General features: G+C 72.8%; 53 protein-coding genes and 1 tRNA gene (1 of these 54 only partly in view). 33 read left to right on the top strand and 21 right to left on the bottom strand.

What is annotated here, in order from left to right:
• Positions 1-200: 200 nt before the first annotated feature.
• Positions 201-1,556 carry a 30S ribosomal protein S12 methylthiotransferase RimO gene (rimO, locus tag KB893_RS16500; protein ID WP_211927520.1) on the bottom strand — a complete coding sequence of 452 codons (1,356 nt, stop codon included), beginning with the start codon at positions 1,554-1,556 and terminating at the stop codon, positions 201-203.
• Positions 1,557-1,959: 403 nt separating this feature from the next.
• Here rimO and KB893_RS16495 point away from each other — a divergent pair, with 403 nt between their 5' ends.
• From KB893_RS16495 to KB893_RS16445, 11 genes are read left to right on the top strand one after another with little or no spacing between them, the layout of a single operon-like run.
• Positions 1,960-2,625 carry a dienelactone hydrolase family protein gene (locus KB893_RS16495; RefSeq protein WP_211927521.1) on the top strand — a complete coding sequence of 222 codons (666 nt, stop codon included), beginning with the start codon at positions 1,960-1,962 and terminating at the stop codon, positions 2,623-2,625.
• Entirely contained in the window at positions 2,622-3,053 is a 432-nt protein-coding gene (locus tag KB893_RS16490) for an HIT family protein (RefSeq protein ID WP_211927522.1), read from the top strand. The genes KB893_RS16495 and KB893_RS16490 overlap by 4 nt, the downstream gene beginning before the upstream one ends.
• A complete protein-coding gene (pxpB, locus tag KB893_RS16485; protein WP_211927523.1) occupies positions 3,050-3,715 on the top strand; it encodes a 5-oxoprolinase subunit PxpB in 666 nt (221 codons plus the stop codon). Before KB893_RS16490 ends, pxpB begins: the two co-directional genes overlap by 4 nt.
• Positions 3,712-4,710 carry a 5-oxoprolinase subunit C family protein gene (locus KB893_RS16480; protein ID WP_211927524.1) on the top strand — a complete coding sequence of 333 codons (999 nt, stop codon included), beginning with the start codon at positions 3,712-3,714 and terminating at the stop codon, positions 4,708-4,710. The genes pxpB and KB893_RS16480 overlap by 4 nt, the downstream gene beginning before the upstream one ends.
• Entirely contained in the window at positions 4,707-4,877 is a 171-nt protein-coding gene (locus tag KB893_RS16475) for a LiaI-LiaF-like domain-containing protein (RefSeq protein WP_211927525.1), read from the top strand. The genes KB893_RS16480 and KB893_RS16475 overlap by 4 nt, the downstream gene beginning before the upstream one ends.
• Positions 4,878-4,891: 14 nt before the next feature.
• On the top strand, positions 4,892-5,641 hold the full coding sequence (locus tag KB893_RS16470) for a LamB/YcsF family protein (RefSeq protein ID WP_211927526.1): 750 nt from the start codon (positions 4,892-4,894) through the stop codon (positions 5,639-5,641).
• The gene (locus KB893_RS16465; RefSeq protein WP_211927527.1) at positions 5,638-6,342 is read left to right on the top strand and encodes a DUF969 domain-containing protein; all 705 of its coding nucleotides are present in this window, start codon (positions 5,638-5,640) and stop codon (positions 6,340-6,342) included. Before KB893_RS16470 ends, KB893_RS16465 begins: the two co-directional genes overlap by 4 nt.
• Positions 6,339-7,295: a 5-oxoproline transporter, DUF979 family subunit gene (locus KB893_RS16460; RefSeq protein ID WP_211927528.1), complete on the top strand. Its 957-nt coding sequence runs from the start codon at positions 6,339-6,341 to the stop codon at positions 7,293-7,295. The genes KB893_RS16465 and KB893_RS16460 overlap by 4 nt, the downstream gene beginning before the upstream one ends.
• Positions 7,292-7,948 (top strand): pyroglutamyl-peptidase I, encoded by a 657-nt coding sequence (gene pcp / locus KB893_RS16455; RefSeq protein ID WP_211927529.1) that lies wholly within the window; start codon positions 7,292-7,294, stop codon positions 7,946-7,948. The genes KB893_RS16460 and pcp overlap by 4 nt, the downstream gene beginning before the upstream one ends.
• Before the next feature lie 18 nt (positions 7,949-7,966).
• Positions 7,967-8,275 (top strand): hypothetical protein, encoded by a 309-nt coding sequence (locus KB893_RS16450; RefSeq protein WP_211927530.1) that lies wholly within the window; start codon positions 7,967-7,969, stop codon positions 8,273-8,275.
• Positions 8,272-8,439: a hypothetical protein gene (locus KB893_RS16445; RefSeq protein ID WP_213173901.1), complete on the top strand. Its 168-nt coding sequence runs from the start codon at positions 8,272-8,274 to the stop codon at positions 8,437-8,439. Before KB893_RS16450 ends, KB893_RS16445 begins: the two co-directional genes overlap by 4 nt.
• 225 nt (positions 8,440-8,664) lie before the next feature.
• Here the strand turns inward: KB893_RS16445 and dcd are convergent, their stop codons facing one another.
• Complete coding sequence (gene dcd, locus KB893_RS16440) at positions 8,665-9,234, bottom strand: dCTP deaminase (protein ID WP_211927379.1); 570 nt, start codon at positions 9,232-9,234, stop codon at positions 8,665-8,667.
• 270 nt (positions 9,235-9,504) lie between these two features.
• Positions 9,505-10,584: an iron-sulfur cluster carrier protein ApbC gene (gene apbC, locus KB893_RS16435; RefSeq protein WP_246505741.1), complete on the bottom strand. Its 1,080-nt coding sequence runs from the start codon at positions 10,582-10,584 to the stop codon at positions 9,505-9,507.
• A 111-nt stretch (positions 10,585-10,695) separates the two neighbouring features.
• On the opposite strand from apbC, the gene KB893_RS16430 reads away from it, so the two are divergent.
• The 7 genes from KB893_RS16430 (at position 10,696) to KB893_RS16400 (ending at position 18,605) form a co-directional block, all read left to right on the top strand.
• On the top strand, positions 10,696-11,091 hold the full coding sequence (locus KB893_RS16430; RefSeq protein WP_211927381.1) for a hypothetical protein: 396 nt from the start codon (positions 10,696-10,698) through the stop codon (positions 11,089-11,091).
• 89 nt (positions 11,092-11,180) lie between these two features.
• Positions 11,181-13,265 carry a methionine--tRNA ligase gene (gene metG, locus KB893_RS16425; RefSeq protein WP_211927382.1) on the top strand — a complete coding sequence of 695 codons (2,085 nt, stop codon included), beginning with the start codon at positions 11,181-11,183 and terminating at the stop codon, positions 13,263-13,265.
• A gap of 170 nt (positions 13,266-13,435) precedes the next feature.
• Positions 13,436-14,773, top strand: coding sequence for an amino acid permease (locus tag KB893_RS16420; protein ID WP_211927383.1), 1,338 nt, complete (start codon positions 13,436-13,438; stop codon positions 14,771-14,773).
• 29 nt (positions 14,774-14,802) lie between these two features.
• A complete protein-coding gene (locus KB893_RS16415; RefSeq protein WP_211927384.1) occupies positions 14,803-15,243 on the top strand; it encodes an RnfABCDGE type electron transport complex subunit B in 441 nt (146 codons plus the stop codon).
• Between the two features lie 81 nt (positions 15,244-15,324).
• Positions 15,325-16,236 carry an aldo/keto reductase gene (locus tag KB893_RS16410; protein WP_211927385.1) on the top strand — a complete coding sequence of 304 codons (912 nt, stop codon included), beginning with the start codon at positions 15,325-15,327 and terminating at the stop codon, positions 16,234-16,236.
• Positions 16,237-16,267: 31 nt separating this feature from the next.
• Positions 16,268-17,563, top strand: coding sequence for an NTP/NDP exchange transporter (locus tag KB893_RS16405; protein ID WP_211927386.1), 1,296 nt, complete (start codon positions 16,268-16,270; stop codon positions 17,561-17,563).
• A 97-nt stretch (positions 17,564-17,660) separates the two neighbouring features.
• Positions 17,661-18,605, top strand: a complete 945-nt coding sequence (locus KB893_RS16400; RefSeq protein WP_213173900.1) for a DegV family protein — start codon at positions 17,661-17,663, stop codon at positions 18,603-18,605.
• A 2-nt stretch (positions 18,606-18,607) separates the two neighbouring features.
• Here KB893_RS16400 and KB893_RS16395 read toward each other — a convergent pair whose 3' ends face one another.
• The 6 genes from KB893_RS16395 to KB893_RS16370 form a co-directional block, all read right to left on the bottom strand.
• Positions 18,608-19,528 carry a TraB/GumN family protein gene (locus KB893_RS16395; protein ID WP_211926822.1) on the bottom strand — a complete coding sequence of 307 codons (921 nt, stop codon included), beginning with the start codon at positions 19,526-19,528 and terminating at the stop codon, positions 18,608-18,610.
• 2 nt (positions 19,529-19,530) lie between these two features.
• Complete coding sequence (locus KB893_RS16390) at positions 19,531-20,487, bottom strand: DUF1684 domain-containing protein (RefSeq protein ID WP_246505732.1); 957 nt, start codon at positions 20,485-20,487, stop codon at positions 19,531-19,533.
• A 61-nt stretch (positions 20,488-20,548) separates the two neighbouring features.
• Positions 20,549-22,381: a DNA mismatch repair endonuclease MutL gene (mutL, locus tag KB893_RS16385; RefSeq protein ID WP_211926823.1), complete on the bottom strand. Its 1,833-nt coding sequence runs from the start codon at positions 22,379-22,381 to the stop codon at positions 20,549-20,551.
• Positions 22,382-22,436: 55 nt separating this feature from the next.
• The gene (locus tag KB893_RS16380) at positions 22,437-23,912 is read right to left on the bottom strand and encodes an N-acetylmuramoyl-L-alanine amidase (RefSeq protein WP_211926824.1); all 1,476 of its coding nucleotides are present in this window, start codon (positions 23,910-23,912) and stop codon (positions 22,437-22,439) included.
• A 107-nt stretch (positions 23,913-24,019) separates the two neighbouring features.
• On the bottom strand, positions 24,020-24,487 hold the full coding sequence (gene tsaE, locus KB893_RS16375) for a tRNA (adenosine(37)-N6)-threonylcarbamoyltransferase complex ATPase subunit type 1 TsaE (protein WP_211926825.1): 468 nt from the start codon (positions 24,485-24,487) through the stop codon (positions 24,020-24,022).
• Complete coding sequence (locus tag KB893_RS16370) at positions 24,484-25,950, bottom strand: NAD(P)H-hydrate dehydratase (RefSeq protein ID WP_211926826.1); 1,467 nt, start codon at positions 25,948-25,950, stop codon at positions 24,484-24,486. The genes tsaE and KB893_RS16370 overlap by 4 nt, the downstream gene beginning before the upstream one ends.
• Before the next feature lie 137 nt (positions 25,951-26,087).
• Here KB893_RS16370 and ligB point away from each other — a divergent pair, with 137 nt between their 5' ends.
• On the top strand, positions 26,088-27,761 hold the full coding sequence (gene ligB, locus KB893_RS16365; RefSeq protein ID WP_246505731.1) for an NAD-dependent DNA ligase LigB: 1,674 nt from the start codon (positions 26,088-26,090) through the stop codon (positions 27,759-27,761).
• Between the two features lie 10 nt (positions 27,762-27,771).
• Here ligB and pgi read toward each other — a convergent pair whose 3' ends face one another.
• From pgi to pcnB, 6 genes are all read right to left on the bottom strand, one after another.
• A complete protein-coding gene (gene pgi / locus KB893_RS16360; protein WP_213173899.1) occupies positions 27,772-29,280 on the bottom strand; it encodes a glucose-6-phosphate isomerase in 1,509 nt (502 codons plus the stop codon).
• Entirely contained in the window at positions 29,280-29,660 is a 381-nt protein-coding gene (gene panD, locus KB893_RS16355; protein WP_211926828.1) for an aspartate 1-decarboxylase, read from the bottom strand. The genes pgi and panD overlap by 1 nt, the downstream gene beginning before the upstream one ends.
• Before the next feature lie 126 nt (positions 29,661-29,786).
• Positions 29,787-30,626, bottom strand: a complete 840-nt coding sequence (gene panC, locus KB893_RS16350) for a pantoate--beta-alanine ligase (protein ID WP_211926829.1) — start codon at positions 30,624-30,626, stop codon at positions 29,787-29,789.
• Positions 30,627-30,722: 96 nt separating this feature from the next.
• Positions 30,723-31,541 (bottom strand): 3-methyl-2-oxobutanoate hydroxymethyltransferase, encoded by an 819-nt coding sequence (gene panB, locus KB893_RS16345; protein WP_211926830.1) that lies wholly within the window; start codon positions 31,539-31,541, stop codon positions 30,723-30,725.
• Between the two features lie 85 nt (positions 31,542-31,626).
• A complete protein-coding gene (gene folK / locus KB893_RS16340) occupies positions 31,627-32,124 on the bottom strand; it encodes a 2-amino-4-hydroxy-6-hydroxymethyldihydropteridine diphosphokinase (protein WP_213173898.1) in 498 nt (165 codons plus the stop codon).
• The gene (pcnB, locus tag KB893_RS16335; protein WP_213173897.1) at positions 32,121-33,488 is read right to left on the bottom strand and encodes a polynucleotide adenylyltransferase PcnB; all 1,368 of its coding nucleotides are present in this window, start codon (positions 33,486-33,488) and stop codon (positions 32,121-32,123) included. The genes folK and pcnB overlap by 4 nt, the downstream gene beginning before the upstream one ends.
• A 136-nt stretch (positions 33,489-33,624) precedes the next feature.
• Here pcnB and KB893_RS16330 point away from each other — a divergent pair.
• Positions 33,625-33,700: transfer RNA gene (locus tag KB893_RS16330), tRNA-Glu, on the top strand.
• A gap of 145 nt (positions 33,701-33,845) precedes the next feature.
• Complete coding sequence (gene fdxA / locus KB893_RS16325; protein WP_211928176.1) at positions 33,846-34,169, top strand: ferredoxin FdxA; 324 nt, start codon at positions 33,846-33,848, stop codon at positions 34,167-34,169.
• Positions 34,170-34,247: 78 nt separating this feature from the next.
• Here fdxA and KB893_RS16320 read toward each other — a convergent pair whose 3' ends face one another.
• Both KB893_RS16320 and dapA read right to left on the bottom strand, forming a co-directional pair.
• Entirely contained in the window at positions 34,248-34,748 is a 501-nt protein-coding gene (locus KB893_RS16320; protein ID WP_211928177.1) for a hypothetical protein, read from the bottom strand.
• Positions 34,749-34,789: 41 nt separating this feature from the next.
• Complete coding sequence (gene dapA, locus KB893_RS16315; RefSeq protein ID WP_211928178.1) at positions 34,790-35,674, bottom strand: 4-hydroxy-tetrahydrodipicolinate synthase; 885 nt, start codon at positions 35,672-35,674, stop codon at positions 34,790-34,792.
• Positions 35,675-35,871: 197 nt separating this feature from the next.
• Between dapA and KB893_RS16310 the strand changes: the two genes are divergently transcribed.
• The 6 genes from KB893_RS16310 (at position 35,872) to KB893_RS16285 (ending at position 40,830) form a co-directional block, all read left to right on the top strand.
• Positions 35,872-36,453, top strand: a complete 582-nt coding sequence (locus KB893_RS16310) for a glycine cleavage system transcriptional repressor (protein WP_246505730.1) — start codon at positions 35,872-35,874, stop codon at positions 36,451-36,453.
• A gap of 3 nt (positions 36,454-36,456) precedes the next feature.
• Positions 36,457-36,921 carry a peroxiredoxin gene (locus KB893_RS16305; protein WP_211927854.1) on the top strand — a complete coding sequence of 155 codons (465 nt, stop codon included), beginning with the start codon at positions 36,457-36,459 and terminating at the stop codon, positions 36,919-36,921.
• A 127-nt stretch (positions 36,922-37,048) separates the two neighbouring features.
• Positions 37,049-38,458: a PhoH family protein gene (locus KB893_RS16300; RefSeq protein ID WP_213173896.1), complete on the top strand. Its 1,410-nt coding sequence runs from the start codon at positions 37,049-37,051 to the stop codon at positions 38,456-38,458.
• A gap of 34 nt (positions 38,459-38,492) precedes the next feature.
• Positions 38,493-39,173, top strand: coding sequence for a YoaK family protein (locus KB893_RS16295; protein ID WP_211927852.1), 681 nt, complete (start codon positions 38,493-38,495; stop codon positions 39,171-39,173).
• Positions 39,170-39,976 carry a bifunctional hydroxymethylpyrimidine kinase/phosphomethylpyrimidine kinase gene (gene thiD, locus KB893_RS16290; RefSeq protein WP_213173895.1) on the top strand — a complete coding sequence of 269 codons (807 nt, stop codon included), beginning with the start codon at positions 39,170-39,172 and terminating at the stop codon, positions 39,974-39,976. Before KB893_RS16295 ends, thiD begins: the two co-directional genes overlap by 4 nt.
• A gap of 104 nt (positions 39,977-40,080) precedes the next feature.
• Positions 40,081-40,830, top strand: a complete 750-nt coding sequence (locus tag KB893_RS16285; RefSeq protein WP_211927850.1) for a Bax inhibitor-1/YccA family protein — start codon at positions 40,081-40,083, stop codon at positions 40,828-40,830.
• A gap of 81 nt (positions 40,831-40,911) precedes the next feature.
• Here the strand turns inward: KB893_RS16285 and KB893_RS16280 are convergent, their stop codons facing one another.
• The 4 genes from KB893_RS16280 to grxC form a co-directional block, all read right to left on the bottom strand.
• On the bottom strand, positions 40,912-41,961 hold the full coding sequence (locus tag KB893_RS16280; RefSeq protein WP_213173894.1) for an SDR family oxidoreductase: 1,050 nt from the start codon (positions 41,959-41,961) through the stop codon (positions 40,912-40,914).
• Positions 41,962-42,028: 67 nt separating this feature from the next.
• A complete protein-coding gene (locus KB893_RS16275; RefSeq protein ID WP_213173893.1) occupies positions 42,029-43,045 on the bottom strand; it encodes an isocitrate dehydrogenase in 1,017 nt (338 codons plus the stop codon).
• Between the two features lie 102 nt (positions 43,046-43,147).
• Positions 43,148-43,549 carry a carboxymuconolactone decarboxylase family protein gene (locus tag KB893_RS16270; protein WP_211927570.1) on the bottom strand — a complete coding sequence of 134 codons (402 nt, stop codon included), beginning with the start codon at positions 43,547-43,549 and terminating at the stop codon, positions 43,148-43,150.
• Entirely contained in the window at positions 43,546-43,842 is a 297-nt protein-coding gene (gene grxC / locus KB893_RS16265; protein WP_211927573.1) for a glutaredoxin 3, read from the bottom strand. The genes KB893_RS16270 and grxC overlap by 4 nt, the downstream gene beginning before the upstream one ends.
• Positions 43,843-43,944: 102 nt before the next feature.
• On the opposite strand from grxC, the gene KB893_RS16260 reads away from it, so the two are divergent.
• The 6 genes from KB893_RS16260 to KB893_RS16235 all read left to right on the top strand — a co-directional run.
• Positions 43,945-45,630, top strand: coding sequence for a M48 family metalloprotease (locus KB893_RS16260; protein ID WP_211927569.1), 1,686 nt, complete (start codon positions 43,945-43,947; stop codon positions 45,628-45,630).
• Between the two features lie 117 nt (positions 45,631-45,747).
• Positions 45,748-46,437 (top strand): phosphate regulon transcriptional regulator PhoB, encoded by a 690-nt coding sequence (gene phoB / locus KB893_RS16255; RefSeq protein WP_211927568.1) that lies wholly within the window; start codon positions 45,748-45,750, stop codon positions 46,435-46,437.
• Positions 46,434-47,750, top strand: a complete 1,317-nt coding sequence (phoR, locus tag KB893_RS16250; protein ID WP_211927567.1) for a phosphate regulon sensor histidine kinase PhoR — start codon at positions 46,434-46,436, stop codon at positions 47,748-47,750. Before phoB ends, phoR begins: the two co-directional genes overlap by 4 nt.
• Positions 47,751-47,814: 64 nt before the next feature.
• Positions 47,815-49,893 carry a polyphosphate kinase 1 gene (gene ppk1, locus KB893_RS16245; RefSeq protein ID WP_211927572.1) on the top strand — a complete coding sequence of 693 codons (2,079 nt, stop codon included), beginning with the start codon at positions 47,815-47,817 and terminating at the stop codon, positions 49,891-49,893.
• The gene (locus KB893_RS16240) at positions 49,890-51,422 is read left to right on the top strand and encodes a Ppx/GppA phosphatase family protein (protein ID WP_213173892.1); all 1,533 of its coding nucleotides are present in this window, start codon (positions 49,890-49,892) and stop codon (positions 51,420-51,422) included. Before ppk1 ends, KB893_RS16240 begins: the two co-directional genes overlap by 4 nt.
• 55 nt (positions 51,423-51,477) lie before the next feature.
• Positions 51,478-52,792, top strand: the 5' portion of a protein-coding gene (locus KB893_RS16235; protein ID WP_211926189.1) for a DEAD/DEAH box helicase. The gene runs 2,951 nt beyond the window's last position; the window shows 1,315 of its 4,266 coding nt (coding positions 1-1,315); the start codon lies at positions 51,478-51,480; its stop codon lies beyond the right edge, outside the window.

Here is a 52,792-nt window from a genome sequence, read left to right as displayed (position 1 = left end):
GCCAAGCAGATCATCTGCGCCGCCATGCGCAGGCTGCTGCGCATCGTCTACGGCGTGCTCAAGTCAGGTCAGCCATTCGATCCTGCAAGAGCCGTTGCCAGGTAGGAGGCAAGACGGTATCTACAGGGCGGTCGGGCATCGCATCATGCGGCCTGCCTGTCCCGATTCCCGACTCCCCATTCCCGCTCCACCACCCCCGCTCAATCCGGGTCGTACTCCGGATCGACCACCGCGAACAGGTCGTGCTCGTCGGCGCCCATCATCGTGACCTCGGCGAACTGCCCGGGCACGAGGCCGGCCTCGTAGCCGTCCTGGATCTGCACGATGCCGTCGATCTCGGGCGCGTCCGCGTAGCTGCGGGCGTAGGCGAGGTCGCCGTCGATGGCGTCGACCAGCACGCGCTCGCGGCGGCCGATGCGCCGCTGCAGGCGCTCGGCGCTGATCTCGGCCTGCAGCGCCATGAAGCGTTCCAGGCGTTCCTGCTTGACCTCCTCCGGCACCGGGTCGGGCAGCGCGTTGGCCGCCGCGCCCTCGACCGGCGAATAGGCGAAGGCGCCGACGCGGTCGAGCCGGGCGTCCTCGAGGAAGTCCAGCAGCGCCTCGAACTCGGCCTCGGTCTCGCCGGGGAAGCCGACGATGAAGGTGCTGCGGATCGCCAGGTCCGGGCACTCGCGGCGCCAGGACTGGATCCGCTCCAGCGTCTTCTCGACCGCGCCGGGGCGCTTCATCAGCTTGAGGATGCGCGGGCTGGCGTGCTGGAACGGGATGTCGAGATACGGCAGCAGGCCCGGGCCGCCGTTCGCGTTCCTCGCCATCAGCGGGATGATCTCGTCGACGTGCGGGTACGGGTAGACGTAGTGCAGGCGCGACCAGATGCCGAGTTCGGTGAGGCCCTCGCACAGCGACTTCATCCGCGTCTGCCACTGCCGGCCCTGCCAGGTGCCCTCGCGGTAGCGCAGATCCACGCCGTAGGCGCTGGTGTCCTGCGACACGACCAGGAGTTCCCTGACGCCGCCGCGCGCGAGCTTCTCGGCCTCGCGCAGCACCTCGTCGACGGGTCGCGAGACGAGGTCGCCGCGCATCGAGGGGATGATGCAGAAGGTGCAGCGGTGGTTGCAGCCTTCGGAAATCTTCAGGTACGCGAAGTGCTTCGGCGTGAGCTTGACGCCGAAATCCGGCACCAGGTCGACAAAGGGGTCGTGCCTCGGCGGCAGCGCCGCGTGCACCGCGCCCATCACGCTGGCGTAGTCCTGCGGGCCGCTGATCGAGAGCACGCCAGGGTGCGCCTCGCGGATCTGCTCCGGGCGCTTGCCGAGGCAGCCGGTGACGATGACCTTGCCGTTCTCGGCGATGGCCTCGCCGATCGCGTCCAGCGACTCGGTCACCGCCGAGTCGATGAAGCCGCAGGTGTTGACGACCACCACGTCGGCGTCGTCGTAGCTCGGCACGATGTCGTAGCCCTCGACCCGGAGCTGGGTGAGGATGCGTTCGGAATCGACCAGGGCCTTCGGGCAGCCGAGGCTGACGAAGCCGACTTTGGGTTGGGCGGCGGGCATGGATGCTGGCGGGGCGTCGCGGGAGAACCGCGCAGTATAGCGGGCGCGCGGTCGGCGCCGGGCCGTCGGCGCGGCCCGGTTCAGGCGGCGGCGAGGGCCTGCAGGAGCGGCTTCAGCCGTGACGGGGGTTGGGGTAGAAGCGGTGGTGGTGAAGCGGGAATGGGAATCGGGACCCGGAGCCGGTCTCGGCACCCGCGCGACCGCTTTTCCGGAACGCACCACGTCAGGGCTGAAGCCCCTCCCACGGCAGCCGTTCGCAGGTCATGCAGGAAGGAGGCGCTGGCGGGCGGCATCCCAGGTTCCGACTCCCCATTCCCGCTCCACCACCATCGCTTCATCAATGCCGCTCCACCACCGCCATGCCCTAGCATGGTCGCCCCCCCGCACGACCCGGAATCCCGCCATGGGCGACACGCTCAGCCTCGACACCCGCCCCGGCCGCATCGGCGGCTACCTCGCACGCCCGTCGGGCACGCCGCGCGGTGGCCTGGTGGTGGTGCAGGAGATCTTCGGCGTCAATGCGCACATCCGCAGCGTCGCCGATCGCTTCGCCGAGGCCGGCTACACCGCGCTGGCGCCGGCGATCTTCGACTACGTCGAGCGCGACGTGGAACTCGCCTACGACGAGCAGGGTGTCGAGCGCGGCCGCGATCTGGCGCGTGAGGTCGGCATGGACCGCGCGGTGGCCGCGGTGGCCGCGGCGGCCCAGCACCTGCACGCCGGCGGCGCGGCCAAGGTCGCCGTGGTCGGCTACTGCTGGGGCGGCAGCGTCGCCTTCCTGTGCAACACGCGCCTGGGCCTGCCCAACATCAGCTACTACGGCGCACGCACCGTGCCCTACCTGCACGAGCGCCCGCGCGCGGCGATGCTGTTCCACTTCGGCGAGCGCGACCGCACCATCCCGGCCGCGGACGTGCAGGCCCATCGCGAGGCGCTGCCGCAGGCGGAGGTCCACGTCTATCCGGCCGACCACGGCTTCAACTGCGACGTCCGCGCGAGCTACGACGCCGACAGCGCGGCACGCGCCTACGAGCGCACCCTCGCCTTCCTGCGGGCCGACATCGGATGAGCGACGGCTTCGCCCTGCATCCGCGGCTCGCCGCCGACACCCATCACGTCGCCGCGCTGCCGCTGTGCGACCTGCTGCTGATGGACGACGCCCGCTACGCGTGGCTGATCCTGGTGCCGCGCGTGCCCGGCGCCGGCGGCATCGACGAACTCGGCTTCGCCGACCGCCACGCGCTCATCGACGAGGTCGACCTGGTCAGTCGCCTGCTGCGCGCCGAAACCCGGCCGGAGCGGATCAACGTCGGCGCGCTCGGCAACCTGGTGCCGCAGCTGCACGTGCACGTGGTCGCGCGGCGCCGCGACGATCCGGCCTGGCCGGGACCGGTGTGGGGGCATTCGTCCGCGCAGCCCTACGCGGACGCCCCGCGCGAGGCACGGCTGGCTTCGCTGCGCGCCGCGCTCGGTCCGCGCACGCGCGCCACGGAATGACACCGCGGATCGAGACGCTCGGCGAGGACGCGCTGCTGGTCCATCTCGGCACCGGCATCGATGCCGACATCAATCGCCGGGTGCATGCGCTGCGCGCGCGCCTCGACGCCGGTCGCCCGCCATGGGTGCTGGAGCTGGTGCCCGCCTTCGCCTCGCTGGCGGTGGTCGTCGACCGCGGCCCGCACGGCGGCCCGGCGCTGGATGCAGCGCGCGAGTGGCTGCTGCCCCATGTCGCCGCGCTCGATGTCGGCGCCGGCGAAGACGCATCGCCAGCGGTCGACATCCCGGTCCGCTATGGCGGCGCCGGCGGTCCCGACCTGGAGCCGCTCGCGGGGGAACTCGGGATGACGCCGGCGGACCTGGTCGCGCGCCACGCCGCCGGCGACTACCGCGTCGGCATGCTCGGTTTCGCGCCCGGCTTTCCCTACCTGCTCGGCCTCGATCCGGCGCTGGCGGCGCCGCGCCTGGCGACGCCGCGCGCGCGAGTGGCGGCGGGCAGCGTCGGCATCGGTGGCGCGCAGTCCGGCATCTACCCACGCGAGGGCCCGGGCGGCTGGCGGATCATCGGCCGCACCGCCACCGTGCTGTTCGACCCGCAGCGCACGCCGGCGACCCTGCTGCGTCCCGGCGACCGCGTGCGCTTCGTGCCGGTGCCGGGATGAGCGTCGAGGTACTCGCCGCCGGCCCGCTGACCACGGTGCAGGATGCCGGCCGCCGCGGCCTGCGCCACCTCGGCATCGGCCGCAGCGGCGCGCTCGACCACTGGGCGCTGCGCGTGGGCAACCTGCTGGTCGGCAACCGCGAGGATGCGCCCGCGCTGGAGATCACCCTGCACGGCCCGACGCTGCGCTTCCACGCGCCGGCGCGCATCGCCCTGTGCGGCGCCGACACCGGTGCACGCCTCGACGGAGCGCGCGTGCCCGGCTGGCGCCCCTGCGACGTTCCCGCCGGTTCGACGCTGCGCATCGGCGCCTGCCGCGACGGCGCGCGCGCGCTGCTTGCGCTCGCCGGCGGCATCGACGTGCCGGCGGCGCTCGGCAGCGCCTCGACCGACCTGCGCGGCGGTTTCGGCGGCCTCGACGGGCGTGCGCTGCGGCGCGGAGACCGCCTCGCCGTCGGCCGCTGCGATGCAGTCGCGAACGGGAGCGCCGCGGTCGCGCCGTGGTGGATCGACCCGCAGGCCGATGCCGACCCGCGCGCCGCGATCCGCCTGCTGCCGGGTGCGGACGCCGCCGATGGCCTCTGCGCGGCGCGCTGGCGGGTCGCCGCGGCCAGCAACCGCCAGGGCCTGCGCCTGGAAGGCGCGGCGTTGGCGCCGGACGCGCAGCACGCGAGGATCTCGCAGCCGGTGCTGCCGGGCACCGTGCAGCTGCCGCCGGATGGGCGCCCGATCGTGCTGCTGGCCGATGCGCAGACCCACGGCGGCTATCCGGTCGTCGGCCATGTGGCCACCGCGGAGCTGTCGCGCCTGGCGCGGCTGCGCCCGGGCGACGCGCTGCGCTTCGCGTGGTGCTCGGTGGACGAGGCCCGCGCGCTGGCTTGCGTGCAGCGGCAGCGGCTGGCGAGAATCGCGATGGCCATCGAGGCGCGCCTGCGCGCCGATCGCGCATCGCGGCGCGTCCAGGCCGCTCCTTCCGTCTCCCGGGATCGCCCATGAAGTTCAGCGCCACCGCCGTCGTCCTCATCGTCCTTGGCGTGGTGCTGCTGATGAACAACCTGGGCCTGGCCGACTTCGACCTCGGCCGCCTCATCGTGCGCTGGTGGCCGGCGATCCTGATCGTGCTCGGCATCAGCATGCTGTTCCGGCGCGGCGGCCCGCGCTGAAGCCGGTTCCCGGCATGCGCATCGACTTCAACTGCGACCTCGGCGAGGGCTGCGGCGACGACGCCGCGATCCTGCCCTGGATCACCTCGGCCAACGTCGCCTGCGGCGGCCATGCCGGCGACGACGACAGCATGCGTGCGACCGTGGCCGCCTGCCTCGAGCACGGCGTGGCGGTCGGCGCGCATCCCTCCTTCCCCGACCGCGCGGGCTTCGGCCGCCGCGCGCTGGTGATGACGCCGGCGGCGATCGCGGACTTCGTCGCCGGCCAGATCGAGGCACTGGCGGCGGTGTGCCGACGTGAGGGGGCGCGGCTGGTGCACGTCAAGCCGCACGGGGCCCTGTACAACCTCGCCGCGCAGGACCGGGCGGTGGCCGATTCGATCGCGCGTGCGGTCGCGGCGCACGATGCCGGCCTGCGCCTGGTCGGCCTCGCCGGCTCGCGGCTGCTGGCGGCCGGGCGCGCCGCAGGGCTCGCGGTCGCGGGCGAGGCCTTCGCCGAACGCCGCTACGAGGCCGGCGGCAGCCTGACTCCGCGCGCGCTGCCGGGCGCGAGCATCGAGGTCCTGGAGGACGCGATCGAGCAGGTGCGCATGCTGGTGCGCGAGGGCGCGGTGGTCGCCCGCACCGGCGAACGCGTGGCGGTGCGCGCCGACACGCTGTGCCTGCACGGCGACCGTCCCGACGCGGCGGCGTTCGCGCGCACGCTCCGGCGCGCGCTGGACGGCTGCGGCGTGCGCGTCGCGGCGCCGGGCGCCGAGGCATGAACTACTGGCCGCTGGTCGGCATCGCCTGGGTCGTGGGCGGTTTCGCGCTGCGCATGAACCCGGCGCTGGTGGTGGTGAGCGCGGGCGTGGTCACCGGGCTGGTCGCCGGCGAGAGCCTGGTCGGCGTGCTGGCGGTGATCGGCGGCGCCTTCGTCAAGCTGCGCTACCTCGCCCTGTTCCTGCTCACCCTGCCGGTGATCGGCCTGCTCGAACGCCACGGCCTGCGCGAGCGCGCCCAGGCGTGGATCGCGCGCCTGCGCGGGGCGACCGCCTCGCGCCTGCTGATCGTCTACCTGCTCGCGCGGCAGCTGATCTCGGCGCTCGGCCTGCACAGCCTCGGCGGCCACCCGCAGACCGTGCGCCCGCTGATCGCGCCGATGGCCGAGGGCGCCGCGGCGGGCCGCCACGGAGCCTTGCCGGAGCCCGAACTCCAGCGCCTGCGGGCGATGGCCGCGGCCACCGACAACGTTGGCCTGTTCTTCGGCGAGGACATCTTCATCGCCTTCTCCGGCGTGCTGCTGATGCACGGCTTCCTGTCGGAGCAGGGCGTCGAGCTCGAGCCGCTGCACATCGCGCTGTGGGCGCTGCCCTCGGCGGTGTGCGCCTTCGGCATCCACGCCGCACGGCTGATGCGCATGGAGCGCAGGCTCGCGCGCGAGGCCGCGGCGCTGGCCGCACGCGCGCCGGAGCGCCCGCGATGATCTCGCTGCAGCTGGTGTACTGGGCGACGGGCCTGTACCTGCTGGTGGTGGCGGTGCTCGGCGCGCGCGACCGCGGCAATCCGCGGCGCTGGACCACCGCCGCGTTCTGGGCGCTGCTGGCGCTGGCGCTGCTGGTCGGCGAGCGCCTGCCGCCGGCGGTGATGGGCGGCGTGGTCGTGCTGCTGGCCCTGATCGCCGGCGGCGGCGGACTGGCGCGCGGCCGCTACCCCGAGCGCAGCGCCGAGGCGCGCGCCGCGGATGCCGGGCGCCTCGGCAACCGCCTGTTCTGGCCGGCGCTGGCGATCCCGCTGCTGACCCTGCTGTTCGGCGTGCTGCTGGCCGACGCCACGATCGCCGGCGTGCGCGTGTTCGGCGCGGAGCAGACCACCCTGGTCGGGCTGGCGCTGGCCTGCGGCGTCGCCACGCTCGGCGCCTGCCTGCTCACCCGGCAGACGCCGCTGGTGGCGGTGGCCGAATCGCGCCGCCTGCTCGATGCGATCGGCTGGGCCGCCCTGCTGCCGCTGCTGCTGGCGACGCTCGGCGGCGTGTTCGAGACCGCGGGCGTGGGCGATGCGATCGCCAGCCTCGCGGCGGCCGCGGTGCCCGGCGACTCGCGCCTGGCGGCGATGCTGGTCTACGCCCTGGGCATGACCCTGCTGACCATCGTGATGGGCAACGCCTTCGCCGCCTTCCCGGTGATGATGGGCGGCATCGGCCTGCCGCTGGTCGCCGGCGTGCACGGCGCCGACATCGCGCCGCTCGCCGCCATCGGCATGCTCTGCGGCTACTGCGGCACCCTGCTCACGCCGATGGCCGCCAACTTCAACCTCGTTCCCGCCGCGCTGCTCGAACTGCCGCCCTACGCGGTGATCCGCCGCCAGGTGGCGACCGCGCTGCCGCTGCTGGCCTGCAACCTGGTGCTGATGTACTTCATCGTGTTCCGCAGCGCATGACCGACACCCTGCCCCTCATCCTGCTCGCGGGTTTCGCGCCCTTCGGCGGCGAGTCCAGCAACCCGTCGGCCGAGGCGGTGCACGCGCTCGACGGCGAGACCGTCGCCGGCCACCGCATCGTCGCGCTGGAGCTGCCGGTGGTGTTCGGCGAGTCGCTGCGCGCGCTGGAGGCGGCGATCGGGCGGCATGCGCCCGCCCTGGTGCTGGCGGTCGGCCAGGCCGGCGGCCGCACGCATGTCTCGCTCGAACGCATCGCCATCAACGTCGACGACGCACGCATCGCCGACAACGCCGGGGCGCAGCCGGTGGACGTGCCGGTGGTCGCGGACGGCCCGGCGGCCTACTTCTCCACCCTGCCGATCAAGGCCATGCTGCTGGCCCTGCGCGAGGCCGGACTGCCCTGCGAGATCTCGCAGACGGCCGGCACCTTCGTGTGCAACCACGTCTTCTACGGCCTGATGCACGCGCTGCGGGCGCGGCCGGGGACGCGCGGCGGCTTCGTGCACATCCCGTGGTCGCCGGCGCAGGCGGCGGCGCGCCCCGGCGCGCCGAGCATGCCCGTCGCGACCGTGGTCGAGGCCCTGCGGATCGCGCTCGGCGTCGCCCTCACCACCCGCACCGACGTCGCCGTGGGCGGCGGCGCCGAACACTGAACCGCGAAGGATCCTCCGATGCATGCACGCCTCGCTCTGCCGGGCCTGTGCCTGGCCCTGGCCACCGCACTCGCCGCTCCCGCCGCGCACGCCGGCCTGTTCGACAAGAAGCCGGAGACCTCCGCCGAGGAGGCGGCGCGCGACGGCCTGCCCGCGGTGACGGTCTGGGTCGATGCGACCTGGGGCTTCCGCAACCAGGGCTCGGCCAACGCACTCAGCCGCGCGCACAAGGCCTTCGCCGACCACGGCTACCGCGTCGAGAGCGTCGAGCCCTACATCGAGAACGGCGACCTGCAGGGCTTCTTCGTCACCTACCAGCGCCCGTGAGCGCGGCGGCGGACGCGCGCGACCTCGCGCTCTTCGACTTCGACGGCACCCTGACCACCTGCGACACCCCCTCGCGCTTCGTGCGGGAGAACGTGTCGCCGTCCATCCGGAGATTCGTGGAGGAGCGATTGGCCGCAAGCAACCTCCTGTGGGAGGGGCTTTAGCCCCGACTGCTCTGGGCGGTCGCAGCGGTCGGGGCTGAAGCCCCTCCCACAGGTAACGGGGCGGACCCACGAACGCGCTCCGGCGGGCGTCGGAGCGCCGCTTCCGCGGGTCCGGTCGGTCGCGGCTGAAGCCGCTCCTACGAGGTCGGGTTGCTCGCCGCTGGTGCGGCTTCAGCCGCGAATCGGGGGCGGCGGCGTCGACGCGGCGGCCGGGAACGGCGCCGGTCAGGTGCGCGGCAGGGTGACGCCGCGCTGGCCCTGGTACTTGCCGCCGCGGTCGGCGTAGCTGACGTCGCAGATCTCGTCGGACTCGAAGAACAGCATCTGCGCCACGCCCTCGTTGGCGTAGATCTTGGCCGGCAACGGCGTGGTGTTGGAGAACTCGAGGGTGACGTGGCCCTCCCACTCCGGCTCGAGCGGGGTGACGTTGACGATGATCCCGCAGCGCGCGTAGGTGCTCTTGCCCAGGCAGACCACCAGGGTCGAGCGCGGGATGCGGAAGTACTCCACGGTGCGCGCCAGCGCGAAGGAGTTGGGCGGGATGATGCAGACATCGCCCTTGACGTCGACGAAGCCCTTCGGGTCGAAGGCCTTGGGGTCGACGATGGTCGAGTTGATGTTGGTGAAGACCTTGAACTCGTCCGAGCAGCGCACGTCGTAGCCATAGCTCGAGGTGCCGTAGCTGACGATCCGCTGCCCGTCCGCACCGTGCTTCACCTGCCCCGGCTCGAACGGCTCGATCATGCCGTGCTGCTCCGACATGCGGCGGATCCAGTGATCGGACTTGATGCTCACGGGCGGCTCGGGAGGGGAAGGGAAACGGGCGGCGAGTCTAGCGGGATGGCGGGGGAGCGGGGAATGGGGAATGGGGAACGGGGAACGGGAATGCTCGCTACTCCGGAACGCTGGATCCGCATCCTTGCCCCAGCGCGCGCCCCACGACTCCGCGACACCCACCCGTTCCCGGTTCCCGCTTCACCACTCCCTGTTCCCGCTTCACCAATCCCGTTCCCGCTTCACCAATCCCGTTCCCGCTTCACCACTCCCCGTTCCCGCTTCAACCCCTCACGTATCCTGCACCACGATGTTCGGGAACCCGATCCGCTTGTTCTTCGCCTGCAGCGACAGCCGGGCGGCGGTGCGGCGGGCGATGGCGCGGTAGGCCTGGGCCAGGTCGGAGCCGGCGTCGGCCGCCACGCTGGGCGCGCCGCTGTCGGCCTGCTCGCGGATGCGGATGTCGAGCGGCAGCGAGCCCAGCAGCGGCACGCCGTATTCCTGCGCCATCCAGGCCCCGCCGCCCTCGCCGAAGACGTGCTCGGCGTGGCCGCAGTTCGAGCACACGTGCACGGCCATGTTCTCGACGATGCCCAGCACCGGAACCTCGACCTTCTCGAACATCTTCAGCGCCTTGCGCGCGTCGAGGGTGGCGATCTCCTGCGGCGTGGTCACGATCACCGCGCCGGAGACCGGCACCTTCTGCGCCAGGCTGAGGTGGATGTCGCCGGTGCCCGGCGGCAGGTCGATGACGAGATAGTCCAGCCCGTCCCAGCGGGTGGCGTTGAGGAGCTGGTCGAGCGCCTGGGTCACCATCGGGCCGCGCCAGATCATCGGCGTCTCCTCGCCGACCAGCATGCCGATCGACATGCCCTGCAGGCCGTGCGCGCGCGCCGGCACGATGGTCTTGCCGTCGGGGCTGTCGGGGCGCCCGGAGAAGCCGAGCATCTTCGGGATGCTCGGGCCGTAGATGTCGGCGTCGAGCACGCCCACGCTGGCGCCTTCGGCGGCCAGCGCCAGGGCGAGGTTCACCGCCGTCGTCGACTTGCCCACGCCGCCCTTGCCGGAGGCGACCGCGACGATGTTCTTGACCTCGGGCAGCGGCGTAAGGCCGCTGCGGACCTGGTGCGCGTGCACGCGCGAGGTCACCTCGACCGTCGCCGCGGCGACGCCCTCGACCTCGCGCGCCGCGGCCTCGACCTCGCGCGCCAGCGCCTGGTGCCAGCCGGCGGCGGGATAGCCGAGCGCGACGGCCACGGCGACCCGGTCGCCGTCGACGCCGACGCCGCGCACGGCGCCGGCGGCGTCGAGGTCCTGGCCGGTGTGCGGATCGGCGACGCGGCCGACGCGGGCGCGGACGAGGTCGGACAGCGATGCGTTCACGTTTGATGCCTTGCAGACAACGGGCGCCCATTCTAGGACGTGAGCCCGTGGCGAAGCCGTGGCAGTCTCCTGCGTCGCCATCCGTCCCGAGGGATCTTCATGCAGCCATCCGCCCGTGTCCGCGCCACCGTCCTCGCCGCCCTGGCGCTCGTATCCCTCGCCGGCTGCGCCGGCACGGCCCGCGAACGGGCATCCGCGCCCGCCGGCGGCGGCGACGCACGCTCCGCGCAGGGCGTGGACACCGGCGCGGACAGCGCCACCGGCATCGGCGTCTGCGACGCCTATCTCGAGCGCTACCGCCGCTGTCATGCGGTGATCGGCGCCTACCGCGCCGACCAGATCGAGGGCCGCTACCAGGCGCTGCGCGACAAGCTGCTGGAGCGCGTGGCCACGCCCGAGGGCGCGGACCGCGCCGCGGCCGAATGCCGGATGCTGGCCGACGCCATGGACGCGGCGCTCGAGGGACGCGCCTGTCCGGCGAACGCGGACGACTGAGCCCACCGCACCGCCGCAGCCGCGCGCGGCGGGAGAGCGGATGCTGCAGCGTGCCATAATCGCGCGCTCTCCCGATCCGCCGTGCCCGCATGTCACGCACCGCCCTCGTCACCGCCGCCCTGCCCTACGCCAACGGTCCGCTGCACCTGGGCCACCTGGTGGGCTACATCCAGGCCGACATCTGGGTGCGCGCGCGACGCATGGAGGGCGCGACCACGCACTTCGTGTGCGCCGACGACGCCCATGGCACGCCGATCATGCTCGCCGCGGAGAAGGCCGGCGTGGCGCCGGAGGCCTTCATCGCCGGCATCCAGGCCGGGCACGAGCGCGACTTCGCCGACTTCGGCGTCGCCTTCGACCACTACCACTCGACCCATTCGGTCGAGAACCGCGAACTCGCGGAGACGGTCTACCGGCGCCTGCGCGAGGCCGGCAGCATCGCGCGGCGTTCGATCCAGCAGCTCTACGACCCGGTCAAGGGCATGTTCCTGCCCGACCGCTACATCAAGGGCACCTGCCCGCGCTGCGGCACGCCCGACCAGTACGGCGACAACTGCGAGCACTGCGGGGCGACCTACGCGCCGACCGACCTGATCAACCCGCGCTCGGTGGTCTCCGGAGCCACCCCGGAGCTGCGCGAATCCGAGCACTACTTCTTCGAGCTCGGCAGGTACGAAACCGTGCTGCGCGCCTGGCTCGACGGCGCCGGCAGCCGCGGCAAGCCGGTCGCGCATCCGGGCGTGATCGCCAAGCTGCGCGAGTGGCTGGACGCCGAGGGCGGCCTGCGCGACTGGGACATCTCCCGCGACGCGCCCTACTTCGGCTTCCCCATTCCCGACGCGCCGGGCAAGTTCTTCTACGTCTGGCTGGATGCGCCGATCGGCTACCTGGCCAGCTTCAAGGCCTGGTGCGACATCCACGGCGTCGACTTCGACGCCATCGTCGGCGCCGGTGCCGACACCGAGATGCACCACTTCATCGGCAAGGACATCGTCAACTTCCACGGCCTGTTCTGGCCGGCGATGCTGCACGGCGCGGAGCTGCGCGTGCCGACGGCACTGCACGTCAACGGCTACCTGACGGTGAACGGCGCCAAGATGTCGAAGTCGCGCGGCACCTTCGTGCAGGCGCGCACCTACCTCGACGCCGGGCTCGATCCCGAGGCGCTGCGCTACTACTTCGCCGCCAAGTCCTCGGGCGGCGTCGACGACCTCGACCTCAACCTCGACGACTTCCAGCAGCGCGTCAACGCCGACCTGGTCGGCAAGTTCGTCAACATCGCCAGCCGCTGCGCGGGCTTCATCGGCAAGCGCTTCGAGGGCCGTCTCGCGGCGACGCTGCCGGACGCGGCGATGTACCGGCGCTTCGTCGCCGCCCTGCCCGAGATCCGCGAGGCCTACGCGCAGGACCGCTTCGGCCACGCGCTGCGCCTGACCATGGCGCTGGCCGACGAGGCCAACCGCTACATCGACGAGACCAAGCCCTGGGTGGTCGCCAAGCGCGACGGCGCCGACGCCGAACTGCAGGCGGTGTGCAGCCAGGGCCTGAACCTGTTCCGCGTGCTCGCCCTCGCCCTGCGCCCGGTGCTGCCGGCCACAGTGGCGCGCGCCGAGCGCTTCCTCGACGCCGGCCTCGCCCGCTGGGACGCGGCCGACGCGCCGCTCCTGGATCACGTCATCGCGCCGTTCGAGCCGCTGATGACCCGCATCGACCCCACGAAGATCACGCAGATGACCGACGCCAGCACCGAATCCATGCCCGCCGCCGAGACCGCCGCGCAGCCGCCCGCGAAGCCGGCCAAGGCCGCCGCCGCCCCGGCCGCGACGCCCGGGCCCGCCCCGGCCACCATCGGCATCGACGACTTCGCCAGGCTCGACCTGCGCGTGGGCATCGTGCGTGCCTGCGAGCACGTCGAGGGCTCGGACAAGCTGCTGCGCTTCGAGCTCGACGCCGGCCCGCTCGGCACCCGCCAGATCTTCTCCGGCATCAAGGCCGCCTACCCGGAGCCGGAGAAGCTGGTCGGCCGGCGCGTGGTGTTCGTCGCCAACCTGGCGCCGCGCAAGATGCGCTTCGGGGTGAGCGAGGGAATGATCCTGTCGGCCGGCGAAGGCGGTGCCGACCTGTTCCTGCTGGACGCCGACGCCGGCGCCGCGGCCGGCGCCACGGTGCGCTGACGCCGCCCGTTCCGCCGCCCGCAGTCGCGGCCGGCAGCGCCGCAGGGATCCCGCGCCCGCGTCGTCCACGGGCCGCGCACAAGCCGCGCGGCCTCGGGTAGGCTTGGGCGCTTCGCGGCGGGGACGGCCGCACCGGCGCCGCGGCGCCCGTTCGCATCCACGGGGACTCCATGACCGAACCGACCCGCCGCATCGGGCCACTGCTCGCGACCTTCATGGTCGCCAACAACATGATCGGCTCCGGCTTCTTCCTGCTGCCGGCGAGCCTGGCCGGGATCGGCAGCATCTCGGCGCTGTCGTGGATCCTGGCGACCCTGCTGGCGAGCGTGCTCGGGATGACCTTCGCGCGACTGGCGCGCACCTTCCCGGACCTGGAAAGCCCCGCCGACTACGTCACCCCGTCGCTCGGCCGCGATGCCGGCTTCCTCGCCGCCACGCTCTACTGGCTGTCCTCGTGGATCGGCAACAACGCCATCGCCGTGGCGGCGATCGGCTACCTGGTGGTCCTGCTGCCGGCCTCGCTGCAGGGCGCGGACACCCAGATCTACGGCCAGATCGGCCTGCTGTGGCTGGTGTTCGCGCTGAACCTGTGCGGGCCCAAGCCGATCGCCCGGTTCCAGTCGGCCTGCCTGGTGCTGGGCCTGCTGCCGGTGCTGATGGTGCTGGGCGGCGGCTGGCTGGAGTTCGACGGCGACACCTTCCGCGCCGCCTGGAACACCACCGGCGAGGCCTGGAACACCGAGAATGCCGAGCCGCAGTCGGGACTGTCGCTGACCTTCGGCGCCCTGGCGCCGATCTTCTGGGCCTTCATCGGCCTGGAGACCAGCGCGATGGTCGCCGGCGTGGTCCGCAACCCGTCGCGCAACGTGCCGCTGGCGACGCTCGGCGGCATCCTGATCGCCGGCGTGGTCTACGTGGTCAGCTCGGTGCTGGTGATGGGCATCGTCCCGGCCGACGTGCTGTTCGCCTCGAGCGCGCCGTTCGCCGAGGTCGCCGCGCGCGTGTTCGGGCCATGGGCGGCGGTGCTGATCGCCGGCGCGGCCGCGCTCAAGGCCACCGGCACCCTCGGCGGCTGGATGCTGGTGACCGGCGAGTCCGGCGCGCGCGCCGCGCAGCGCGGCCTGCTGCCCGGCTTCTTCGGCCGCTACAACCGCAACGGGGCGGCGCACGCCGGCCTGGCGGTGATCGTGGTGGCGATGAGCGTGCTGGCCTGGGTTTCGAGCGCGCCCACCATCGGCGAACAGTTCGGCACCATCATCAACATGGCGGTGCTGCTGGTCACGGTGATGTACGCCACCGCGGGCCTGACCCTGATCCTCGGCACGCCGGAACGGCGCCCCGGGCCGGGCGACCGCCTGCTGGGCACCGGCGCCATCGTCGCCTGTGCGCTGCTGGTCCTGAGCTCCCCCGTGGCCGAGGCGCTCGGCGCGCTCGCGATCGCGGTCGTGGCCTGGGTCGCCTTCCGCCTGTTCGGCCGCCGCGCCCGCCTCGGCGCCACCCCGTCCTGAATCCGCGGCGCCCCTGCGGCGCCCGTGCAATGCCCGAGTTCCTGCCGCCCGACGCATCCCGACTGCAGCGCATCGACGCCATCGACGCGCTGCTGCCGCAGACCCAGTGCACCCGCTGCGGCTATCCGGCCTGCCGCGACTATGCGCAGGCCGTGGCCGACGGCGAGGCGATCAACCGCTGCCCGCCCGGCGGCGAGGCCGGCATCCGCGCGCTGGCCGCGCTGCTCGCGCGCGCGGTGGCGCCGCTCGACCAGGACTGCGGCAGCGAGCACCCGCCCGAGGTCGCCTGGATCGACGAGGCGGTCTGCATCGGCTGCACCAAGTGCATCCAGGCCTGCCCGGTCGACGCCATCGTCGGCGCGCCCAGGCGCATGCACACGATCCTCGCCGACGCCTGCACCGGCTGCGAGCTGTGCATCGCGCCGTGCCCGGTCGACTGCATCCACCTGCGCCCGCGCGGGGACGGGTGAGCGCGCCGGTTAACGCCACCTTTACCCGGCGTCCCGCGCGCGGCGACTAAGGTGGCGCCACCAGCCGAGGAGGGTCCCGCCATGCCGTCACGTCGCTCGTTCCTGGCCCTGGGCGCGCTCGCCGCCGCCGGCGCCGCATTCCGCCCCGCGTTCGCCGCCGGCTCCGCCGACGCCATGCGCAGCCGGCGCATCCCCGCCAGCGGCCAGCCGCTGCCGGTCATCGGCATGGGCACCTCGGGCAGCTTCGCGGTCGAGCAGGGCTCGGCCGAGTACGAGGCGCTGAAGGAGGTGCTGAAGCGGTTCTTCGAAGGCGGCGGCCGGCTCATCGACACCTCGCCGAACTACCAGGGCGCCGACCGCATCCTGGGCGCGCTGCTCGAGGCCGGCGGCTGGCGCGACGACTGCTTCCTCGCCACCAAGATCGCCGCCGACGACCGCGCCGCCGCGGAGGCGCAATGGGCGCAGTCGCTGCGAAGCCTGCGCACCGACCACGTCGAGCTGCTGCAGATCCACAACCTCCGCGCCTGGCAGACGCAGCTCGCCTACGCGCGCGAGCTCAAGGCGGAGGGCAAGACCCGCTACGTCGGCGTGACCCACTACCTCGAGAGCGGCCACGACGAACTGGTGCGCGTCGTGCGCGCGGAGAAGCCCGACTTCCTGCAGATCAACTATTCGGTGACGGCGCCGCAGGCGGCCGAGACGGTCTTCCCCGTCGCCGAGGAACTGGGCGTGGCGGTGATCGTCAACCGCGCCTTCGACGACGGCAAGCTGTTCTCGAAGGTGCGCGACCGACCCCTGCCGGGCTGGGCGGCGGAGATCGGCAGCACCTCCTGGGCGCAGCTGTTCCTGAAGTTCGCGCTGAGCCATCCGGCCGTCACCGTGGTGATCCCCGCGACCGGCAAGCCGCACCGCCAGAGCGACAACCTGCAGGCCGGCAGCGGCGACCTGTTGTCCGATGCCCAGCGGCAGGAACTGATCGGGATGTTCCGATGATCGCGCGGGCGCCCGGGGACTCGCGCGCGTCATGACCGGCCTCGTCGCGCCCGTCGCCCGCGCGCTGGGTGCGCGGCGCGGCGAGCTCCCCGCGGTGCTGCTGGGCGCGGCGATGTTCTTCCTGCTCTTCACCGGCTATTTCATGCTGCGGCCGGTGCGCGAGACCATGGGCATCGCCGGCGGCGTCGACAACCTGCAGTGGCTGTTCACCGGCACCTTCGTGGCGATGCTGGCGGCGATGCCGCTGTTCGGCGCCATCGCCGCGCGCGTGCGCCGGCGCAGGATCCTGCCGTGGACCTACGCCTTCTTCGGCAGCCATCTCGCCGCGTTCGCCGTGGCCTTCGGCATCGATCCGGGCAACGCCTGGAATGCGCGGGCGTTCTACATCTGGCTGTCGGTGTTCAACCTGCTGACGATCTCGGTCGCCTGGAGCGTGCTCACCGATCTCTTCAGCGTCGAGCAGGCGCGTCGTCTGTTCGGCGTGGTCGCCGCCGGTGCCAGCGCGGGCGGCCTGCTCGGGCCGCTGCTGGCGATCCGCCTGGTCGGGGCATTCGGCCATGCCGGGCTGATGTGGCTGTCGCTATGCCTGCTGCTCGCCTCCGCCGGCGCGGCGAGCGCCCTGCAGCGCTGGCGCGACCGCCATCCGCTGCCCGAACAGGAACCCACCGCGCGTTCGCGCCCGCTCGGCGGCAGTCCCTTCGCCGGCGCCGGCGACGTCGCGCGCTCGCCCTATCTCCTGGGCATCTCCCTGTTCGTGCTGCTGCTGGCCAGCGTCAGCACCTTCCTCTACTTCGAGCAGGCGCGGCTGGTCGAGGCGAGCTTCCCCGACCCCGACGCACAGACCCGGGTGTTCGGCACGCTGGATGCGATCGTGCAGACGCTGGCGATCCTGACCCAGCTGTTCGTGACCGGCCGCATCGCCCGGCGCCTGGGCGTGGGCGTGCTGCTGGTCGCGGTGCCCCTGGTGGCGGCCGCGGGCTTCGTCTGGCTCGCCTTCGCCCCGGTATTCGCGGTGCTGGCGGTGGTGATGGTGGTGCGCCGCGCCGGCGAGTACGCGCTGGTGCGACCGGGGCGCGAGATGCTGTTCACCCTCGTCCCGGTGGCGAGCAAGTACAAGGCGAAGAACTTCATCGACACCGTGGTCTACCGCGGTGCGGACGCGGTCAGCGGCTGGGCCAAGGCCGGAGTCGACGCGCTCTCGCAGCACCCCGCGGTGGCGGCCCTGGCCGGCGCCGGGCTCGCCCTGGCGTGGGCGGCGACCGGCGGCGCGCTGGCGCGATCGTGCCGGCGGCGGGACGCGCCGGCGCCCAATCCTGACGGCGTCTGAACACGGCACCGCAGCGCAGCATGTGTGGCCCCCGTCACATCGCTATCCTGCGCGCCGCCACTGCGGGGCGCGCCGGAACCAGGCCTAGGGGGACTTCATGCGTATCGGAATCGTGGTCGACTCGGCCTGCGACCTGCCGCTCGACTACCTGCAGCGCAACGGGATCACGATCCTGCCCATCACGGTGCGCATCGGCGGGGCGACCTTCGCCGACCACCGCGACGAGGAGGCGACGCTGGAGTTCCTCGATGCGCACGTCGCCGAACGCGGCGCCGAGGCCGAGACCGTCCCCTACGGCGCCGAGCAGATCAAGGCGCTGTTCCTCGAGCGGCTGGTGGCCGAATACGACTACGTGTTCTGCCTGACCATCGCGCGCACCCGCAGCCCGATCTTCGAGAACGCGCAGCAGGCGAGCTTCGCCATCCTCAACGACTACAAGACCCCGCGGCTGGCGGCCGGCCATGCCTCGCCGTTCGCCCTGCGCATCGTCGACACCCAGAACATCTTCGCCGCGCAGGGCGTGCCGGCGGCGGAGGCGGTGCGGCTGCGCGACGCCGGCGAGAACCCGGTGCGGATCCGCAGCCGCCTCGAGGAGGTGGCCGCCCGGACCCAGGGCTACATGATCCCGCGCGACCTCTACTACCTGCGCGCCCGCGCCCGCACCAAGGGCGACCGCAGCGTCGGCCTGGTCAGCGCCGCGCTCGGCAGCGCGCTCGACATCAAGCCGGTCCTGCACTGCAACCAGGGCGAGACCGGTCCCGTCGCCAAGATCCGCGGCTTCGAGCCGGCGGTGGAGAAGCTGTTCGACTTCACCGTGCAGCGCATCCGCGCCGGTCTGCTGACGCCGACGCTGTGCCTGAGCTACGGCGGCGCGCTCGACGGCATGCGCGCCCTGCCCGGCTACGCGCGCCTGCGCGCGGCCTGCGCGGAACACGGCGTGGAGATGCTGGAGAGCGTGATGAGCCTCACCGGCATGGTCAACGTCGGCAAGGGCGCCCTGGTGGTGGGCTTCGCCGCCGAGGACGCCCGCTTCGTCGCCTGAGGTCAGGGCGTGGCGAGCGTCGGCACCGCCTCGACCCGGCGCAGCGTCCAGCCGCGCCCGCGCAGCCCCTCGACCACGCCGTGCGCGCCGAGCAGGTGCAGGCTGCCGACGACGATCAGGACGTCGCCCTCGCCAGCTCGCGCCAGCGCCTCGATCCGCGGCAGCCACTTGCGGTTGCGGTCGGCGTTGATCCGCTCCAGCGTCTCCGGCTGCTCGCCCAGTTCGGCCTCCACCGACGCCAGCAGGCCATCGACGTCGCCCGCCCGCCACAGCGCATGCAGGCGACGGACGTCGTCCTGCAGCAGGGACGGCTCCTCGATCACCCGCCGCAGCGCGACGAGCTGCTCGTCGAGCGGCGCGCCGGCGATCGCCTCGATCTGGTCGGCCGCGCGCTCGAGCCCGGAGGTCGCCTTGCCCGCGGCGAGGGCTCGCCGCATCAGCACGACATCGAGGCCGAGCTGGTTGTCGAGCCCGCTGCGGCTCGCCGCGGCAAGCGCCAGCGACAGGTTCACGAACCACGGCCGGAATCCGGCCAGCAGCGCCGGCGCCACCCCCTGCCCGGCGGCGACGGCCTGCAGCCGCGCGTAGTCGCGCGGCCCCAGCAGCTGCGCCGGCGACTCCCCGGGGCCGGCCTGGGCGGCGGCGAGCATCTGCGGGGCCGTCGCGGCCGACAGCGCTTCGCCCGGATCGACCTCGAACACGACGTGCTCGGCATCGGCGAAGGCACGCTCGACGACGGGCGCCAGCGGATAATCGTCCGCGCGCATCACGTGGATCGAACCCAGCAGCCACACCCGGTGGTCTCCGGTCTCGACGCTCCACAGCAGGGGCTGCGGCGGGCCCTGGCGCGCCTGCGCGGCGCCCGCCATGCACAGGAGCAGCAGCCAGCACAGGCCGAGGCGGAGGCGCGGGCGGGTGTTCATCGTCAGTGGCTCCGGGGCAGGCGCTTTTCGCCGGCGGTGATGGCGAGATCCAGGCGGTTGGCCGCCGGCGGCAGCGGACAGGTGGCGTAGTCGGTGAACGCGCACGGCGGGTTCTCGAGCTTGTTGAAGTCCAGCACCGTCCGCCCTGCGCGATCGGGACGCGGCGCGCCGAGGTAACGGCCGGCGCCGTAGCTGTCGTGCCCGCTGGTGCGGTCGGCGACGATCAGCAGCAGCCTGCCGTCGCCCTCGTCCAGCGCTTCCAGCGCGTACTCGCGCCCGTCCTTCCCGAACAGCACGCGGCCCGGGTTGGCCATCGCTTCGGTGGCGCCCAGCACGTTGACGATTTCGAGGGTCGTGCCGGGCGCATGTGCCTCGAAGCGGGCGACGATGCGCCAAGCGGGATCGACCTCGAAGTGCGGGATCGCGGCGAGCGCGTTCGCCTGCGCCGCCCGCGCGTCGCGCACGCGCAGGGCGATGCGGCCGCCGCGCTCGATCAGCATCGCGCTGACCAGGCCGCCATCGATACGCAGGACGTCCGGCGCACCGTCGCGGTCGGTGCGCAGCACCACCCGCCCGCGCACCGGCTTGCCGTCGAGCTGGACATCGGGCCGGCTGCGATCGGGGGTGAACCATACGCGGCCGTCGTCGCGCAGGTCGAACAGGCCCAGGTGCGCCGGACCCGCGGCGAGCCGGATCCCGTTGCTGCCGCTGCTGCCGGCGTAGTGACCGCCCGGTTCGATCCAGTGCAGGCCGACCAGCGCCAGCCAGCCGTCGGGCCGGTGCAGCGCACCCAGGCGCTCGGCGCGCCACTGCTCGACGTCCAGCCGGTGCGCCTGGCGCTCGCGGCTGTCGCCCTGGCTGCTGGTCGGCGCACCAGCCTCGTCGCCGCGGCAGCCCGCCAGCGCGGCCAGCACGCCGACCAGCAGCCCGCAGACGGCGCGCCTGCCCGCTCCCGTCATCGTAATCCCCCGTCGCATCCCCACCCGCAGCATACCGGCACCGCGTCCGTCCCGGGCCGGCTCAGCGCCCGCGCAGGAACAGCCGGTCGAGCTCGGCCTTGGACAGCTGCACCCAGGTCGGGCGACCGTGGTTGCACTGCGAGGAGCGTTCGGTCGCCTCCATGTCGCGCAGCAGGGCGTTCATCTCCGGCAGCGACAGGCGCCGGTTGGCGCGCACCGAACCGTGGCAGGCCATGGTGCTGAGCAGTGCGTTCTGCGCCTCCTCGATGCGCCGGGTCGTGCCGTGCTCGACCAGGTCCGACAGCACGTCCAGCGCCAGGCCGCGCGCGTCGGCCTGCTCCAGGATCGCCGGCACCGCGCGCACCGACAGCGCCTGCGGACCTGCGCGCCGGATCTCGAAGCCGAGCGCCGCCAGCGCGTCGGTGTGCTGCTCGGCGGCCTCCGCCTCGCGCTCGCTCACCGCCAGCGCCACCGGAACCAGCAGCGGCTGGCTGCGGATGCCGATGCCGTCCTGCGCCGACTTCAGGCGCTCGTAGGTGATGCGCTCGTGCGCAGCGTGCATGTCGACCAGCACCAGGCCCTGCTCGTTCTCGGCGAGCACGAACACCCCATGCAGCTGGGCGATGGCGAAACCGAGCGGGGGCGCCGCGGTGTCGTCCGCCTCCGGCAACGGCGCCGCCGTGACGGCGCCCGGCGCCGGCGGATGCTCGGCCACGGCGACATCGGCGTCGCCGCGTCCGTAGAGCGCCGCATACCCCGCCAGCTGCTCGCGCACACCGAGGGCGATGCCGGCCTGACGCGGCGCCTGCCAGCCCATGCCGCTCGTACCCGCGCCCGCGAGAAGAGCTGGCTCCGTGCCGGACGGCGTGGCGGCCGCCGCCGTCGCGAGCCCCGCCCGCGTCGCGCCCAGCGCCTCGGACAGGGTGCGGTAGACGAAGTCGTGCAGGCGGCGCGCATCGCGGAACCGCACCTCGTGCTTGGCCGGATGCACGTTGACGTCGACCCGGCGCGGGTCGAGCTCCAGGAACAGCACGTAGGCCGGATGCCGGCCGTGGTACAGCACGTCGGCGTAGGCCTGGCGGATCGCGTGGCCGATGGTGCGGTCGCGCACCACGCGGCCGTTCACGAAGAGGTACTGCTGGTCGGCGCTGCTGCGCGAGGCGGTCGGCAGGCCGATCCAGCCCGACAGCCGCAGTTCGTCCGCGGTCGACTGCTCGAGTGCGAGGCAGGCGCCGCCGAACTCGCCGCCGAGCGCCTCCGCCACCCGCGCAAGCCTGGCGGCGGGATCGCGCGCGGGCCGGTAGTGGCGGGTCTGGCGGCCGTTGTGGACGAGCCGGATCTCCACCTCGGGCCGCGCCAGCGCCAGACAGCGGATCCACTCCTCGACGTGGCCCAGTTCGGTGCGCTCGCTCTTGAGGAAGCGGCGCCGCGCGGGGACGTTGAAGAACAGCTCGCGCACCTCGACGGTGGTCCCCGGCGGGTGCGGGTGCGGGGCGATGTCGCCACCGCGGCCGCCGTCGATCTCCAGCCGCGCGCCGTGCCCGGCGTCCGTCGGGCGCGAGGTCAGCGCGAACCGGCTCACCGCGGCGATCGAGGGCAGCGCCTCGCCGCGGAAGCCGAGGGTGCAGACCGACTCGAGATCGTCGAGCGAGGCGATCTTGCTGGTCGCATGCCGCGACACCGCCAACCGCAGCTCCTCGGGCGCGATGCCGCCGCCGTCGTCGCGCACCCGGATCAGGCGGATGCCGCCCTCCTCGAGCTCGATGTCGATCCGGCGCGCACCGGCGTCGATGGCGTTCTCGACGACCTCCTTGACCACCGACGCAGGCCGCTCCACCACCTCGCCGGCGGCGATCTGGTTGATCAGGAGATCGGGGAGGGCTCGGATCGGCACGGGCGCGCGCTGCGAACGGCGCCGCAGGATAGCAAACGCAGGACGGCGGCCGGCCTCAGCCCGGAGGTGCGCCGGCGCCCGCGAAGGTGCCGCCGACCGGCAGCCCACTTCGGGCGGGCACGCGCAGGCGCTGACCGATCTTCACGGTGTCGCCGCTCAGGCCATTGACCGCGCGCAGGCTGGACACGGTAACCCCGTAGCGCGCCGCGATCGACGACAGCGTGTCGCCGCGGGCGACCAGGTAGTCGCGCTCGATGCCCGCGCCGCCGTTGCCCTCGGCGCGCGCCGCGAACAGCGTGCCCGGCGGCGGCTGCGCGGTGAAGTACTCGCGGATACCGCCGAGCAGCGCCTGCGCGAGACGCGCCCGGTGCGCCGGATCGTTGAGCCGGCGCTCGTCGTCGCGGTTGCTGATGAAGGCGGTCTCGACCAGCATCGAGGGCACGTCCGGCGAGCGCAGGACGACGAAGTTCGCGTACTCCACCTTCGACTTGTGCGTCTTGCCCAGACGGCGCAGGCCCTGGAGCACATGCTGCGCGGCGTCGTCGGACGCCTTCATGGTGGCGCTCTGCGACAGGTCCAGCAGCACCGAGGCGAGCACGCCGTCGCTGCCGTCGAGCTTGACCCCGCCGATCAGGTCGGCGGCGTTCTCGCGGTCGGCAAGCCAGCGCGCGGCCTCGCTCGACGCGCCACGGTGCGACAGCACGTAGACCGACGAACCCGACGGCGTCTCGTGCGGCGACGCGTCGGCATGGATGGACACGAAGATGTCGGCCTTGGCCGCGCGCGCCTTGCGGTAGCGCTCCTGCAGCGGGATGAAGACGTCGCGGTCGCGGGTCAGCATCGCCTTCATGCCGGGCTCGGCGTCGACGACCCGTGCCAGCTCGCGCGCGACCTCGAGGGTGACGTTCTTCTCCTTCGTCCCGGCACCACCGAGCGCGCCGGGATCCTTGCCACCGTGCCCGGCGTCGATGGCGACCACCAGGTCGCGCTGCCTGGAGCCGAACATCTCCTCGATCGTACGCGCGGTCGCCGCCGGCGCCACCGCCGCGGCGGCGGGTGCGGCCACGGCCGCCGCCGCCCCCACCGTGCTCGCGGCGGCCTCGGCCACGGCGGCGACGGCGCCGGTGCCGGTGGGACGCAGTTCCAGGATGAGCTGCGGCGTGCCCCCCTCGCTCTGCAGGAAGCTCCGCGGCTGCACGTCGGCCGCGAGGTCGAACACGACGCGCAGGTCGCCTTCCGTCGGCGTGCCGGTACGCACGCCGGTGACCACGCCGTTGGGCGCGGGCGCGCGATAGCCGCTGGCGAGCGAGGATGCCTTCAGGTCCACCACCAGGCGGCTCGGGTTCTGCAGGGTGAACACCGTGTACTCGGCGCTGGCGTCGAGTTCGAGCACCGCCCTGGTGTGGCTTTCGACGTCCACCACGTGGAGCGTGCGCACCTGGCCGGCCTGCGCCGGTGCGGCCAGGAAGCAGGCTGCGGCCGCCACTGACGCGGCAACCCGGATCGGCAGGGAACGGAGGACATGGCGCATGGGCCGGGATTGAATCACCGCCCCGGGAGGAACGCAACATGCTTTTGCCTTAGGAATCCGTAACCTGCCGATCTTTCCTCGAATTCCGGCGAGATTCGGGCTTTAACTCACGCCCATTTCACGCGCCCGAGCCACCCCGCGCCTCGCGGACCCATCGCAACACACTCGGCCACACGACCCTCGCCCCGCGGGGCGAGCATGATGTCCAGATCCGCCGGCGGCAGCAGGCCGGCACCGCGTTCCGGCCATTCGACCAGCCACAGCGCAGCCTCCGCCACCGCATCGTCCAGGCCCAGGAATTCCAGCTCCTCCGCCGCACCGATGCGATACAGGTCCAGGTGCAGGGCCTCGCGGCCGTCGCCCGGGAGCGGGTAGCGCTCGACCAGCGTATAGGTGGGGCTGCGGATCGTGCCGGTGACACCGAGCGCCCGCAGCAGCGCCCGGGCCAGGCTGGATTTTCCCGCGCCGAGGTCGCCGCGCAGATAGACCACGCCCTGTTCGGGGCGCGCCCGCGCGAGCGCCTGGCCCAACGCATCGGTGGCCGCGGGATCGGCAAGCACGAAGCGGCCGCTCATGGATTGGCCAGCCGGCGCAGGGGGTCGAGCACGTCGCCGGGCAGGAGCCCGCGCTCGCCCGCCGCGGCCGCGAGGTCGGCGGCCGCGGCATGCAGCAACGCTGCGCAGCAGGCGGCGTCGAAGGCCTCCAGCCCCTGCCCGCGCAGGCCGGCGACGATGCCGGTCAGCAGGTCGCCCATGCCGCCGACCGCCATGCCGGGGTTGCCGGCGCCGACGATGCAGGGCTCGCGCCCCGGCGCCGCGATCACGCTGCCGCTGCCCTTCAGGATCACCGCACTCGCATAGCGCGCGGCAAGCTCCGCGGCGGCGGCGAGGCGATCGGCCTGGATCGCCGCGGTGTCGCAGCCGAGCAGGCGCGCCGCCTCGCCCGGGTGCGGCGTCAGCACCGCATCGCGCAGCGCCTGCGGCGCTTCCGCGAGCAGGTTCAGCGCGTCGGCGTCGACCACCAGCGGCAGGCCCGCAGCGAGCGCCCGCGCGTACAGCGCCCTGCCCCAGTCGCCCTTGCCGAGGCCGGGCCCGAGGGCGAGGACGTCGGCGCGTTCGAGCAGCGGCGAGAGATCGCCGCCCTCCCCGACCGCTCGCGCCATCGCTTCCGGCTGCAGCGCGATGAGGGCCGGCACGTGCTCGGCGCGCGTCGCCGCGCTGGCGTAGCCCGCACCGCTGCGCAGGGCCGCGCGCAGGCACAACGCGAGCGCCCCGCCGGTGCCGTGGTCGCCGCCGATGCACAGCACGTGGCCGTTCTGGCCCTTGTGCGCGTCGCGCGGCCGCGGCTGCAGCCAGCGACCGATGTCGGACGGCAGCAGCAGACGGGCGGCGGACGCAGCGCGACCGCGTTCGGCGGAATCCAGCCCGAGACCGTCGAGGTGCAGCGCCCCGCAGAGCGCGGGCCCGCGCCCGGTGCGCAGCCCGCGCTTGGGCAGGATGAACTCGACGGTGAGCTCCGCGCGCACCGCGGCGCCGGGCGTCGCGCCGGTATCGGCGTCGAGCCCGGAAGGCACGTCCAGCGCGAGCACCGGACATCCGGCCGCATTGACCGCCGCGACCAGGTCCGCCGCAACGCCGTCGAGTGCGCGGGCCAGGCCGATGCCGAACAGCGCATCGATCGCCACGTCGGCCTGCGCCAGGCGATCGGCCGCGTCCTGCGCCGGAGACACCGCCCCACCCCACTCCGCGCGGGCGGCGCGCGCGGCCTCGCTCCGCGGCGCCTCCTCGTCCAGAACGACCACGTCGACCTCGCAGCCCTGCGCGCGCGCCAGCGCGGCGAGCAGATAGCCGTCGCCACCGTTGTTGCCGGGGCCGCAGAGCACGCAGAGCCGCCGCGCCGATGGCCAGCGACGGCGCAGCAGGATCCAGGCCGCATGCGCCGCGCGCTGCATGAGCCCGGTGGCGCCGTGACGTGCGCTGGCGGCGCGGTCGAGCTGCTGGACCGCCGCGCGCGGGTAGAGAGGCTGGCCGATCGTCATGTCCCGATTCTAGCGAGGCCTGCGCGCCTGCCGCCCGCCCGAGCGCGGTTTTCCTACCGGGGCGCGCGCTGCGACAGCGACGAGACCGCCGACCGGCGCGCCTAGGCTGCTCCGGCACGGCCGTTCCGGAGCACGCCATGACGACATCCACGCGCTTCTCCCGCCCGTATGCCCGCTTCGCCCGCGCCGGTGCCGTCGCGGCGATGCTCTTCGCCACCGTCGCGGGCCGCGCGGCCGACTGCCCCGAATGGGACGCGGCCACCGCCGGGCGCGAACGCGCTGCACTGGTGGCGCGCCTGGCCGACTGGGACGCCGCCTACCACCGCGACGGCCGTGCGCTGGTGAGCGACGCCGTCTACGACGAGGCCCGCGAGCGCGAGGCGCACTGGCGCGCCTGCTTCGCCCCCGGCGCAGCGGCGCCGGACGCGCTCGCCGAAGCAGGCGGCAGCGATGTCCATCCATTCGCCCAGCGCGGCCTGGAGAAGCGCGACGCGCGCGGCATCGAGGCCTGGCTGCACGAGACGGATGCGCCGGTGTGGATGCAGCCCAAGGTCGACGGCGTCGCGGTCACCCTGGTCTACCGGGATGGACGGCTGCGGCGGGCGATCAGCCGCGGCGACGGCAGCACCGGGCAGGACTGGACCGGACGCGTGCTCGCGCTGTCGCGGGTCCCGCGCGCGCTGCAGGACGCTCCGCCGACCCTCGTCGTGCAGGGCGAGCTCTACTGGCACGCCGATGGCCATGCGCAGGCCCGCGATGGCGGCGCCGGGCTGCGCGCGCGTGCGGCGGGGGCGCTGGCGCGTACCGAACCCGACGCCGCCGCCCGCGCGGGGATCCGGTTCTTCGCCTGGGACTGGCCCGCCGGTCCCCTGGGCGTCGGCGAGCGCATGCGCGCGCTGGAGGCGATGGGCTTCGCCGACGTCGTGCGCCTGACGGTGGCGGTCGCGGACATGGCCGCCGCCCGTGCGCAGCGCCAGCGCTGGCATGTCGGCGCCCTGCCCTTCGCCAGCGACGGCGCGGTCCTGCGCCGCGACCGCGAGCAGCCGGTGCAGGCGGACGACCACGCACCGCCGCGGGATGCGGTGGCCTGGAAGTACCCGCCGGAGAGCGTTCTGGCCACCGTCCGCGCGGTCGACTTCGGCATCGGCCGCACCGGACGCATCACCCCGCGCCTGGAGCTCGAGCCGGTGCGCATCGACGACCGCACCGTGCGCCGCGTCGGCCTCGGCTCCGTCGCCCGCTGGCGGGCGCTCGACGTGCTGCCCGGCGACACGGTCGAAGTGGCCGCCGCGGGCGGCGTGGTCCCGCGGCTGGAGTCGGTGGCGTGGCGCGCCCAGGCGCGCAAACCCGTCGCCGCACCGGACCCGCACCGCTACGGCCTGCTGACCTGCTGGACGCCGGCGCCGGGCTGCCGCCGGCAGTTCCTGGCGCGTGCGGAATGGCTGTCGGACGCGCTGGACCTGCGGGGCGTCGGCACCGGCACATGGCGGCGGATGATCGAGGCCGGCCAGCTCGACACGCTGCTGGCCTGGCTGCAGCCCACGCCCGACGCCCCCGAGCGCCTGCGGGAGGCAGCGGCGACCGCGCGGAGTCGCCCGCTGCAGACCTGGCTCCGCGCCCTGGGTGCGCCGCCCGGCTTCGACAGCGTGGACGGCGACTTCGCCGCGCGCGCGGCGCTGTCGCCGGAGGAGTGGTCGCGCCGGCCCGGCATCGGCGCCGGGCGGGCACGGGACCTGCGGGCCTTCTTCGCCGCGCCCGAGGTCCTCGCCCTGGCCGCGCAGCTGCGCGCGGCCGGGATCGACGGCTTCTGAAAGCGCGGCGTCAGCCGCGCCGGCGGATCTCGACGATCAGGGCGGCGGTGACCGGATCGAGCTGCGCACCCTCGCCCGACTCCAGCGCCGGCAGCAGTTCGCCGGCGATCTTCTTGCCGAGCTCCACGCCCCACTGGTCGAAGGCGTTGATGCCCCACAGCACCGACTGCACGTAGACGCTGTGCTCGTACATCGCGATCAGCGCGCCCAGGCTCTCGGGCGAGAGCGTCTCGAGCAGGATCAGGGTGGACGGCCGGCCGCCGGGATAGACCTTCTGCGGGTCGTCGACGTCGGCGCCGTTGGCGAAGGCCTCGGTCTGGGCGAGCAGGTTCGCCAGCAGCGCGCGGTGGTTGTCGGCGTAGTCGTGCGCCGGCACCGCGGTCCCGATGAAGTCGCAGGGGATCACGTCGGTGCCCTGGTGCAGGGCCTGGAAGAAGCTGTGCTGCGAGTTGGTGCCCGCCCCGCCCCACAGCACCGGCACGGTGGCATGGTCGATGGCGGAGCCGTCGCGCGCGACGCGCTTGCCGAGGCTCTCCATGACCAGCTGCTGCAGGTAGGCCGGCAGCAGCGCGAGGCGTTCGTCGTAGGGCAGCACCGCGTGGGTCGGATAGCCCAGCCCGTTGCGGTTCCAGATCACGTGCAGCGCGTGCTGGACCGGCAGGTTCTCCTCCAGCGGCGCTTCCAGTACGTGCGCGTCCATCGACGCGGCGCCGGCGAGCAGGCGCTCGAAGCCGTCGCTGCCGATCGCCAGCGCGATGGCGAAACCCACCGCCGACCACAGCGAATAGCGCCCGCCGACCCAGTCCCACATCGGCAGCACGCGCTCGGCGGCCACGCCGAAGGCCTCCGCCTTCGGCACGTTGGCGCTGACCGCGTACAGGCGCTCGCCGCCGCCGAGCCAGTCCTTGAGGATGCGGCCGTTGAGCAGCGTCTCCTGCGTGCCGAAGCTCTTGGACACCAGGACGACGGCGGTGCGCGCGGGATCAAGCTCGCGGATCAGCCGCTGCGCGGCGCTGCCGTCGACGTTGCTCAGGAAATGCACGCGGAAGCGGCCGGTGGCGACGTCGCCGAGGGCGTCGACCACCAGCCGCGGCCCGAGATCGGAACCGCCGATGCCGACATTGACGATGTCGGTCACCTCGGAGGCCTCGAGTTCCGCGATCAGCTCCAGCATCCGCGCCCGCGCGGCCACCGCCTGCGCATGGGCGTCGCGCGCGGTGTCGCTGTCGCCGAGGTCGGAGCGCAGCGCCGTGTGCAGCGCCGGGCGCCGCTCCGACGGGTTCACCATCGCGCCGTCGACCAGCGCGCGCAGCGCCCCGGCGACGTCCGCCTCGCGGGCCAGCGCGGTCAGCGCGGCCGCGGCCTCAGCATCGGTCTTCTGTCGCGCGAAGTTCGCGTACAGCGGACCGACCCGCAGCGCGCGCGCGGCGCGCTCGGAGTCGGCGGCGACCAGGTCGGGGATCCGGGCGGCGGCGAGCCGCGCGGCGTGAGGAGCGAGTCCGGCCAGCGCGGCCGACATCAGGCGGCCTGCGCCGGGATGGCGTCGTTGGTGTGCGTCATCCGGTTCTCGCGGTCGACGTACACCAGCCGCGGCTTGAACGCGGCCGCCTCGGCCTCGTCCATGCCCGCGTAGGCGCAGATGATCACCAGGTCGCCGACGCCGGCCTGGTGGGCGGCGGCGCCGTTGACCGAGATGATGCCGCTGCCGGCCTCGGCGCGGATGGCGTAGGTCGCGAAGCGCTTGCCGTTGGCGATGTTGTAGATCTCGATCCGCTCGTACTCGCGGATGCCGCTGAGCTCCAGCAGGTTGGCGTCGATCGCGCACGAGCCTTCGTAGTGCAGCTCGGCGTGGGTGACCGAGGCGCGGTGAATCTTGCCCTTGAGCAGGGTGAGCTGCATGGCGTGCTCCGGAACGTCCTGGGATGGCTGCGGCAGTGCAGCACCCTCTAGTGTAGGAAGTGGCGGGCAATCGCGGCAAATGCCGCGCGGGGCCCGGTCAGCGCCGGTTGGGGACGCCCCGCCGCCTCACAGCGCGAGGTTGTCGATGAGCCGCGTGGAGCCCAGCCGCGCGGCGACGAAGGCGACCACGCCCGCATCGCCTGCCACCGCCGGCGCCAGGTCCTCGGCACGACGCAGCTCGGCATAGTCGACCACGAAGCCAGCCGCCGTCAGCCGCTTGCCCGCCTCCGCCGCGATCGCCGCCGGCGGCACCTGCCGCCTGGCGGCCTCGCGCATGAACTGCAGCGTGCGGTGGATCTCGGGCGCGCGGGCGCGCTCCTCCGGCGAGAGGTACTGGTTGCGCGAACTCATCGCCAGGCCGTCGTCCTCGCGCCGGGTCTCTCCGGCGATCAGGGTCACCGGCAGCGACAGGTCGCGCACCAGGTATTCGATCACCCGGAACTGCTGGAAGTCCTTGCGCCCGAACACGGCGAGATCCGGCTGCACCATGTTGAACAGGCGCAGCACCACGGTGGCGACGCCGTCGAAGTGCCCCGGCCGGTGGGCGCCGTCCATGACGTCGGTCAGCCCCGGCACGTGCACCCCCACGCAGCGCTCCGCGCCGAACGGGTACATCTGCTCGACGCCGGGCAGGAACATCACGTCGCAGCCGGCGTCGGCCAGCCCAGCCGCGTCGGCATCCGGCGTACGCGGATAGCGGCCGAAGTCCTCGTTGGGACCGAACTGGGTCGGATTGACGAAGACGCTGGCCACGACCCGGTCGGCCTGGCGCCTGGCCAGGGTCACCAGCGAGTGGTGCCCGGCATGGAGGTTGCCCATCGTCGGCACGAAGGCCACCCGCTCGCCGGCGCGCTTCCAGCCGCCGACGGCGGCGCGCAGGTCGGATACGGTGCGGACGGTGAACATCGGTGTGCTTCCAGGCCTGCGCCCGGCGCGCATGCGCCGCGGCTGTCGATAGGGGGTGCGGAGCTTAGCCGAAGCGGCAGGCGGGCGGTGGCGGCTTCAGTCGTAGGCGTGCTCGGCCGCCGGGAAGCGCCTCCCGCGCACGGCTTCGGCGTAGGCCGCGAAGGCGCCGCGCACCGAGCCGCCCTCGCCGAGGAAATCCTTCACGAACTTCGGGCGGCGCGCGCCGAGGCCGAGCAGGTCGTGCAGGACCAGGACCTGGCCGTCGCAGTCGGCACCGGCACCGATGCCGATGGTGGCGATCGCCAGCTCGCCGGTGATCGCCGCCGCCAGCGGCGTCGGCACGCATTCGAGCACCAGCGCTTCGGCGCCGGCCTGGGCCACCGCACGCGCGTCGGCGCGCAGGCGCTCGGCGGCCGCGGCCTCGCGCCCCTGCACCTTGTAGCCGCCCAGGCGCAACACCGACTGCGGGGTCAGGCCGAGGTGTGCGCAGACCGGGATCTCGCGCTCGACCAGGAAGCGGATGACCTCGAGCTTCGGCCCGGCGCCCTCGATCTTGACCATCCCCGCGCCGGCCTGCAGCAGTCGCGTCGCCGCATCCAGCGCGCGTGCGGGCGTCGCATCGGCCTGGAACGGCAGGTCCGCCATCAGCAGCGGTGTGCGCAGCCCGCGCGCGACGCAGGCGGTGTGGTAGGCCATGTCGTCGACCGTCACCGGCAGCGTGCTGGCGTGGCCCTGGACCACCATGCCCAGCGAGTCGCCGACCAGGACCACGTCCAGGCCCGCCGCCTCGATCTCGCGCGCGAAGCCGGCGTCGTAGGCGGTCACCGCGACGATCCGCGCCCCGTCGGCCTTCATCCTGCGCAGCTGCGGAACCGTCACCGGCTTGCGGGCGGGAAGCTCGGAATCGGCGTACATGGATGTCTCCGGATCAGGGGCGCGCCTCGCGGCGCGGCGGCTATGGTCGAGGCCCGCGCGCCGCGCACGCAAGGCGGCGGGAGGATCAGTCCGTCGCGGGCGCGATGCCGCGCGCGTCGACGCCGGCCAGCAGCCGCGCCACCCGCCCGTACCCGGGCACGTCCAGGTCCGGCGCGATCTCGGCCAGCGGCACCAGCACGAAGGCGCGCTCGTGCAGACGCGGATGCGGCAGGGTCAGGGCCGGCGTGTCGCAGACGACATCGCCGTGGACGAGCAGGTCCAGGTCCAGGGTGCGCGGCCCCCAGCGCGGCACCTCCCGCGAGCGGTCGCGGCCGTGTGCGCGCTCGATCTCCAGCAGCGCATCGAGCAGGGCCGCCGGCGCGAGCAGGGTCTCGAGCGCGGCGACGGCGTTGAGGAAATCCGGCTGCCCCGGCTCGCCCCACGGCGGCGTCCGGTAGTTGCGCGAGCGCAGGGCGACGCGACAGCCAGGCCGCGCCTCCAGTCGCGCGAGCGCGGCCTCGAAGGTCGCCGCGACGTCGCCGAGATTGCCGCCGAGCCCGATGAAGGCGCGGACGGGGGTCACTCGCCGCGCCGCGCCTCGCCCCGCGGCGCGCGCCGGCGCCGGCGCCGACGCGGCGGCGGCAGCTCGTCGACGCCGAGCTCGAGGGCGTCGCCGTCCACGTCCGGGCCCGGCTCGATGCCGGTCTCGCCCTGCACCTCGCGCCAGAAGCGCACGTCCTCGGCCAGTTCCGGCGCCGCCACCACGCGCATCTCGAGGAAATCGAAGGCGGCGCGGAAGCGCGGATGCGACAGCAGCCGATGCACGCGCTTGCGCTGGCGCATCGCCAGGCGCGGCTGCATCAGCCAGATCTCCTGCATCGGAATCGAGAACCGGCGCGGCAGCGCGATGCGCTGCGCCTGGTGCAGGGTGACGCGGTCGGCGGCGCGCTGCTGCGCGGCGAGCGCGTCGAGCCCGCTCTTCTGCAGGAGCGCAGCCTCGCGGCAGAACGCCGGCCACAGCAGCGCCGCGAACAGGAACGCCGGCGTCACCGAAAGCCCCTCCGCGACGCGGCGATCGGTCGAGGCCAGCGCCTCGAGCACCAGGGCGCGCAGGCCGCCGCCGCGGCTCGCGGCCAGCGCCCGCGCCGTTTCCGGGAACAGCGCGCCGAGCAGGCCATGGCGCTCGAGGCCGACGAAGCTGGCACGCGCGTGCCCCGCCAGGAACAGCTTGAGCGTCTCGTCGAACAGGCGTGCCGGCGGCGCCTGCGCGAGCAGCGGCGCCAGCGCCGGCATCGGCTCGGCGGCGCTGGGATCGATGCCGAAGTCGAGCTTGGCCGCCAGGCGCACCGCGCGCAGCATGCGCACCGGATCCTCGCGGTAGCGCGTCTCCGGATCGCCGATCAGCTTCATGACGCGGTTCTCGACGTCCTCGAAGCCGCCGACGTAGTCACGCACCGAGAAGTCCTCGATCGCGTAGTACAGGGCGTTGGCGGTGAAGTCGCGACGCAGCGCGTCGTCCTCGATGCTGCCGTAGACGTTGTCGCGCACCAGGCGTTCGCCTTCCATCGCGCGATCGCCACTGCCGTCGTCGCTGTTGGCGCGGAAGGTGGCGACCTCGATGATCTCGCGGCCGAACACCACGTGCGCCAGGCGGAAGCGCCGGCCGATCAGGCGGCAGTTGCGGAACAGCTGCTTGATCTCCTCCGGCGTGGCGTCGGTGGCGACGTCGAAGTCCTTCGGCTGCAGGCCGATCAGCAGGTCGCGGACGGCACCACCGACGAGGTAGGCGCCGAAGCCCGCCTCGCGCAGCCGATAGAGCACGCGCAGCGCGTTGGGACTGATCTGCTTGCGCGAGACGCCATGGTCCTCGCGGGGGATCACGCGCACGGGCAGGCCCGGCGTGGACGGAGGAGAGAACGGAAGATCAGGCGATTGGGAATCGATCATTCGACAGGCTGGAAGGAGGAAACCGGGACGGTGCGACGCGAGGCCTGCAGCCGTCCGCTGCGAAGAGCGATGAAACCGTTGCCACCGACTCCGAGGGTGTCTATACTAGCGGCTTCGCTGAACGCGAACCAACCCTGCTCCCTTCGTCTAGCGGTCTAGGACATCGCCCTCTCAAGGCGGGAACACGAGTTCGAACCTCGTAGGGAGCGCCACATCACGCGGCGGATCGACATCGGTCCTCCGCCCTCGAAAAGGCCCGGCATGTCCGGGCCTTTTCGTTGCCCGATGCACCGCCGGATCCGGGCCGGCATGCGGGAGCGCGCGCTACAATCCGCAGGTTCCGTCGCGAGAGTCGTCATGCCGTTCGTCGTCACCGAAAACTGCATCAAGTGCAAGTACACCGACTGCGTCGAGGTCTGCCCGGTGGACTGCTTCCACGAAGGCCCGAACTTCCTGGTGATCGATCCCGACGAATGCATCGACTGCACCCTGTGCGAGCCGGAGTGCCCCGCCAACGCGATCTTCCCCGAGGACGACGTGCCCGCCGGCCAGGAGGCCTTCGTCGCGCTCAACGCGGAACTTTCCGCGGCCTGGCCGGTGATCACCACGCGCAAGGATCCGTTGCCGGACGCCGAGGAGTGGGACGGCAAGCCGGGCAAGCTCGATCATCTCGAACGCTGAGCATCGCGACGACGCGCACGAAAAAGGCGGCCCTGAGGCCGCCTTTTCCTTTTCGTGGCGTCGCGAGAGGCGGGAACGTCAGATCCGCTCGTCGAGCTCGCCCAGCAGCGTGGCCGCCGGGCCGGAACCCAGCGCGCGGCCGTCGGCGCCGAGCGCGCTCACCAGCACGCCGCCGGCCTGCGACTGCGTACGGATCAGGAAGGTCTGCTCCTGGTAGCGCACCTCGTAGGTGCCCAGCAGCTGCGCGCGGTTGAGCACTTCCACGCCCGCCATGCCGTCGAGCTCGCTGCCGATCCGCTCCCACACCTCGGCGACGTCGCCGGTCGCGGTGAACGAGGCGCCCGCCGCGGCGCTGCGCTGCGTGCCCGAGGCGGTGGCGCTGGTGCCCACCGACGGGATCTGCATGGCGGGGTCCGCGGACGGGCGGTCGAGCTCGGGCGGCAGCTCCAGCGGCGCGTTCGCCTTGGCGCGCTTGTAGGCGGCATCGTTCTCGCGGAACCAGCTGCATCCGGACGTCGCAACGATGGCCGCTGCCAGGACTGCGAAGGCCAGGCGCGTACGCATCTGGGAATGGGACATGCTCGAATCTCCGGAATGGGAACGGTGGATCGGGTGCGGGCTCATTCCGATTCGAGCGCGCGCACGCGATGGGCGATGTCGTCCGCGTCGTCCGCGTGCGCCACCGCCAGTTCGGTGAGGGGAAGCCGCAGGCCATGGCCGACGCCGGCGCGCGCGAGCAGCGCCTTGACCGGGATCGGGTTCGGCTCGACGGAGAGGAAACGGTACAGCGGCTGCAGGCGCGCATCCAGAGCAGCGGCTGAATCCGCGTCGCCCGCACGCGCCAGGTCGCACAGGCGCCGGAAGCTGCGCGGGACCACGTTCGAGGCCACCGAGATCACCCCGTCGGCTCCGGCGAGCATCGCGCGGGTGGCGGTGGGATCGTCGCCGCTGAGCACGCTGAAGCCATCGCCACGCAGCGCCAGCAGCGCCTGCATGCGCTCCGGCTCCGCGCGCGCCTCCTTGATCGCGACGATGTTGGCGTGCGCGGCCAGCCGCGCGACGGTGTCGGGCAGCAGGTCCACGCCAGTGCGCGGCGGGACGTTGTAGAGCACGACCGGCAGCCCGCCTTCCTCGGCGACCTTCTCGAAATGCGCACGGAGACCGGCCTGGGTCGGCCGCACGTACGGCGGCGTCACCACCAGCGCGGCGTCGACCCCCGCCTGCGCCACGCGGCGCGTCAGTGCGACCGTCCTGGCGGTGCCGGACAGGCCGGTACCGGCCAGCACCGGAACGCGGCCACGGCACTGCGCCACGGCGCACTCGAGCAAGGTGGAGTATTCGGCGTCGTCGAGCGTCGCGGCCTCGCCGGTGGAGCCGGCGACGACCACGGCCTGGGTCCCTGCTTCGAGCTGCTCTGCGATCAGGCGCTTCCAGGCGTCGAGGTCGAGTGCGCCGGCGGCGTCGAAGGGCGTCGCCAGGGCGGTGATGCTGCCAGTGAGTCGCAAGATCTGATGTCCAGGTGCGGATGGTTGACCGGCGCCGCGCCGCCACGGGCGCCGCGCGGGCGGGGCCGTCGCCGGCCGCGAAGCGGCGGGATGTTACTTGCGGCCGGAAACGCGCGGCAAGTATGCTGCCAGCCAGCCTTCGCGCTGCCGCATCCATGCTGCGCCGCAGCCGCGGCGGCGGCGCGCGATTCGTCAGCATGCCGTACCCGGACCCCGCCTTGAGCGACCAGACGCCCCGCCCCGCTCCGCAAGAAAACCATCTCCTGATCAGCGCCTACGCGACGCACCCGCATTCGCCGCTTCTCGCCGTCACCCGCCGCATCGCCGACAGCGGCTGCAACATGGCCGACGCGCGTCTGTCGACCGTCGGCCGCGACGTCTCGGTGACCGCGCTGGCGGTCGGCGCCTGGGATGCGGTGGCGAAGCTCGAGGCCATGCTCGCCCGCCTCGAACGCGAGGAAGACCTCAAGCTGTCGTGGTACCGCACCGGACCGAAGGCGCTGCAGTCCAACCTGCTGCCCTACATCGTCGAGGTGGTGGCGGCCGACAAGCCGGGCATCCTGTTCCAGCTCGCCGACTTCTTCGACCGCCAGGGCATCACCATCGAGAACCTGCAGTCCTCGCGCTACCGCGCGATGCAGACCGGCGCGGACATGTTCTCCGCGCAGGTGACCATCGGCATTCCGTCGAACATGCACATCGCCGCGCTGCGCGACGACTTCCTCGAGTTCTGCGACCACCTGAACCTCGACGCCATCATGGACCCGATGAAGTTCTGAACGATGGACATCGGCGATACCGTCCCCGCAGACCTCGCGACCACGCTCGGCAACGGCAGCGACGCGCGCCTGGGCGACTGGCGCGGGCGCTGGCTGGTGCTCTACTTCTATCCGAAGGATTCGACGCCCGGCTGCACCACCGAGGGCGGCGACTTCAACGCGCGCCTCGACGCCTTTCACGAGCGCAATGCCGCCATCCTCGGCGTGTCGCGCGACTCGGTCGCCTCGCATGCGCGCTTCGCCGAGAAGCAGGGCTACCGCTTCGACCTCGCCTCCGATCCCGACGAGACCCTGTGCCGCGCGTTCGACGTGATCCGCGAGAAGAACATGTACGGCCGCAAGGTGCTCGGCATCGAACGCAGCACCTTCCTGATCGGCCCCGACGGCCGCATCGTGCAGGCCTGGCGCAAGGTCAAGGTCGCCGGGCACGCCGACGCGGTGCTCGCCGCCCTCGACGGGGCACGGTGACCGCAGCGGCCCGCCGCCCCGTATCCGCGGCGTCGCGCGCCGCGTCCGTTGCCACTGGTTTCCGTCTCCGTGGTGCCGCCCGCGGCGCCGCGGCCCTGCCGTACTGCCCGCAGTCGCGAGGACGCCGATGACCCGCAGCAAGCGCACCTACGTGCTCGACACCAACGTGCTGATGCACGACCCGACCGCGCTGTTCCGCTTCGAGGAACACGACGTGTTCCTGCCGATGACGGTGCTCGAGGAGCTCGACAACGCCAAGAAGGGCACCTCGGAGGTGTCGCGCAACGCGCGCCAGGTCAGCCGCTTCATCAACGGCCTGCTCGAGGGCCACGAGGCGGCCCGGATCGGCGACGGCGTGGCGCTGTCGCGGCCTGACGGGATCCAGCTGCGCACGCCGGAATCCGCCGGCCGCCTGCGCTTCCAGACCCAGGTCGTCGACCCGGAGCGCAGCTTCGGCGACACCGTTCCCGACAACCGCATCATCGCCTCGGTGCTGGCGCTCATCGAGGACCGTCCCGGCGAGGATGTCGTGCTGGTGTCCAAGGACATCAACATGCGGATCAAGGCCGCGATCGCCGGCCTCGTCGCCGAGGACTACGAAAACGACCGCGCGCTCGACGACTTCAGCCTGCTGTTCACCGGCGCCGAGGCGCTGCCGGAGGACTTCTGGCAGCGCCACGGCGACACGCTGAAGTCCTGGACCGAGAAGGGCCGGACCTTCTACGAGGTGACCCGCCCGGAGGTCGACGACAACGACACGGCCTGGTATCCACAGCAGTTCCTCTACCTGCCCGGCGACGACGCCACCGAACTGCGCGTTGCGCGGGTCGAGGGCCGGCGCACGGTGCTGCAGGTGGTCGACGACTTCCGCCACAACCAGCACGCGGTGTGGGGCGTGATCGCGCGCAACCGCGAGCAGAACTTCGCGCTGAACGCGCTGATGGATCCCGAGATCGACTTCGTCACCCTGCTCGGCACCGCCGGCACCGGCAAGACCCTGCTGGCGCTGGCGGCGGGCCTGGCGCAGACGCTCGACGCGCAGCGCTACCGCGAGATCATCATGACCCGCGCCACGGTCAGCGTCGGCGAGGAGATCGGTTTCCTGCCCGGCACCGAGGAGGAGAAGATGACGCCCTGGATGGGCGCGCTGACCGACAACCTCGAGGTGCTGACCCAGACCCAGGAAGGCGGCAGCTGGGGACGCCAGGCCACCAACGACCTGCTCGCCAGCCGCATCAAGATCCGCGCGATGAACTTCATGCGCGGGCGCACCTTCCTCAACCGCTACCTGATCATCGACGAGGCGCAGAACCTGACCTCGAAGCAGATGAAGACCCTGGTCACGCGCGCCGGCCCCGGCACCAAGATCGTGTGCCTGGGCAACCTCGAGCAGATCGACACGCCCTACCTCACCGAGACCACCTCGGGCCTCACCTACGTCGTCGACCGCTTCAAGAACTGGCCGCACAGCGCGCACGTCACCCTGCGCCGTGGCGAGCGCTCGCGCCTGGCCGACTTCGCCTCGGAAATGCTCTAGTGGCCAGCGGCACACGGGCCGGGACGACGGGGCGGTGATCTCGCGGCTGCCGGCCTGGGTATGGACCGGTGCGGGCACGCTGGCCTTCGTCGCGGGAATGGTCAACGTGGTCGGCTACATCGGCTTCGAGCACCAGGCGCTCTCGCACCTGTCCGGAACCACCAGCCAGCTCGGCACCGCGCTCGCCCGAGGCGCGCTGGGGCCGGCCGCGCAACTCATGGCGGTGATGTCGGCCTTCGTCGCCGGCGCCTTCGCCTCCGGACTGCTGATCCGCGGCCGCGCGCTCGAACTCGGGCGTCCGTACGGAGCCGCGCTCGCACTGGAAGCGGTCCTCCTGACCTCGGCGGTGCCGCTGTTCGAGCGCGGCAACCTCGCCGGCGCCCTGCTCGCAGCGGCCGCCTGCGGGCTGCAGAACGGCCTGACCACCACCTACAGCGGCGCGCTGCTGAGAACGACCCACCTGACCGGGATGTTCACCGACCTCGGCGTGCACCTCGGCAACCGCCTGCGCGGCATTCCGGCCGACGCCCGCCGCGCGGCGCTGTGCGTGCTGGTGATCGCAGGATTCCTCGGCGGCGGGATCGCGGGAGCCCTGCTGTTTCCCCACCTCGGCTACCGCACGCTGCTGCTGCCCGCGCTGCTCGTGGGCGCGACCGGGATCGCCTACGTCGCCTACGATCTGCAGCGCCGCGGCCAGACCTCGCTCCCGCCATGACCGATTCCCGACCGCTCTCCATCCTCACCATCGCCGGCTCCGACTCCGGCGGCGGCGCCGGCATCCAGGCCGACCTCAGGACCTTCGCCGCGCACGGCGTGCATGGGCTGTCCGCGCTCGCCGCACTCACCGCGCAGCACACGCGCGGCGTCACCGCCGTGCACGTGCCCCCGGTGGCGTTCCTGCGGGCGCAGATCGACGCCTGCTTCGAGGACTTCCGCATCGGCGCGGTGAAGCTCGGCATGCTGGCGACGGCGGAGGTGATCCATGCCGTCGCCGATGCACTGGAACGCCATGCGCCGACGCACGTGGTGGTGGATCCGGTGATGGTCGCGACCTCGGGCGCGCGCCTGCTGGAGCAGGATGCGCTGGACGCACTGCGCGAGCGACTCGCGCCGCTGGCGACCATCCTCACCCCGAACATCCCCGAGGCCGAACTGCTGCTCGGCCACCCGATCGCCGACGAGGCGGACGCCGAGGCGGCGACCGTGGAACTGCTCGGCCTCGGCTGCCGCGCGGTCCTGCTCAAGGGCGGCCACCTGCCGGGCGACGGCCCCGTCGTCGACCGCTTCGACGACGGCGAGGGGCTGACGGAGTTCGAGCATCCGCGGCTGCCGCGCGAAGGCCACGGCACCGGCTGCACCCTGGCCTCGGCGATCGCGGCCAGGCTGGCGCTCGGTGCGGCGCCGGCCGAGGCCTGCGCCGAAGCCGGGGACTACATCCACGGCGCCCTCGCCGCCGCCACCCGCCCCGGCTTCGGCGCAGCCGCCGTCCTCGACCACTTCTGGCGGCTGCGCGGCTGAACCGCGCGCGCCGCGCGACGCGCGGCTCACCGCAACTCCGGTATTCTCGGGCCCATTCGGCCGCGCGGACGCGGCCGGCGTACATCGACCAGGAGACCAGCAGCATGCGCAGCGGCAACCCGGCCCTCAACGACAAGACCTTCCTCGACATCGGCTCCGGCGCCGTGGTCGACCGCGGCGGCGCGATGACCGTCAACGGCACGGTGAACCGGACCGCGCTGCTGCTGATCATCAGCCTGGTCACCGCGATGTTCACCTGGAGCCGCTTCTTCGCCGCGGACGGCGACCCCTCGGCGGTGATGCCCTTCGTCGTCGGCGGCGCGATCGGCGGCTTCGTCGTCGCCCTGGTGACGATCTTCAAGAAGAACATCGCCGCCTATACCGCGCCGCTGTATGCGGCACTGGAAGGCCTCTTCATCGGCGGCCTCTCGGCCATGTTCGAGGCGCAGTTCCCGGGCATCGTGCTGCAGGCCGTGGGGCTGACCTTCGGCGTGCTCGCCGCGATGCTGATCGCCTACCGCACCGGCGTGATCCGCGCGACCGAGAAGTTCCGCATGGGCGTGGTCGCCGCCACCGGCGGCATCGCCCTGCTGTACCTGGTGAACATCGTGATGCACTTCTTCGGCAGCGGCATTCCCTTCATCCACGAGGGCGGCGCGATCGGCATCGGGTTCAGCCTGGTCGTGGTGGTGATCGCGGCGCTGAACCTGGTGCTGGACTTCGACACCATCGAACGCGGCGTCGAGGCCGGCGCGCCCAAGTACATGGAGTGGTACGGCGCCTTCAGCCTGCTGGTGACCCTGGTCTGGCTCTACCTCGAACTGCTGCGCCTGCTGGCCAAGAGCCGCGAGTAGGGGGGGCTCCACGGGGCGCTCCGGCGGCGACGACGGGCCCTGCGGGGCCCGTTTTCGTTGTGCGGAGCGGGAACCGGACGCTCAGCGCCGCGTCGCCATCGCCCGGTAGCCGAGCCACGCCAGCCCGGCGACCGCAGCGAGCCCTGCGCCGATGCCGGCCGTCCGGACCGCCGCCGGCACCGGCGTCCGGTAGCCGCCGTCGACGCGACGGCGCCCACCCACGCTCTCGAACAGGTTGCCCGGCGACGGCGGCGCCTCCGGCATCCGCGCGAGCGCCCGGCGCGTCAGCGCCGCCGAGAGGACCTCGAAGCGCGGGACCAGCGCATAGGCCGCCCGCGCAAGAGGGGCGACGCCGCCGACCACGGTGGTGGCGCGGGGCCGCCGGGTCAGCCGCACGATCGCCTGCGCCACGCGTCGCGGGTCGTAGGCCGGCGACGGTGGCCGCACCTCGTGGCCACTGTAGTTGCCGCCGTAGCCGAACGCCGGGGTGTCGACGAAGGCCGGATAGACGTCGCAGACGTGGATGTCGCGGTCGCGCCCGAGTTCGCCCCGGAGCGCGGCGCTGAGCCCGCGCAGGCCGAACTTGGCCGCGCTGTAGGACGCCGCCAGCGGCTGCGGCACCCAGCTACCCAGCGACAGGACGTTGACCAGCAGGCCCTGTCCCTGCGCGCGGAACACCGGCAGCACCGCATGCGCGCCGCGCGCGTAGGCGACCAGATCGGTCTCGATCACGCGCCGGTGCGCCTCGAACGGCACGGTGTCGAACTCGCCCACGACACCGACGCCGGCGTTGTTGACCCATGCGTCGATCCCGTCGCCGAACTCGCATGCGGCCTCCACCAGCGCCAGGACATCGGCATCGGAAGTGACGTCGCAGCGGACGGCGATCGCGCGGGCGCCGCAGGACTCGCATTCGGCCACCAGCCGCTCCAGCGCGGCGACGTCGCGCGAGGCCAGTACCAGCTGCGCGTTGTCCTCGGCGAAGCGCAGCGCCGTGGCGCGGCCGATGCCGCTGGCCGCGCCGGTGACGACCACCACCGGTCCCCGTTCCGCCTCCGCCTCGAACATCGCCGCGTCCTCGTCGTTCCAGGGCGCACGATCCTCCGCGCCGCCCGCGCAAGGGCGCGTCAAGCGCGGATCCCGGAACGACGAACGGGGCCTCGCGGCCCCGTTCGTCGAGACGCCATCGCAGCTCGCGTCAGCCGGCGACGCGCTTCGCGATCGCCTCCGCGAAGCTCATCGTGGTGCCGCTGCCGCCGAGGTCCGGGGTCAGCGCCGGGTCCTTGGCCTCGAGCGTGGCGACGATGGCCTCGCGCAGGCGGGTGGCGGCGTCGGCCTTGCCAATGTGGTCGAGCATCTGCGCGGCGGCCAGCAACAGCGCGCAGGGATTGGCGATGCCCTTGCCGGCGATGTCCGGCGCCGAGCCGTGCACGGCCTCGAAGATCGCCGCGTCCTTGCCGATGTTGGCGCCCGGCGCGAGCCCCAGGCCGCCGACCAGGCCGGCGCAGAGGTCGGAGATGATGTCGCCGAACAGGTTAGTGGTCACGATGATGTCGAACTGCTCCGGACGCATCACCAGCTGCATGCAGGTGTTGTCCACGATCATCTCGTTGCACTGGATGTCGGTGTACTCCTGCGCGACCTCGCGCGCGACCTTCAGGAACAGGCCGGAGGTCGACTTCAGGATGTTGGCCTTGTGCACCACCGTGACCTTCTTGCGGCCGGTCTGGCGCGCCAGCTCGAAGGCGTAGCGCACGATGCGCTCCGAGCCCTTGCGGGTGATCTTCTGGGTCAGGGTCGCGATCTGGCCGTCCTCGGACACCATCTGGCCTTCGCCGATGTAGGCGCCTTCGGTGTTCTCGCGCACGGTGATCAGGTCGACGCCCTCGCCGAAGCGCGACTTGGTGTTCGGGAAGCTCTTGGCCGGGCGCACGTTGGCGTAGAGGTCGAAGTGCCGGCGCAGCGCCACGTTGATCGACGAGAAGCCTTCGCCGACCGGCGTGGTGAGCGGGCTCTTCAGCGCGACCTTGTACCTGGCGATCGTCTCCAGCGACGCCTTCGGCAGCAGGTCGCCGTGCTTCTCCAGCGCGACCATGCCGGCGTCGACGTCCTCGTAGCTCAGGCCCAGCTGCATCGCGTCGAGCACGTGCAGGGTGGCGTCCATGATTTCCGGGCCGATACCGTCGCCGCGGATGACTGCGATCGTCTGGGTCATAACTACTCTTGGGTCGAAGCGGAGGGAATGCGCGAGGCGCAGAGCACCCACCATTATGCCGGAAGCGCGCCGCGGCTGCCGCCGCGCGCCCGGTCCTCGGCCTCAGCCGTGCGCGTGCGCCGCCGGCGCCTCGGCGCCGGACTCGAGCCGGTCGAGGAAGTCGACCGCGCGGCGCAGGTGCGGGATTACGATGCTGCCGCCGACCACCAGCCCCACCGAGAAGGTCTCGAAGAACTCGTCGCGGCTGACGCCGGCGTCCTTGCACTGGGCGATGTGGTAGCTGATGCAGTCGTCGCAGCGCAGCACCATCGACGCGACCAGCCCGAGCAGTTCCTTGGTCTTGACGTCGAGCGCGCCGGCCCGGTAGGTCTGGGTGTCGAGCGCGAAGAAGCGGCGCACGACCTGGTTGTCCTCGGCGAGGATGCGCTCGTTCATGCGCTGCCGGAACGCGGTGAACTCGGCGACGCGGTCGGCCTCGGTGCCGGCGCCGGGGTCCGCGCTCACGCCGCGCCCTCGAGGAGCGGCGCCAGGCCGCCGCGGCGGTCGAGCGCGACCAGGTCGTCGTAGCCGCCGACGTGGGTGTCGCCGATGAAGATCTGCGGCACGCTGGTGCGCCTGGCGCGGGCGAGCATCTCCTCGCGGCGGGCCGGATCGGTGTCGATCCGCACCTCGGACCAGGTGACGTTCTTGTTCTTCAGGAAGTTCTTGGCGGCCACGCAGTACGGGCAGATGGCGGTGGTGTAGATGGTGACTTCGCTCACGGAAACTCTCCGGCTCACTGGCGGTCGGACGCAGATGATGCCTGAGCTCGGCGTTTTCCACGCGTGCAGGTGCAACGCTTTGGTTTACAGCGAATTCACGAGTCCCGCCCACGACTGCGGCATGCTCTGCGCGGTCTCATGAGACGCTCCCCAGTGCCGCGATCCTTCCTCCCGTCCGCGCTCGCGACCACCCTCGCCGGCATCCTGCTGCTGCCCGGAACGGCCTCGCATGCGCAGGACGCGCGCCTGCCCGACATGGGGTCGTCCGCCGCCGAGCAGCTGACGCCCGCCCAGGAAGCGCAGTACGGCGCGATGACCCTGCGCGAGATCCGCCGCATGGATCTCCTGCTCGAGGACCCGCTGCTGGATTCGTGGCTGCAGACGCTCGGCTACCGGCTCGTCTCGGGCGGCGAGCGGACCACGCAGGACTTCACCTTCTTCATCCTGCGCGAGCGCCAGGTCAACGCCTTCGCGACCCTCGGCGGCGTGGTCGGCGTCAACTCCGGCCTGATCCTGACCGCCGAGCGCGAGGACGAGGTCGCCGGCGTACTCGCCCACGAAATCTCGCACGTGACCCAGAAGCACGTGCTGCGCGCGGTGGAGCGCGCCAGCAAGGACCAGATCCCGATCCTGCTCGGCATGCTCGCCGCGGTGGTGGCCGCGCAGCAGAGCGACAGCAGCAGCAGCGGCGACGCGACCCAGGCGGTGCTCGCCGGCGGGCTGGGACTGATGCAGCAGCGCCAGATCGACTACACCCGCAGCAACGAGTCCGAGGCCGATCGCATCGGCATCCAGCGCCTCGCCGCGGCGGGCTACGACCCGAGCGCGATGGCCAGCTTCTTCATGCAGATGGCGCGACTGGAGCGCAACAACACCGGCGGCCGCTCGGCGCCGGAGTACCTGCGCACCCATCCGGTGACCACCACCCGCGTCAGCGAGGCGCGGCAGCGCGCCGAGCGGCTCGCCGAAGACACCGACTGCGTCACCACCTGGAGTCCCGACAGCCAGGGCCATGGCGGCACCCTGCGCGGCCAGTGCCGGCCGCGCCACACCGCCGCCGCGGGCCGCATCGACAACCCGCTGCTGCCGCGCAGCCTGGCGGCGGTGTCGCCGGCGGCGGCTGGCGAGGTCGGCGCACGCTTCGCCTGGGCCAAGGAACGCATGCGGGTGCTGACCGCTTCCTCGCCCAACGCCGCCGAGGCGGAATACCGGCAGATGGGCGATACCGCGCGGCTCGACCCACCGCAGCGCTACGGGCTCGCGCTGGCCTACATGCGCATGGGCCGGGCCGACGACGCGCTGACCATCCTCGGCCCGCTCGCGGCCGCGGAACCCGACGACCTCTGGATCACCCTCGCACAGGCCGAGGCCGAGCATGCGGCCGGGCACGTCGGCACCTCGCGCCAGCGCTTCGAGCAGCTCCTGCGGCGGTTTCCGAACAACCGCGCCGTCGCCCTCGCCTACGCGCGGGTGCTCGGCGAGATCGGCACCCGCGAGGCGGGCGACCGCGCCCAGGCCCTGCTGCGTCCGATGCTCAAGGGCGGTACCGACGATCCGGAGCTGCAGGTCCGCTTCGCGCGTGCCGCCGAACTCGCCGGCGACACCAACCGCGCCGCGGAGGCGCATGCCGAGGCCGCCTTCCTGAACGGCCGCGCCGAGGACGCGCTGAACCAGCTGCAGGCGCTGAAGAACGACGTCGAGCTCGACTACTACCAGCGCGCCCGCATCGACGCCCGCATCGCGGCGATGACACCGATCGTGCTGGAGATGCGGCGCCAGGGCCTGCGTCCCGAGGACCAGGGCCGGAGTGTTGCCGGCGGGTGACAGCGCGTGGCCGCCCTGGCGGGCGCCCCGCCCGACGACGCCCGACCCCTGCACCCGGTCACAAGCGCGTCACAAAACTGTTATCTACTCGCGGCGCCCTCGAAACGGACCGTGGCCGTGCAGAAACGCATCCTGATCGTCGACGACGAACCCGCCATCCGCGACATGGTCGCCTTCGCCCTGCGCAAGGGCGACTTCGAGCCGGTCCACGCCGGCGATGCGCGCGAGGCGCAGGCCGCGGTCACCGACCGCGTGCCGGACCTGATCCTGCTCGACTGGATGCTGCCGGGCATCGGCGGACTGGAACTCGCGCGTCGCTGGCGGCGCGAGGAGCTCACGCGCGACGTGCCGATCATCATGCTCACCGCCCGCGGCGAGGAGAACGACCGCGTCAGCGGGCTGGACGCCGGCGTCGACGACTACGTGGTCAAGCCCTTCTCCGCGCGCGAGCTGATCGCGCGCATCCGGGCGGTGATGCGCCGCACCCGCGAGGACGACGAATCCGGCAGCGTCGCCGCCGGGCGCCTGCGCATCGACGGCGCGGCGCACCGCGTCTACGCCGGCGACACGCCGGTGACCATCGGCCCGACCGAGTACCGCCTCCTGCACTTCTTCATGACCCATCCGGACCGCGTCTATTCGCGCTCGCAGCTCCTGGACCACGTCTGGGGCGGCAACGTCTACGTCGAGGAGCGCACCATCGACGTGCACATCCGGCGCCTGCGCAAGACTCTCGAGCCGCACGGCCTCGACGGCCTCATCCAGACCGTCCGCGGCGCCGGCTACCGCTTCTCCGAGCAGTCGTGAGGCACGCCCGTTACCGCCTCCGCGAGCTGCTGCGGCTGGCGGGCATCTACGCCGCGGCGCTGCTGGTCGGCGTGCTCGCCGGCGACATCTGGGTCGCGATCGCGCTGGCCTCGACCGGCCTGGTCGGCTGGCACTACGTGCGCCTGAGCCGGGTGCTCGAGGACGTGGCCTCGCGCCGCCGCCTGGTCGCCACCCGCCGCGCCGGCGCCTGGGACGCGCTCGAACGCATGTTCGCGCGCCGCCAGAGCGAGCTGCGCACGCGCCGCCGGCGCCTGGTCGACCTACTGCGCACCTACCAGCGCGCCGCCGCCGCCCTGCCCGACGCCATCGTGATCCTCGACCGCGCGGACGACCGCATCGTGTGGTTCAACCGTGCCGCCGGACGGATGCTCGGCCTGCGCATCCCGCAGGACGTCGACGCCCGCCTCAACGAGGCGGTCGCCAGCCCGCACCTGGCGAACTGGCTGGCCGCGCCGGAACGCGAGGACCTGCTGGAACTGCCCTCCCCGCTCGACCCGGACCAGACCCTCAGCCTGCACCCGATCGTCTACAACGACGAACAGTGGCTGCTGGTCGCGCGCGACGTCAGCCGCCTGATGCACCTGCAGAAGGTGCGCCGCGATTTCGTGGCCAACGTCTCCCACGAACTGCGCACGCCGCTCACCGTGGTGCACGGCTATCTCGACATGATCGAGCCCGAGGACCATCCAGAACTCGCCGGCATCGTCGACGAGATGCGACGCCAGTCGCACCGCATGACGCACCTGGTCGAGGACCTGCTCACGCTCTCGCGCCTGGAGGCGCAGGACGCCCTCGCCGAGGAGGAGACGGTGGCGATGCGCCCGCTGCTCGACACCCTGCGCCGCGAGGCACTGGCGCTGTCGCAGGGCCGCCACCGCATCCTGGTGTCCGACCTGTGCAACTGCGACCTGCGCGGCTCGACCAAGGAGCTGCACAGCGCCTTCTCCAACCTGATCTCCAACGCGGTCCGCTACACGCCCACCGGCGGCGAGATCGAGGTGCGCTACGAGGCCGAGACCGACGGCGGCGTCCGCTTCGCCGTGCGCGACAGCGGCCACGGCATTCCCAGTCAGCACCTCGCGCGACTCACCGAGCGCTTCTACCGGGTCTCCACCAGCCGCTCGCGCGACTCCGGCGGCACCGGGCTCGGCCTGTCCATCGTCAAGCACGTGCTGGCCCTGCACCAGAGCCACCTCGAGGTGTCGAGCCGGATGGGCATCGGCTCGGTCTTCAGCTGCCGCTTCGAGGCCGAGCGCATCGTGCCGCGCAGCGAGGAGGCGGTGAATGCGTGACCACGAGGCAGGGCACGACGCGGAATCCGCACCGGTGCCGGCCGATCCGTCATCATGCGTGGCCATGGACGCCACCGACGCCGACATCGACCTCCGCGACCCGTCGCTGTACCTCAACCGCGAGCTGTCGCAGCTGGAATTCAACGTCCGCGTGCTCGCCCAGGCGCAGGACGAGCGCCTGCCGCTGCTCGAGCGCCTGCGCTACCTGTGCATCACCTGCACCAATCTCGACGAGTTCTTCGAGATCCGCGCGGCCACCGTACGCACCGCCACCCAGTACGGCAGCGCACAGGCGCCGCCGGACGGGCTGTCGCCGTCCGTCGCCCTGAAGCTGATCCACGAGAAGGCCACCGACCTGGTCGGGCGCATGTACGCCACCTGGAACCAGGCGCTGCGCCCGGCGCTCAACGATGCCGGCATCCGCATCCTGCCGCGCGAGGCCTGGAACGCGAAGCAGAAGCGCTGGCTGCGCCGCTACTTCGACGACGAGATCATGCCGGTGCTCTCGCCGCTGGGGCTCGACAACGCGCACCCGTTCCCACGGATCCTCAACAAGTCGCTGAACGTGGTGGTGGTGCTGAGCGGCAAGGACGCCTTCGGCCGCGCCGGGCGCATGGCGATCGTGCGCGCGCCGCGCTCGCTGCCGCGGATCATCCAGATCCCCGAGGAGATCTCCGGCGGGCCGCACGACTTCGTGCTGCTCTCGGCGGTGCTCACCGCCTTCGTCGACACCCTGTTCCCGGGCATGCAGGTCAAGGGCGCCTACCAGTTCCGGGTGACCCGCAACTCCGAGCTCATCGTCGACGAGGAGGAGGTCGAGAATCTCGCCAGCGCGCTCAAGACCGAGCTGGTGGGGCGCGGCTTCCGCCGCGCGGTGCGGCTGGAGGTGGCCGACACCACGCCCAAGCCGATCCTCGACATCCTGCTGGAGAACTTCCAGCTGCCGGACAGCGCGGTCTACCGGATCAACGGCCCGGTCAACCTCAACCGCGTGATCCAGGTCTACGACCTGGTCGACCGGCCGGAGCTCAAGTTTCCGCCCTTCGTGCCGCGGCCGCGCTTCAGCGACGAGGAGTCGCCGTTCGAGCGCATCCGCGAACGCGACATGCTCCTGCACCACCCCTACGACTCCTTCAGCGACGTGCTGGAGCTGCTCGAGCACGCGGCGACCGACCCGGACGTGCTGGCGATCAAGCAGACGCTCTACCGCACCGGCAAGGAGCCGGCGCTGCAGGAGGCGCTGATCGAGGCGGCGCGCAACGGCAAGGACGTCACCGTGCTGGTGGAACTGCGCGCGCGCTTCGACGAGGAGGCCAACATCCGCGTCGCCGACCGCCTGCAGGAGGCCGGCGTGCAGGTGGTCTACGGCGTGGTGGGCTACAAGACCCACGCCAAGATGCTCCTGATCGTGCGCCGCGAGGGCAAGGCGCTGCGCCGCTACGTGCACCTGGGCACAGGCAACTACAACTCGGGCACGGCCAAGGTCTACACCGACCTGGGCCTGCTCACCGCCGATCCGGACATCGGCCACGACGTCCACCTGCTGTTCCAGCAGCTGTCGGGCCTGGCGCCGGCGTTCAAGCTCAAGCGCCTGCTGCATGCGCCGTTCACCCTGCACCGCGGCCTGATCGCCAAGATCGAGCGCGAGACCGCCAACGCGGAGGCGGGCCGGCCGGCGTGGATCGTGGCGCGCATGAACGCGCTCAACGAGGTCGCGGTGATGCAGGCGCTGTACGCCGCCTCGCGCGCGGGCGTGCGCATCGACCTCATCGTGCGCGGCGCCTGCTGCCTGCGGCCCGGCGTGCCCGGCGTGTCCGAGAACATCCGCGTGCGCTCGGTCATCGGCCGCTTCCTCGAGCATTCGCGCGTCTACGCGTTCTGCAACAACGGCAAGCGCGAGATCTATTGCGCCAGCGCGGACTGGATGGAGCGCAACCTGCTGCGACGCGTGGAGACCTGCTTCCCCATCCTCGATGCCAAGCTCGCCCAGCGTGTCCACGACGAGGCGCTGGCCAGCTACCTCGCCGACACCGCCGAGGCCTGGCAGCTCGAGGCCGACGGCAGCTACAGCCGCGTGCAGCCGGAAGCGGGCGCCGAGCCGGTCTCGGCGCAGGGGACGTTGCTGGCTAAGCTGTGCGGATGAGATCGCGTCCGGCCCGCTCCGTCCGCCCCGCCCACGCCGCCGAGGACGAGCTGCTCGCCGCCGTCGACATCGGCTCCAACAGCTTCCACATGGTGGTCGCCCGCCCGATCCTCGGCCAACTGCGCGTGGTCGACCGCCTGCGCGAGACGGTGCGCCTGGCCGAAGGCCTCGACGGCAAGGGCGGCCTCTCCGCGGAGGCCCGCGGCCGCGCCTTCGACTGCCTGGAACGCTTCGGCCAGCGCCTGCGCCCGGTGCCGCGCGCGCGGGTGCGCGCGATCGCCACCAACACCGTGCGCGCGCTGCGCTCGCCGCAGGCCTTCCTGGTCCCGGCCGAGACCGCGCTCGGGCACGGCATCGAGGTGGTGTCCGGGCGCGAGGAGGCGCGCCTGATCTACCTCGGCGTCGCCCAGGCGAACCCGCCGGGCGCGCGGCGGCGGCTGGTGGTCGACATCGGCGGCGGCTCCACCGAGTTCATCATCGGCGAAGGGTTCACGCCGCTGGAGCGCGAGTCGCTGCAGGTCGGCTGCATCGCCACCACACGCCGCTTCTTCGGCGACGGCAAGCTCTCCAGCCGGCGCTGGAACGAGGCGCTGACCGCGATCGGCGCCGAATTCCAGCAGTTCGCAGTGCCCTACCGTGCGCGCGGTTGGGAGGAAGCCTTCGGCTCCTCCGGCACCGCCAAGGCGATCGGCGCGCTGGCCGCAGCGGCCGGCCAGGGCGACAGCGACATCACCGCCGAGGCGCTGCGCGGGCTGCGCGCCCAGCTGCTCAGGGCCGACCGCATCTCGCGGATCGAGATGCCCGGGCTCGAGGAGGACCGCCGCCCCATCATCGCCGGTGGCCTGCTGGTGATGGAGGCGGCGTTCGCCGCGCTGGGCATCGAGCGCATGCAGGTCAGCAGCACCGCCATGCGCGAGGGCATCCTCCACGACCTCCTCGGCCGCGTCACCGACGACGACCCGCGCGAGAGCGCGATCGCCGGCTTCGGCGAGCGCTACGGCGTGGACACGGCGCAGGGCGCGCGCGTCGAGGCCACCGCCCTGCGCCTGTTCGACCAGGTCGCGCAGGCCTGGTCGCTGTCGGCGGAGGACCGCCTGATGCTCGGCTGGGCCGCGCGCCTGCACGAGATCGGCCTGGCGGTGGCGCACAGCCAGTACCACGTGCACGGGGCCTACCTGCTCGAGCACTCCGACATCGCCGGCTTCTCGCGCCAGGAACAGCAGGTTCTGGCCGCGCTCGTGCACTGCCAGCGCCGCAAGCCGGCGGTCGCGGTGCTGCAGGCCCTGCCCGGCCGCATGCAGACCGGCGCGCGCCATCTCGTGCCGCTGCTGCGCCTGGCCGTGCTCCTGCACCGCGGCCGCGACGACGGCGCCCTGCCCGACCCGGTGCTCGAGGCCGCCGGCGCTCGCATGACCCTGCGCCTGCCCCTGCGCTGGCTGGAGAACCACCCGCTGACCCGCGCCGACCTCGACACCGAGTGCGGCCTGGCCGGCCGGCTCGGGTTCGAGCTGCACCTGAGCCCGGACTGATCCGCTTGCCGCCGGCGGGTTTGCGTCCGCGCCGGCACGGCCTCATGTTCGGCGGATGCCGCTCGAGACCTTCCATCCCGCCGTCGCCGGCTGGTTCGCCGCCGCGTTCGGCGTACCCACGCCGGCGCAGGCCGGGGCATGGCCGGCGATCGCCGGGGGCCGCGACGCGCTGATCGTCGCCCCGACCGGTTCCGGCAAGACCCTGGCCGCCTTCCTCGCCGCGATCGACGCGCTGGTGCGCGAGGCCGATGCCGCAGGGGCGCTGCCCGACGAGACGCGGGTGGTCTACGTCTCGCCGCTCAAGGCGCTGTCCAACGACGTCAACCTGAACCTGGTCGCGCCGCTCGCGGGCATCCGCGCACGGCTGGCGCGCGATGTCGGGATCCGCACCGCGGTGCGCAGCGGCGACACCTCGGAGCGCGAGCGCGTCGCCATGCGCCGGCGCCCGCCACACATCCTGGTCACCACGCCGGAGTCGCTCTACATCCTGCTCGGCTCGGCGTCCGGCCGAAAGATGCTGGCGAGCACGCGCAGCGTGATCGTCGACGAGATCCATGCCGTGGCCGCGAGCAAGCGGGGCGCGCACCTGACGCTGAGCCTGGAGCGGCTCGACGCGCTCTGCGGCACGCCACCCAACCGCATCGGCCTGTCGGCGACGCAGAAGCCGATCGCCGAGGTCGCGCGCTTCCTCTGCGGGCCGGCCCGGGCACCCGACTGCGCCATCGTCGACGCCGGCCACGCGCGCCCGCGCGACCTGGCGCTGGAGGTCACGGCCACGCCGCTGGCGCCGGTGATGTCCGGCGACGCCTGGGCCGAGGTGCACGCGCGCCTCGGTACCCTGATCCAGTCACACCGCAGCACCCTGGTCTTCGTCAACACCCGGCGCATGGCCGAGCGTCTGGCGCGGCACCTGTCCGAGGCGCTCGGGCGCGAGGCGGTGACGGCCCACCACGGCAGCATGGCCCGCGAGCACCGGCTCGACGCCGAGCAGCGGCTCAAGCGCGGCGAGCTGAAGGCGCTGGTGGCGACCGCGTCGCTGGAACTCGGCATCGACATCGGCGACGTCGACCTGGTCTGCCAGATAGGCTCGCCGCGCGCGATCAATGCCTTCCTGCAGCGCGCGGGCCGCGCCGGCCACGCCGTCGGCGGCACACCCAAGGCACGCCTGTTCCCGACCTCGCGCGACGACCTCGTCGAGTGCACCGCGCTGCTGGACGCGGTCCGCCGCGGCGAACTCGACACTCTCGAGATCGAACCTGCGCCGCTGGACGTGCTGGCGCAGCAGATCGTGGCCGAGGTCGCCGACGGCGAACGCAGCGAGGACGCCGTGTACGCGCTGGCGACCCGCGCGTATCCGTTCGCCGGACTCG

This window comes from Coralloluteibacterium stylophorae, from assembly GCF_018122625.2.
Classification (GTDB): domain Bacteria; phylum Pseudomonadota; class Gammaproteobacteria; order Xanthomonadales; family Xanthomonadaceae; genus Coralloluteibacterium; species Coralloluteibacterium stylophorae.
This window is presented reverse-complemented; position numbering and strand designations above follow the sequence as displayed.

Bases quoted from the DNA above. Each gene is read 5' to 3' on its own strand.
- rimO (WP_211927520.1), bottom strand. From the start codon at position 1,556: ATGCCCGCCGCCCAACCCAAAGTCGGCTTCGTCAGCCTCGGCTGCCCG.
- KB893_RS16495 (WP_211927521.1), top strand. From the start codon at position 1,960: ATGGGCGACACGCTCAGCCTCGACACCCGCCCCGGCCGCATCGGCGGC.
- KB893_RS16490 (WP_211927522.1), top strand. From the start codon at position 2,622: ATGAGCGACGGCTTCGCCCTGCATCCGCGGCTCGCCGCCGACACCCAT.
- pxpB (WP_211927523.1), top strand. From the start codon at position 3,050: ATGACACCGCGGATCGAGACGCTCGGCGAGGACGCGCTGCTGGTCCAT.
- KB893_RS16480 (WP_211927524.1), top strand. From the start codon at position 3,712: ATGAGCGTCGAGGTACTCGCCGCCGGCCCGCTGACCACGGTGCAGGAT.
- KB893_RS16475 (WP_211927525.1), top strand. From the start codon at position 4,707: ATGAAGTTCAGCGCCACCGCCGTCGTCCTCATCGTCCTTGGCGTGGTG.
- KB893_RS16470 (WP_211927526.1), top strand. From the start codon at position 4,892: ATGCGCATCGACTTCAACTGCGACCTCGGCGAGGGCTGCGGCGACGAC.
- KB893_RS16465 (WP_211927527.1), top strand. From the start codon at position 5,638: ATGAACTACTGGCCGCTGGTCGGCATCGCCTGGGTCGTGGGCGGTTTC.
- KB893_RS16460 (WP_211927528.1), top strand. From the start codon at position 6,339: ATGATCTCGCTGCAGCTGGTGTACTGGGCGACGGGCCTGTACCTGCTG.
- pcp (WP_211927529.1), top strand. From the start codon at position 7,292: ATGACCGACACCCTGCCCCTCATCCTGCTCGCGGGTTTCGCGCCCTTC.
- KB893_RS16450 (WP_211927530.1), top strand. From the start codon at position 7,967: ATGCATGCACGCCTCGCTCTGCCGGGCCTGTGCCTGGCCCTGGCCACC.
- KB893_RS16430 (WP_211927381.1), top strand. From the start codon at position 10,696: ATGCAGCCATCCGCCCGTGTCCGCGCCACCGTCCTCGCCGCCCTGGCG.
- metG (WP_211927382.1), top strand. From the start codon at position 11,181: ATGTCACGCACCGCCCTCGTCACCGCCGCCCTGCCCTACGCCAACGGT.
- KB893_RS16420 (WP_211927383.1), top strand. From the start codon at position 13,436: ATGACCGAACCGACCCGCCGCATCGGGCCACTGCTCGCGACCTTCATG.
- KB893_RS16415 (WP_211927384.1), top strand. From the start codon at position 14,803: ATGCCCGAGTTCCTGCCGCCCGACGCATCCCGACTGCAGCGCATCGAC.
- KB893_RS16410 (WP_211927385.1), top strand. From the start codon at position 15,325: ATGCCGTCACGTCGCTCGTTCCTGGCCCTGGGCGCGCTCGCCGCCGCC.
- KB893_RS16405 (WP_211927386.1), top strand. From the start codon at position 16,268: ATGACCGGCCTCGTCGCGCCCGTCGCCCGCGCGCTGGGTGCGCGGCGC.
- KB893_RS16400 (WP_213173900.1), top strand. From the start codon at position 17,661: ATGCGTATCGGAATCGTGGTCGACTCGGCCTGCGACCTGCCGCTCGAC.
- KB893_RS16395 (WP_211926822.1), bottom strand. From the start codon at position 19,528: ATGAACACCCGCCCGCGCCTCCGCCTCGGCCTGTGCTGGCTGCTGCTC.
- KB893_RS16390 (WP_246505732.1), bottom strand. From the start codon at position 20,487: ATGACGGGAGCGGGCAGGCGCGCCGTCTGCGGGCTGCTGGTCGGCGTG.
- KB893_RS16380 (WP_211926824.1), bottom strand. From the start codon at position 23,912: ATGCGCCATGTCCTCCGTTCCCTGCCGATCCGGGTTGCCGCGTCAGTG.
- tsaE (WP_211926825.1), bottom strand. From the start codon at position 24,487: ATGAGCGGCCGCTTCGTGCTTGCCGATCCCGCGGCCACCGATGCGTTG.
- KB893_RS16370 (WP_211926826.1), bottom strand. From the start codon at position 25,950: ATGACGATCGGCCAGCCTCTCTACCCGCGCGCGGCGGTCCAGCAGCTC.
- ligB (WP_246505731.1), top strand. From the start codon at position 26,088: ATGACGACATCCACGCGCTTCTCCCGCCCGTATGCCCGCTTCGCCCGC.
- pgi (WP_213173899.1), bottom strand. From the start codon at position 29,280: ATGTCGGCCGCGCTGGCCGGACTCGCTCCTCACGCCGCGCGGCTCGCC.
- panD (WP_211926828.1), bottom strand. From the start codon at position 29,660: ATGCAGCTCACCCTGCTCAAGGGCAAGATTCACCGCGCCTCGGTCACC.
- panC (WP_211926829.1), bottom strand. From the start codon at position 30,626: ATGTTCACCGTCCGCACCGTATCCGACCTGCGCGCCGCCGTCGGCGGC.
- panB (WP_211926830.1), bottom strand. From the start codon at position 31,541: ATGTACGCCGATTCCGAGCTTCCCGCCCGCAAGCCGGTGACGGTTCCG.
- pcnB (WP_213173897.1), bottom strand. From the start codon at position 33,488: ATGATCGATTCCCAATCGCCTGATCTTCCGTTCTCTCCTCCGTCCACG.
- fdxA (WP_211928176.1), top strand. From the start codon at position 33,846: ATGCCGTTCGTCGTCACCGAAAACTGCATCAAGTGCAAGTACACCGAC.
- KB893_RS16320 (WP_211928177.1), bottom strand. From the start codon at position 34,748: ATGTCCCATTCCCAGATGCGTACGCGCCTGGCCTTCGCAGTCCTGGCA.
- KB893_RS16310 (WP_246505730.1), top strand. From the start codon at position 35,872: ATGCCGTACCCGGACCCCGCCTTGAGCGACCAGACGCCCCGCCCCGCT.
- KB893_RS16305 (WP_211927854.1), top strand. From the start codon at position 36,457: ATGGACATCGGCGATACCGTCCCCGCAGACCTCGCGACCACGCTCGGC.
- KB893_RS16300 (WP_213173896.1), top strand. From the start codon at position 37,049: ATGACCCGCAGCAAGCGCACCTACGTGCTCGACACCAACGTGCTGATG.
- thiD (WP_213173895.1), top strand. From the start codon at position 39,170: ATGACCGATTCCCGACCGCTCTCCATCCTCACCATCGCCGGCTCCGAC.
- KB893_RS16285 (WP_211927850.1), top strand. From the start codon at position 40,081: ATGCGCAGCGGCAACCCGGCCCTCAACGACAAGACCTTCCTCGACATC.
- KB893_RS16275 (WP_213173893.1), bottom strand. From the start codon at position 43,045: ATGACCCAGACGATCGCAGTCATCCGCGGCGACGGTATCGGCCCGGAA.
- KB893_RS16260 (WP_211927569.1), top strand. From the start codon at position 43,945: ATGAGACGCTCCCCAGTGCCGCGATCCTTCCTCCCGTCCGCGCTCGCG.
- ppk1 (WP_211927572.1), top strand. From the start codon at position 47,815: ATGGACGCCACCGACGCCGACATCGACCTCCGCGACCCGTCGCTGTAC.
- KB893_RS16240 (WP_213173892.1), top strand. From the start codon at position 49,890: ATGAGATCGCGTCCGGCCCGCTCCGTCCGCCCCGCCCACGCCGCCGAG.